Genomic DNA, 57671 nt, shown 5'->3' on the forward strand with positions numbered 1-57671 from the left:
GTCGACACAGCAGTGCTATGCAGCTGTCTCCAGTAGAGTATGAGAAACGCTATTTTCTGAGCTTGGAGAGTGTCTAGGAAACCAGGGGCGATTCAAACCACACGTTTGAACTCAATGAGACGGTCACTTGCATTCGACTTAATCAGTCTTTCGAATGACTTAGGAGCGAAAGCAGCCATGTACGGTCGGTAGCCAATCCAAAGCAGACCCTCGTTAAAAACTGCCAACAGCCAATAAGAATATTTCGAATTCGCAGAGCATCTGGTCACTTCAGTTTGTTTACCGACGCTTGCCGCATAGACCCCATCAAACCTCACCGATTACTCCAGGGCTCATCATTCGCAGCCGGATTATACTCCGAGCAACGAACACAATGATCACAATTAATTATTGTACCTCCGTACTCAAATACTTCAAAGTTCGGATCTTCACTTATGCAATTAGCAATATGCTGCTTGGAGAATGGAATCTTCGTCACTCTTGCGATTGGGCACTCCGGCTCTTTAACAACATCAAATGTAACTATCTCCGTGACATAAGCGAGCTTAACTGCCTCAACGTCATCATACGTTTCACCCAAACAATGACCGCATGATGAAATCTCATCATTACATATATTGCAGCGCTCAGCAAATTCTTCACATTTGACACCACTGTATTTCCGCCCACTCCTATGATCGCAGTCCACAGGGTCCATATCACATATAGAGCATTTATATTTCTCAAAACCCCGCATACTAAATCCAAAGTCACGATGCAGAAGCATATTGGGGCATTTTGTGAAATAAAAGCCGTCTTCAAACTCCAGGGCGCACCCGTAATCCTCATGCAGCACTGCCCCTATAGAGTGCATCTGCTTTGAAATTGGAACTCGTAAATCTTTAGCTATCCAGAAAACATTAAGGAGCATACTCAAAGCGTGCCTAAGCTTAGGTTCTGGATCTATCAGATCTCCAGCGTTGTAGTCCGCAATAATCTTTTGCGCCTCATTGAAGCTATTCTCCGCCATGCTGGAAAAGTTTATATTTCCAAAAGCCATCACTCGCACCTCAAAGGCTGGCTCATTATCTTCTTCGCTCATCAATGATCCTTTAGGCTATTTATTATTGACTCAACTTCCGCCGCCGAACCCTCTACAACTATTTTTTTATAGTTAGCGCCTTCTTTTTTTATAAACTTCACAGAGACCGTTTTATCTTTAGGTATATTCTTCTTCAACCAATCCGTTAAGAAATTAGCGAGAATCGAAAAAGGAATTCCGAAAATCAAAGGCAAGATTATGTCAGCGCTTCTTAATGCTTGATAAGTATGCACTTCGCCTTTTACGACAACGGCCTTGACGCCAAACTCCTTTAAATCTTTTCTCAAGTCTGGCGAGTATTCATTCAGGATATCAACGCCATCAGCACTGCCTTCCGGCATGATGTAAGCAACATCTTGCTCATGACCTATTTTTCTATTGGATATCTCTTCCAAATAGTATTCAATATCAATAATATTCTCTTCCAGCATTTTCCTGACCTCATATTTTACTAGAAACGACCAGCGAAGCATAAAACTTAACTTTTTTCATCCTTCAGCCATACTTGAGACTGGTATCGAACGCACTTGGATGATCGCGTCGAATGCATCCGACTGGTCAGCAACGATGAAAATTCTTGGTCAAACTTAGGATAAGTTCCTATCAAGCGATTGCTGAATTGGGGCGCAATCGCGGAAGCTACCCGTTTGTTTTCCGAGATTTCTTAAGCGTCCAATCATCAACCATATTTGCCCAATCTTGCAACATCGCACGGCGCTGTTCGCGATATTCAGCCTTGTTATAGACGGCTCTCACACCTTTTTGATCGTGCGCGAGGCACTTTTCGATCCAATCGGAGTTGTAGCCAGCCTCATGCAAGAGCGTGCTGGCCGTGCGTCGCAAGTCGTGGGGACCGAATTTGCCTAGTGGCACCCCTTCCTTTTGGGCAAGGCGATAGGTGAGCGTCAGCACCTGGTTGACCGTGGCCGCACTCATTGGCAAATCAGAGTCGTAGCGTGACGGCAAAACGTAGTCTGAACCTCCTGCCAAGGTTTTCAACGCGATGAAGAAATCCAATGCCTGCTGGGACAGAAACACCAAATGAGGGTTACGACGCTTCATCCGCTCTTTGGGGATCGTCCACAGCGCCTCGCTGAAATTGATCTCACTCCACGTCGCGTTGGTCAGTTCGCTCTTGCGCACCATTGTCAGCAGTAGGAGTTTGGCCGCTGCGCGAACCGAAGTCGCAGTGCCGATTCTGTCCATGTACTGGTACATCAGCGCAATTTCATCGGGCGTCAACGCACGGTCCCGCGGCTCAAATTTCGCGATGCTTGCAGGCCGTACCAGATCGGCAGGGTTTTCAACCTTCTGGCCACGCTCAATAGCCCAACGGAAGACTTGCAGTACGATCTCCCGTGAATGGACAGCGGTTGCAGGCGCACCCCTGTCCACTATGGTGTCCGTCAGCGCTCGCAGATCCTCGTGAGTGATTTCAACCAGCTTCTGATTACCAAACTTCGGCTTCAACTCACGCTCATAGACTGATCGGCGCATGTCTCGCGTCGAGTCCGCCATCTGGTAACCGCGCAGCCATTTTTCAGCCCAAGCGTCAAAAGTCTCAGCACCCTTCGTGCGCGCCTTCGCACGCGCTTTTTCCTTAGCTGGAGACTTGCCAGCGGCGACCATCTTCTTCGCCTCCCCTAGCCGCTCGCGAGCCTCTGCCAGAGTGATCCCCCTAAGCCGTAACGACCGAAGGTGATGGTCTCCTGCCGGCCGTTGATGGAATAGTTGTAGCGAAAGGAGATTGAGCCGGCTGGAGTGACGGCCACGTACAAGCCGTCACGGTCAATCACCTTGTAGAGCTTGTCCTGGGGCTTGAGATTTCGAAGCTTGGTATCGGTGAGCATGGCTTCCACTATTTCCATGAAAAAATACCATGCTCTGAAAAGCGCGGAAAAATGGGATCTATCCCCAGTAAAACCGGGCCTTTAGGCCAACTCGATACCATGCCAACACTGAGGCAAAGGAAATGGTATTGAGCGTCATGCATGGCATTAGATGCAGTCAATACCCCGTACCATGCCACACAAACACCGTGCTTGGCGATGCAGAACGCTACCCGAATTTGCCCGACCCAAAAAGCCAAAAGCCCGCAATTACGCGGGCTTCAGGGCATTTTTTGCTAGATCGTGCCGGGCAGTGCCGGACGCGGGATCATTCCCACTCGATGGTCGCCGGCGGCTTGCTCGACACGTCGTAGGTGACGCGGGAGATGCCGTCGATTTCATTGATGATACGACCGCTGACGGTTTCCAGCAGCTCGTACGGCAGGTGCGCCCAGCGCGCGGTCATGAAGTCCACGGTCTCGACGGCACGCAGGGCGACGACCCAGGCGTAGCGACGGCCGTCGCCGACGACGCCGACCGACTTGACCGGCTGGAACACCACGAACGCCTGGCTGGTCTTGTGGTACCAGTCGGCCTTGCGCAGTTCTTCGATGAAGATATGGTCGGCGCGACGCAGGATGTCGGCGTACTCCTTCTTCACTTCACCCAGGATGCGCACGCCCAGGCCCGGGCCCGGGAACGGGTGGCGGTAGACCATGTCGTACGGCAGGCCCAGCTCCAGGCCGATCTTGCGTACTTCGTCCTTGAACAGCTCGCGCAGCGGCTCGACCAGCTTGAGGTTCATTTCCTCCGGCAGGCCACCGACGTTGTGGTGCGACTTGATCACATGGGCCTTGCCGCTCTTGGCGCCGGCCGACTCGATCACGTCGGGGTAGATGGTGCCCTGGGCGAGGAACTGGATGTTCTCCAGCTTGCTGGCCTCGGCATCGAACACGTCGATGAAGGTGCGACCAATGATCTTGCGCTTCTTCTCAGGGTCGGCTTCGCCGGCCAGGTTGTCGAGGAACTGCTTCTCGGCATCGGCGCGGATCACCTTGACGCCCATGTTCTCCTTGAACATGGCCATCACCTGGTCGCCTTCGTGCAGGCGCAGCAGGCCGTTGTCGACGAACACGCAGGTCAGCTGGTCGCCGATGGCGCGGTGCAGCAGCGCGGCAACCACGGAGGAGTCGACGCCGCCGGACAGGCCCAGCAGGACGTTGGCCGAACCCACCTGTGCGCGTACCTGGGCAATGGCGTCCTCGACGATATTCGAGGCGGTCCACAGGGCTTCGCAGCCGCAGATGTCCTGGACGAAGCGCGACAGGATGCGACCGCCTTGCTTGGTGTGGGTCACTTCCGGATGGAACTGCACGCCGTAGTAGCCCAGGGCGTCGTCGTACATGCCGGCGATCGGGCAGCTCGGGGTGCTGGCCAGCACATGGAAGTTGCCCGGCATCTGGGTGACCTTGTCGCCGTGGCTCATCCACACGTCCAGGCCCAGCACGCCGTCGTCATCGACATGGTCTTCGATGCCGTCGAGCAGGCGGCTCTTGCCGACCACGTCGACGCGGGCATAGCCGAACTCGCGCAGGTCGGAACCTTCGACCTTGCCGCCCATCTGCTCGGCCATGGTCTGCATGCCGTAGCAGATGCCCAGCACCGGGACCTTCAGGTCGAACACCGCTTGCGGGGCGCGTGGGCTATTGGCTTCGTGGACCGACTCGGGGCCACCGGCCAGGATGATGCCGCGCGGGTTGAATTCGCGGATCGCTTCATCGTCCATGTCGAACGGGTGCAGCTCGCAGTACACGCCGATCTCGCGCACGCGGCGGGCGATCAGCTGGGTGTACTGGGAACCGAAATCGAGGATCAGGATGCGGTGAGCGTGAATGTCGAGGGCCATGACTCAATCTCGTCAGTGGAAATCGGAAACGACACGGGGCTGTCATGACAGCCCCGCTTGCTATTGCTTGAAGCCTCAGCCTACGCGGTAGTTAGGGGCTTCTTTGGTGATCTGCACGTCATGCACGTGGGACTCGGCCATGCCGGCACCGGTGATGCGCACGAACTCCGGCTTGGTACGCATCTCTTCGATGGTCGCGCTGCCGGTGTAGCCCATGGACGAACGCAGGCCGCCCATCAGCTGGTGGATGATCGCGGCCAGGGCGCCCTTGTAAGGCACGCGGCCTTCGATACCTTCCGGTACCAGCTTCTCGGCGCCGGCCGAGGAGTCCTGGAAGTAGCGGTCGGACGAGCCTTGCGCCTGTGCCATGGCACCCAGCGAGCCCATGCCACGGTAGGCCTTGTAGGAACGGCCCTGGAACAGTTCGACTTCACCCGGGGCTTCTTCGGTACCGGCGAACATCGAACCCATCATCACGCAGGAAGCACCGGCAACGATGGCCTTGGACAGGTCACCCGAGAAGCGGATGCCGCCGTCGGCGATCAGCGGCACGCCAGTGCCTTCCAGTGCGGCGGCGACGTTGGCGATGGCGCTGATCTGCGGCACGCCGACACCGGCGACGATACGGGTGGTGCAGATCGAGCCCGGGCCGATACCGACCTTGACCGCGTCGGCGCCGGCTTCGGCCAGGGCCTTGGCGGCAGCGCCGGTGGCGATGTTGCCGCCGATCACCTGCACTTGCGGGTAGTTCTCCTTGACCCAGCGAACGCGGTCGATCACGCCCTTGGAGTGACCGTGGGCGGTGTCCACCACCACCACGTCAACGCCGGCGGCCACCAGGGCGGCAACGCGCTCGCCGGTGTCCTTGCCGGTGCCGACCGCGGCGCCGACGCGCAGACGACCCTGGTCGTCCTTGCTGGCCAGCGGGTAGGCCTTGGCCTTCTCGATGTCCTTGACGGTCATCATGCCCTTGAGGTTGAACTTGTCGTCGACGATCAGGACTTTTTCCAGGCGGTGCTTGTGCAGCAGCTCGCGGACTTCGTTCTTGTCGGCGCCTTCGCGGACGGTGACCAGACGCTCTTTGGGGGTCATCACGTCGCGGACCTTGGCGTCCAGGCGGGTTTCGAAACGCACGTCACGGGAGGTGACGATGCCGACCAGGTCGCCGTTCGCCAGCACCGGAACACCGGAGATGTTGTTCAGGCGGGTGAGGTCGAACAGGTCGCGCACGGTGGCGTCGGCGTCGATGGTGATCGGGTCCTTGACCACGCCAGCCTCGAACTTCTTGACCTTGCGTACTTCGCCGGCCTGCTGCTCGATGGTCATGTTCTTGTGGATGATGCCGATGCCGCCTTCCTGGGCCATGGCGATGGCCAGGCGCGCTTCGGTCACGGTGTCCATGGCGGCGGAGACCAGGGGAATGTTCAGCTCGATGCCACGAGTCAAACGGGTCTTGAGACTGACTTCATTGGGCAGTACCTCGGAGTAGCCAGGTACAAGGAGGATATCGTCGAAAGTCAGGGCTTCTTGGCTGATACGCAGCATCGCGGGGGCTCCCGGGAGGGAAAAATGGAAGCGCGCCATTATACCCATCCATGGCGCGCCGCTCAATGCAAAATAAGGGCCTTCGGTCAGCCTTGCGGCAGTTTTACCTGCACCACCGCCACCGGCTGGTCCAGCCAGTCGGCGAAGCTGTCGAGGAAGGCCTGGGTGAACCCGGCCTCGCCCCAGTTATTGAAGATGAACCCCAGGTTGGAAAAGGCACACGGCTGCAGGTAGAGGAAGCCATTGATGTCGTCCTCGAAGCCGCACAGCGGGCAGGTGAAGTTGTCACTCACCCCCGGCATCCACTCCTCCAGGCTCTCGAACAGCGGCTCGCCCACCTCGCGCCGGCATTCCGGGCAGCCGGCCTCCTCGAGAAAACCGTCGGTGGGGGTGTAGATGCAGCGCTTGAGCATCACCTCCAGGCCATTGACCTGCTCACCGAACGGCAGTTTCTCGGGGTGCAGGGCCACCTTGCGCGCCCCTTCGGCCAGGGCATGGCCCATGCGGTTGCCGGTGCGGCCACAGGTGCTCAACTGCTCCTCGACGATCTTCTCGCGCACCAGCCAGCGCAGGATGGCGCGGGCCCGGGCTTCGTGGACCGGCACGGTGGACAGCTTGGGGACGATGATGCTCTGGGTGTTCATGCTTGAGGCGGGCCTGCGAACTGCGGTAATGACGCAATTCTACCGTCTGCTCAGGCGCTCAGGTAGCGACCGATCAACGCCAGGCCACTGGCCAGCACCAGCCAGGTGACCAGCCGCACGAAGGCCTCGCGGGACAGCCTCAGCGTCAACCGTCGGCCCAGCCAGGTACCGATGAACATCACCGGCAGCAGGCAGGCGGCCAGCAGCAACAGGCTGGCGTCGGCATACACCCCGGCGATCAGGAACAGCGACAGGCGCACCACCGTGCTGCAACTGATCAGCGCGACCTGGGTCGCCCGCACCTGCTCCTTGGCCTCCAGCCGTGCACTGAGGTAGATCGCGTACAGGAAACCACCACTGCCGAACAGGGCGCCGAACAACCCGCCCACCGTGCCCATGGGCACCGCCCAGGCGCCCGACAGGCTCGCCGGCCGTACCTTCACCGCCAGGCCATAGACCGCATAGGCGGTGACGAACAGCCCCATCAGCAACAGCAGCACATCGGACTTCAGGCGCAGCAGGAACACCACGCCCAGCGTGCAGCCCACGGCCATGAACGGCAGCAGCCTGAGCAGTTCGCCGCGCACCACGTCGCGCCGCGACGGCAGGAGGTTGCCGAAGGCGGCGACGAAGTCCAGCAGCACCAGCAACGGAACGATCCGCGACAACGGCATGAAGTGGATCAGCACGGGGCCGGCGACCAGCGCGGTGCCAAAGCCGGCGATGCCGAAGACGATATAGGCCACCCCCACACCTAGCAGGATGGGTAGCCAGTCGAGCATGGAAAACGACAGTTGAGCGAGCATCACGGCAATTCCTCGGGAGACCCCAGAAGGTTAGCCAGCGACAAGCCATGCCGACTAATATGCCTTTAAGCCACAAGATATCTGAAAAAGGCATGACATGACCTCGATCCGCCAACTGCGCTACTTCGTCGAAATCGCCGAGGCCGGCAGCTTCAGCGCCGCCGCCGAGCGACTTTACATCGCCCAGTCAGCCCTCAGCCGACAGATCAAGGAACTGGAGCTGCACCTGGGGTCCGCACTGTTCGAACGCACCGCCCGCCAGCCACGGCTGACCGCCGCAGGACTGGCTTTCCTCGACCGCGCCCGACACCTGCTGGCCGACCTGGAAAAGGCCGAACGTCTGGCCCGCGAGGTGGGCCAGGGCATGCGCGGCAGCCTGCGGCTGAACCACTCCAGTACCGTGCCGTTGACTGGACAACTGCTGCAGCGCCTCGGCACCTACCTCGCGGACAACCCCGGCGTCTCGCTGGAGATCGCCCAGCAATCGTCGGAGGCGCAACTTCAGGACATCGCCGAGGGCCGCCTGGAAATCGGTCTGCTGCGCCTGCCGGTGCTGCGCCAGCACGAGGGCGTGGAGTTGCATGCGCTATTCGACGAGCCCCTGCTGCTGGCGGTGGCGGCGAGCCATCCACTGGCCACGGCTGGCAGTGTCCGACTGGGGCAACTGCGCGAGGAACGCTTCATTTCCATACCCCATCGTCAGCGCGGCGGCTTGAGCTACCTGTCGGCGTCGTTGTGCATGAACGAGGGATTCTTTCCCCAGGCGGCGCAGGTGGTGTCGCGCAAGACCACGCAACTGCAGCTGATCCAGGCCGGGTTCGGGGTGGCGTTGCTGCCCCTGAGCATGCGCGAGATCGCCCCGCCCTCGGTCACCTTCGTGCCGCTGGCCGAGGCCTGCCAGAGCACCGTGGCCCTGGCCTGCCGACGCGACGCCGGAGCATTGTCGAGAAAGCTACTGGACAGCCTGCGCTCGCCACAGCGCGATCAGGGCATGTAGCGCTCCACCAGCGCAAAGACGATCGCCGCGGTTTCGGCATCCAGCACACCGTCAAAGTTGCCTGGCCGGAAATGCAGCTGGAACGCCCTGAGCACTGCACGCACCTGGGCCGGATCGGGGCTGGTCGGGAAGCTGTAGCCGTAGGTACGCAGCTTGGCGAGGACGACCTTGACCTGCGGCAGGCAGCCCGCGAACCGCTGCTGGTAGTACGCCTTGCGCGCCTCGTCATACCAGGCACCGATACCGGCCTGGTGCAGCGCCTGCCAGGGAAAAGCGGCACCCGGGTCGCTCTTGCGGCCAATGGCGATGTCGCTGTGGCCGACCACCTGGGTCGGCGTGATGTCCGGATAGCGCTGCAGGATCGCCTGGCCCAGCTGGATCAAGGCTTCCACCTGTTGGGGGTGATAGGGCGGGAACACGAACTGGCCGTTGCTCACCGAGGCCTGGTTGACGATCTCGATGCCGATCGACGTATCGTTCAGGTTGCTGCGTCCGGCCCAGCCGCTGACACCCGCGTGCCAGGCGCGCTCGTTCTCGTCGACGAGGTTGAAGGTGCGCATCGCGTCGAAACCTGCACTGGCGAAGCTCGGATCGGACGGGTCGGGAACCAGGTAGTGGGCACTGACCTGGCTGCCATTGGCCAGCGCATTGATCGAGCCGTTGAAATTGATGGCTGTGTAATGCAGCACCAGGAATCGCACCCGTCGGTTGAAAGCTGTGGACCGGTAGGTGTGGGCGTCTATGGGGTACATGGCGAACCTCCTCATGGGATCATGTGCCCAGGGTGCATCGCCAGGTGTCAGGGTCGTAAGCCGGAAATGCTCCCACCGCCGATGGGCGAGTAGCCGACACAGTGCATCCGCGCGACGGCTCCTTTATGATGCCCGGCATGATCAGAGACCCTTTCGAACGACTCGGCCTGGACCGCGAGGTCCTCACCGTCAGCCAGCTCAACGGCCGCGCCCGCGTGCTGCTCGAGGACGTGTTCCGCAGCGTCTGGGTGGAAGGCGAGATTTCCAACCTCGCCCGCCCGGCCTCCGGCCACATGTACTTCACCCTCAAGGACAGCGGGGCGCAGATCCGCTGCGCGCTGTTCCGGCAGAACGCCGCCCGCGTGCGCCAGGCCCTGCGTGACGGCCTGGCGGTAAAGGTGCGCGGCAAGGTTTCGCTGTTCGAAGGGCGTGGCGACTACCAGTTGATCCTCGACACCGTCGAGCCGGCCGGCGACGGTGCCCTGCGCCTGGCGTTCGAGGCGCTGAAGGAAAAGCTCGGCGCCGAGGGGCTGTTCAGCACCGAACGCAAGCAGCCGCTGCCGGCCCATCCGCGGCGCATCGGCATTGTCACCTCGCCCACCGGCGCGGTGATCCGCGACATCATCAGCGTGTTCCGGCGCCGTGCGCCGCAGGTCGAACTCAACCTGATCCCTACCGCCGTGCAAGGCCGCGAGGCCATCGCGCAGATCGTCCGCGCCCTGCAGATGGCCGACCGGCAGGGCTTCGACGCGCTGATCCTGGCCCGTGGCGGCGGCTCGCTGGAAGACCTCTGGTGCTTCAACGAAGAGGCCGTGGCCCGTGCCGTGGCCGCCTGCGTGACGCCGATCGTCAGCGCCGTGGGCCATGAGACCGACGTGTCGATCAGCGACTTCGTCGCCGACGTGCGCGCCCCCACGCCATCAGCCGCCGCCGAGCTGCTCGCCCCCGACAGCAGCGGCCTGCAGCAGCGCCTGGACAGCCTGCAGCGGCGCCTGTTGCTGCGCATGCAGAGCCGTCTGGCCCATGACCGCATGCGCGTCGAGGGCCTGGCCCGACGCCTGCGCCACCCGGGCGAGCGCCTGCGCCAGCAGGCCCAACGCCTGGACGACCTGGACATGCGCCTGCGCCGCGCCTTCGCGCTGAACATGCGCCAACGCCACGAACGCCTCGGCCGCCTCGACATGCGCCTGGCCGCGCAACACCCGGGACGCAACCTGAAACTGCTCAAGCAGCGCCTGGACAGCCTGGCCGAGCGCCTGCCACGGGCAATGCGCGAGGTGATCAAGGACCGCCGCCAGCGCTTCCAGGCGCAGTTGCAGACGCTGCAGGTGGTCAGCCCATTGGCAACCCTCGCCCGCGGCTACAGCATCCTTCTCGACGAGCGCGGCCAGGCCATCCGCAGCGCCGCGCAGACCCACAACGGCCAGCGCCTGACCGCCCGCCTCAACGAAGGCGAGCTCAAGGTGCGGGTCGAGGACAACCACCAGACTCCGGTCACCCTCTCGCTACTGGACTGACATATGCCCCGCCTGTTCGCGCCCCTGCTCGCCCTTGCCCTGCTGCTGCCGCTCACCGCGGCCAAGGCCAGCTACATCACCCGCACCCTCGACAAGCCGGTGCCCGGCGGCGTGGCCGTGGTCAACCTGGGGCCGGCCGCCAGCGCGCCGAGCGCCCGCTTCGACGGCAAGCCGGTGCTGGTGGTGAAGGAGCAGGACAACTGGCTGGCCATCGTCGGCATCCCGCTCACCCAGAAGCCCGGTAGCGCCGTGCTCAGCCAGGGTGGGCGCGACATCCACTTCAGCGTGGGCAGCAAGAAATACCCCGAACAGCACATCACCCTGAAGAACAAGCGCCAGGTCAACCCCGAGCCCGAGGACCTCAAGCGCATCGACCGCGAGCTGGCCGAGCAGGTCAAGGCCTACCGCAGCTTCAGCCCGGCCTTGCCGAGCAACCTGATCCTCGACAAGCCGGTCAACGGCCCGCTGTCGAGCAAGTTCGGCGTGCGCCGCTTCTTCAACGGCGAAGAACGCAACCCCCACGCTGGCCTTGACTTCGCCGTGCCGGCCGGCACGCCGATCAAGACCCCGGCCAATGGCAAGGTGATCCTGGTGGGCGACTACTTCTTCAATGGCCGCACGGTGTTCGTCGACCATGGCCAGGGCTTCATCAGCATGTTCTGCCACATGTCGAAGATCGACGTGAAGCCGGGGCAGGTGCTACGCCGTGGCGAGGTGGTGGGCCGCGTGGGTTCGACCGGCCGGGCCACCGGGCCGCACATGCACTGGAACGTCAGCCTCAACGATGCGCGGGTCGATCCTGCGATTTTCATCGGCGCGTTCCAGCCCTGAGCGTAATCGCGGGGGCCAGCCCGCTCCCACGCAGCCCACGGTGGCATCGTGGGAGCGGGCAGGCCCCGCGATTTGCGCAACAAAAAAACATCACGCAATAAAATCTCAACAAGACCGATTCAGCGGCCATAAAAACTCATAAGCGTCGTTATTTTAAGCATTCCTCTCAATTTTCCCGCAATGCTTGCCATCCCCCAACCCACTGGTTAGGGTTGAGCCTATGAACATCTTCAGCACCCTGCTCCGACAACACCGCAGCCTCTGCCTGGTCAGCGCCCGACTACCAGGGTGAATCGCGTCGCCTCGCCTTTTTCTCTCGTTTTCGTTTGGCAGGCCCGATCACGGCCGCACATAAAAAGGATTGCTTCCATGACCATGCTCAAAGACCCATCGAAGAAATACCGCGCGTTCCCGACCATCGACCTGCCCGACCGTACCTGGCCGTCGAAGACCATCACCCAGGCACCGATCTGGTGCAGTTCCGACCTGCGTGATGGCAACCAGTCGCTGATCGAGCCGATGGACTCGGAGAAGAAGCTGCGGTTCTGGAAGACCCTGGTGCAGGTGGGCGTGAAGGAGATCGAAGCATCGTTCCCGTCGGCCTCGCAGACCGACTTCGATTTCGTGCGCACCCTGATCGAAGACGGCCACATCCCGGACGACACCACCATCCAGGTGCTGACCCAGGCCCGTGAAGACCTGATCGCCCGTACCTTCGAATCCCTGCGCGGGGCCAAGAAGGCCATCGTCCACCTGTACAATGCCACCTGCCCGTCGTTCCGCCGCATCGTCTTCAACCAGGACAAGCAGGGTGTGAAGGACATCGCGGTCAACGCCGCCAAGCTGTTCGTCAAGTACGCCGCCCAGCAGCCGAACACCCAGTGGACCTTCCAGTACTCGCCTGAAACCTTCAGCGCCACCGAACTGGAGTTCGCCAAGGAGGTGTGCGACGCGGTGATCGAAGTGTGGAACCCGACCCCCGAGCACAAGATCATCCTCAACCTGCCGGCCACCGTCGAAGTCGCCACGCCGAACGTCTACGCCGACCAGATCGAATGGTTCTGCCGCAACATCAACCGTCGCGACAGCGTGATCATCAGCCTGCACACCCACAACGACCGTGGCACCGGCATCGCCGCCACCGAGCTGGGCCTGATGGCCGGCGCCGACCGTGCCGAAGGCTGCCTGTTCGGCAACGGCGAGCGCACCGGCAACGTCGACCTGGTCACCCTCGCCCTGAACCTCTACACCCAGGGCATCGACCCGCAGCTGGACTTCTCCGACATCGACGGCGTGCGCAAGGTCGTCGAGGAGTGCAACCAGCTGCCGGTGCACCCGCGTCACCCGTATGTCGGCGACCTGGTCCACACTGCCTTCTCCGGCTCGCACCAGGACGCCATCCGCAAGGGCTTCGCCAAGCAGCAGGACGGCGAACTGTGGGAGGTGCCGTACCTGCCGATCGACCCGGCCGACATCGGCCGCAGCTACGAGGCGGTGATTCGCGTCAACAGCCAGTCTGGCAAGGGTGGCATCACCTACCTGCTCGAGCAGGAGTACGGCATCAGCCTGCCGCGCCGCATGCAGATCGAGTTCAGCCAGGTGGTGCAGGGCGAGACCGACCGTCTCGGCCTGGAAATGACCGCCGAGCAGATCTACAAGCTGCTGCAGAAGGAGTACCTCCAGGCCAACGCACCGTATGCACTGGTCAGCCACCGCCTGCAGGAAGAGAACGGCAGCAGCCACGTGCAGGTGGAAGTCTCCGGTGAAGGCGAGACCACCCTGCACTGGCACGGCAAGGGCAACGGCGCCCTCGAAGCGCTGGTCGCCGGCCTGCCGGTCAACGTGGAGATCATGGACTACAACGAGCACGCCATCGGTGCCGGCACCAACGCCAAGGCGGCGGCGTACATCGAACTGCGCGTGGCCGGTGGGCGTCCGGTGCATGGCGTGGGCATCGACGAGAACATCACCACCGCCAGCTTCAAGGCGCTGTTCAGCGCGCTGAACCGGTCGCTGAGCCAGCAGCAGGCCAAAGCGGCGTAAGCCATCGCCGATGAACGAAGCCCGCATCCTCGATGCGGGCTTTTTTATTGCCTATACAGGCCCTATCGCGGGGCCAGCATTGGCAACACAAAATTCGCAGGCAAAAAAAGGGGCGCCGACCAAGCGCCCCACAAGCCGTGTAGCACACAACGAAATCTGTCAGTCCAGCAATGCCATCGCCTCGGCGCTGCACGCCTCGATCCGCGCCCAGTCGCCGTTCTTGATCCAGCTGCTGTCGAGCATCCAGGTGCCACCCACGCACATCACATTGGGCAGGGCCATGTAGTTGCGCACGTTGGCCGGGTTCACCCCGCCGGTCGGGCAGAAGCGAATGTCGCCGAACGGGCCGGCAAAGGCCTTGATCGCCGCCACGCCACCGCTGATCTCCGCGGGGAACAGCTTGAAGCGGCGGTAGCCGAGGGCGTAGCCCATCATGATCTCCGACGGCGTGCTGATGCCCGGCAGCAGCGGGATATCGCTGTCCACGCCCGCCTCGAGAATATCCTGGGTGATGCCCGGGGTGACGACGAACTGCGCGCCCGCGGCCTCGACGGCGGCGAACATGCCACGGTCAAGCACGGTACCGGCACCGACGCACAGCTCGGGGCGCTGCTCGCGCAGCACCTGGATGGCCTTCAGGCCATGTTGCGAGCGCAGGGTCACTTCCAGGGTGCGGATGCCGCCGGCGGCCAGGGCGTCGGCCAGGGGCAGGATGTCTTCCTCACGGGCGATGGTGATCACCGGCAGGATGCGCGCCTGGTCGCAGATCGCGTCGATCCGCGCGGCTTTGTCGGCCATCGAGAGCAAAGGCTGTGGGCGTTCGAGGGTGGTCATGACAATGGGTCCTTGGCTCATGGGCACCAGTAGATGTCCAGGGGGTCGTGAAGAAAGGCGCGAATCGGCATTTCGGTAGGGTCTTCGGCCGCCAGGGCGGCACGCAGGGTGGTGAGCTTGCCCGCGCCTTGCACGGACAGGGCGATGAAACCGGCACTGGCCAGCAGCGCGCGAGTCATGCTCAGGCGCTGGTGCGGCACGCTCGGCGCCAGCATCGGCAGGCAGCGACGCTCGCCGACCTTGGCCAGGCCCTGGCGCAGGTTGGGGCTGGCCGGGAACAGCGAAGCCGTGTGGCCGTCATCGCCCATGCCCAGCACCAGCACATCGATCGGCGGCAGGTCGGCGAGGACCTGGTCGGCCTGCTCGGCGGCGGCCTCCAGGGTCGCGGCGCTCTGGTACAGGCCGATGAAACGCGCCTTGGCCGCCGGGCCCTTGAACAGATGGCGGGCCAGCAGGCCGGCGTTGCTGTCGTCGTGCTCCACCGGCACCCAGCGCTCGTCCGCCAGGCTCACGGTGACCTTCGACCAGTCCAGCGCCTCTGCCGCCAGCTTCTCGAGAAACGCCACAGGGCTGCGGCCGCCGGACAGCACCACGCAGGCCTGGCCCTTGCTGGCGATGGCCTGGCGCAGGCGCTCGGCCACATCATGGGCCAGGGTCGCCGCCAGGGTTTTCGCATCAGACAGCTGGTGCGCCTTCACCGTCGCCGGCAGTTGCAGTTCAGATATCGCCATACCAGGCCCTCCCATCACGAGTGATCAAAGCAATCGAGCTCATCGGCCCCCAGGAACCGGCCGCATAGGGCTTGGGCGCGTCGCCGCTGGTCTTCCAGCCGGCGATCAGCTGATCGCACCATTTCCAGGCGTATTCGATCTCGTCCTTGCGCACGAACAGGTTCTGGTTGCCGCGCATCACTTCCAGCAGCAGACGCTCGTAGGCATCCGGAATCCGCGCGCTGCGCCAGGTGTCTGAGAAATTCAACTGCAGCGGGCCGCTGCGCAGTTGCATGCCCTTGTCCAGGCCCTGTTCCTTGGTCATCACCCGCAGCGAAATGCCTTCGTCCGGCTGCAGGCGGATGATCAGCTTGTTGCCGATCTGCAAACGCTGTTCCGGGGCGAAGATGTAGTGCGGGGTTTCCTTGAAGTGGATGACGATCTGCGACAGCTTCTGCGGCATGCGCTTGCCGGTGCGCAGGTAGAACGGCACACCCGACCAGCGCCAGTTGCGGATATCGGCGCGCAGGGCGACGAAGGTCTCGGTGTCGCTCTGGGCGTTGGCGTTGTCCTCTTCCAGGTAGCCCGGCACCGGCTTGCCGTCGCTGAAGCCGGCAATGTACTGGCCGCGCACCACATGGGTGCTCAGGCCTTCGCCGGTGATCGGTGCCAGTGCCTTGAGCACCTTGACCTTCTCGTCGCGGATGCTGTCGGCCGACAGGTCGCTGGGCGGGTCCATGGCAATCAGGCAGAGCAGCTGCAGCAGGTGGTTCTGGATCATGTCGCGCAGCTGGCCGGCCTTGTCGAAGTAACCCCAGCGGCCCTCGATGCCGACCTTCTCGGCGACGGTGATCTCCACATGGGAGATCGAATTCTGGTTCCACTGGGTTTCGAACAGGCTGTTGGCGAAGCGCAGGGCGATCAGGTTCTGCACCGTCTCCTTGCCCAGGTAGTGGTCGATGCGGTAGACCCGGCTCTCGGGGAAGAACCGCGCCACGGCATCGTTGACCCGGCGCGACGACTCCAGGTCGTGGCCAATCGGCTTTTCCAGCACCACGCGGGTGCGCGAGGCCAGGCCGGCCTTGTCGAGGTTCTCGCAGATCGCGCCGTAGACCGCCGCCGCCGTGGCGAAGTAGGCGATCAGCGGCTGCCCGCTCGGCGCCTGTTCGGCCAGGGCCTGGTAGCCCTCCGGTTCGACGAAGTCCAGGTGCAGGTAGCTCAGGCGCCCGAGGAAGCGCCCCAGGGAAGCGGCATCGATCTCGGCCTCCGGCACATGGCGGCGCAGATGGGCTTCGATGCTGTTCAGGTGGTCCTGCACACTGCCCGGCTCGCGGGCCAGGGCCAGCAGGCGGGTGTCCGGGTGCAGGAGGTCGGCGCGGTCGAGCTGGTAGAGCGCGGGAAACAGCTTGCGCAACGCCAGGTCGCCGAGGGCGCCAAAGAGGGCGAAGGTGCAGGGTTCGACACTGATCGCGGCCATGATGTTGGTTCTTTTATAAATGTTGGACTAGGAATACCGGTTTCAACCCTGCATTTCAAGGGTTAATGTAGTAAAAACCATAACATTCAATACAGCCATTACAGACAAGTGGTGTGACAATCTTACCGACAGTACGATACACGCCACCGCAAAAAGCCAGCTTCCCGACCCAAGGACACACCATGGACCGCGTGCGCAACCTCCTGGAACAGATCCAGGGCCGCCTCGACGAGCTGAACAAGGCCGAACGCAAAGTCGCCGAAGTCATCCTGCTCAACCCGCAACAGGCCACCCGCTTCAGCATCGCCGCCCTGGCCCAGGCGGCCAAGGTCAGCGAACCGACGGTCAACCGCTTCTGCCGTTCGTTCGGTGTCAGCGGCTACCCCGAGCTCAAGCTGCAGTTGGCACAGAGCCTGGCCAGCGGCGCCGCGTACGTCAGCCGCGCGGTGGAGGCCGATGACGATCCGGCCGCCTACACCCAGAAGATCTTCGGCAGCGCCATCGCCTCGCTGGACAGCGCCTGCCAGGCGCTCGACCCACAACAGGTCAGCCGCGCCGTGGACATGATGATCCAGGCCCGGCAGATCCACTTCTTCGGCCTCGGCGCCTCGGCCCCGGTGGCCCTCGACGCCCAGCACAAGTTCTTCCGCTTCAACCTCGCCGTGTCGGCCCATGCCGATGTGCTGATGCAGCGCATGCTGGCCTCGGTTGCCCACACCGGCGACCTGTTCGTGATCATCTCCTACACCGGGCGCACCCGCGAACTGGTCGAGGTGGCGCGCCTGGCCCGGGAAAACGGCGCCTCGGTGCTCGGCCTGACCGCCGCCGGCTCGCCCCTGGCCCAGGCCTGCAGCCTGAGCCTGCACATCCCGCTGCCGGAAGACACCGACATCTACATGCCGATGACCTCGCGGATCATCCAGCTCACCGTGCTCGACGTGCTCGCCACCGGCATGACCCTGCGCCGCGGCGTGGACTTCCAGCCGCACCTGCGCAAGATCAAGGAAAGCCTCAACGCCAGTCGCTACCCGATCGAGGACGACGACCTCAACTGAGCCGGTGCGCCTGCAGCCGCAGGTGCGCCCGCTCCCCCGGCGCCAGGCTCAGGCCCTCGCCACTGCCGCTGGCCGCCTCGACGCAGACGAAGCCCTGGCATTCGCGCCCGGTCACGCCCATCAACGGGCGATTGCCCGGGTGCCAGACCACGGTGTCATCGCTGTCGCCGGTGTCGATGCACAGCTCGCGCTGCCAGTCCGGATCCTGCAACTGCACCTTGGGCGTGCCGGGATAGACCTTCTGGCAACCGCCCTTGAGGGTCAGCGCGCCGTCCTCGCGGCAGGCCTGGCGATTGAGGCGATCGTAGCCTTGGATGTCCTCGAGCCCGGACAGCGCTATCTTCGACACGTCGCTGATTCGCCAGTAGGCCAGCAGCGCATGGCTCAGCTGACACGGCTCGCTGTCCTGGTGCTCGGTGCTCAGCCTCAGTTCCATGCTCGCGCCAAGCCGGGCGTGCAGGTCGACCTGCCAGTCGCACAGGTCCAGGCGCCACTTGAGGGTCACGCCCTGCCCGTCCTCAAGGCTGTCCACCAACTTCCAATCCAGCAGGCGCGCCCAGCCGTGGGCCGGCCACAGGTCCTCGCTGGGATGACGGCCATACCACGGCCAGCACACCGGCACGCCACCGCGGATGGCGCCCACCTGCGGCCACTGCTCGGCGCACCACAGCCAGGGCTTCTCGCCGGCCGGCTGGAAATGCAGCAGTTGCGCGCCCTGTCGGCTGAACACCGCTTGGCAGCTTGGGTGGTCGATGATCAGCACATCGCGCTGCTGGTAACGCTCCCACTCGAAGGTCGGCCTGGGCCGTTGCGAGGTGAAGAAGCGATGTAGCGGATGTTCAGGCATGGTTCCGAGCTCTTTTGTTGTTTGAGATAGCGCTGTCTCGACCCGTGCCCGCTAACCACTGCTGGCCAGTGGTTAGCGGGAGGTCGAGATGGATGGCGTAAATTTACAACAATTTTTCTCAGAATGACGACTGAATCTTCAATCCCGCGACCAGCGCGTTATCCACTTCGTCCACTCCGCCCGGGCTCTTGATGTACTGCAGGTTCGGCCGTACGGTCAGCCAGTTGGTGACATGGAAGCCGTAGTAGAGTTCGGCGTTGTACTCGGTGCGCTGCAGCGGCACGAAGCCCGGATTGTCGTAGTCGTTGATACCGTTCTGGGCATTGAGCAGTTCGGCGCGCTTCTTCACGTCGTCATTGACATGGATGCGGGCGATGCCGAAGCCGATGTCGTCCTTGGGTCGGGCGTCGAAGGCACCTTTGTAGACCAGGCCGACCTGCTGGTAGTTGTCGACCACGTTGGTGGCCTTGTCGTGCACGGTGAAGTTGGCGAACAGGCTCAGGCCGCGATTGACGTCGCCGGCATGGGCGGTGACCTGCTGCTGCGCCACCACCCACCAGCCGTGCTTGCTGGAGTGCGACTTGAACGCCGCGCCGGTCAGCGCCTGCGGGTTGCCGTTGATGTCGTCGTACACGTCGTCGGCCTTGGCGGTGCTGTAGTAGTAGCCCAGGCGGTATTCGCCCGGCAAGCCGTTGACCTTCGGCGACCACACCGCCTCCACCGGCAGGATCGCGCCCTTGGTGCCACTGCCGCTGAGCTTGAAGCCGTTGCCGGTCTCCAGGTTCGACGGGTTCTGCTCGTAGGCGCCGACCTGGACGAAGAATTCCGGGGTGATGTTGTACTTGACCCGCAGCGCCCATTGGCTGACCGGCCAGTTGTACCAGATGCCGCCGACCCAGTTGCCCACCTGCGAGCCGCAGAAGGCCAGGTTCTGGAAGTCGCAGGGGAAGCTGTTGAAGTCCTCGCCCTCGCCGAAGCGGCCGAATTTCACGTCCAGCGCGCCGTCGAAGTACTTCTGCTTGATCCACATCTGGGTCAGCCGCCAGGTCTGGCCCCGGCCCCAGACTTCCTGCACCGAGCTGAACTGCCCGGCGCGCGGGTCGCTGATGCGGTCGTTGGACAGGTTGCGGCCGCTACGCTCGGTGATCGCCAGCTTGAACTCGGTGTCCTTCCAGCCGAAGATCTTCTCCAGGTCCAGGTGCGCGCCCAGGGCGAACTGGTCGCTGTAGCGCGCGGTCTTGTCGTCGTTGTAGCCGCCGTGCAGGTTGCCGGCCACCTCGCCGACGTAGTCGAGGGTGAAGTCGTAGCCCTTCTCCAGCAACTCGGTGCGGGTGCCGCCCCAGTCGCCGCTCATCCATTTCGATTCCGACGAGAAAGCCTCGGCGGCCTGGGCCCCGCTGCTGCCGACCACGGCCAGCAGTGCCAGCGAGCCCAGTGTCCTGATGCGATTGCGATGTTCCATCCCTTTGCGTCCTCTTTTCTTGTTATTAACAGAACGAATCAACGGCCTGATCTTTCCTGTGGTAGCGCCGTCCTTAACGGCCTTTGAAACGCGTCACGTTGTCCTTTACTGCGGTGGCGGCAAGGTCCAGGCGTTCGCCGCTGCCGGCGTCGAACAGCAGCACCCGCGCCGGGTCGAACTGCAGGTTGAGGCTGTCGCCGACCCGGCATGCCACATCCGGCGCCAGGCGGCAGCAGACCTTGGTCTGGTTGAGGGTGACGAACACCAGCAGGTCCGGGCCGGTGGGCTCGGTGACCTGCACTTCGGCGCGGATACCCGGCAGGCCATTGCCCTGCTCCGCCCCCAGGGCGATCTGCTCCGGGCGCACGCCGAGGATGATCTCGCGGCCTTCCAGCTCGTCCGCCACCACGCCCAGCGGCAGCTCGCAGCGCGCCTGGCCGCTGTCGAGCAATGCCAGCACGCGGCCGTCCTGCTTCGTCAGGCGCACCGGGATGAAGTTCATCGGCGGCGAGCCGATGAAGCTGGCGACGAACAGGTTGGCCGGGTCGTTGTAGATCTGCTGCGGCGTGCCGAACTGCTGGATGATGCCGTCCTTCATCACCGCCACCTTGTCACCGAGCGTCATCGCCTCGATCTGGTCGTGGGTGACGTACACCGTGGTGGTCTTCAGGCGCTGGTGCATCAGCTTGATCTCGGTGCGCATCTCCACCCGCAGCTTGGCGTCGAGGTTCGACAGCGGCTCGTCGAACAGGTAGATCTTCGGCCGCCGCGCCAGCGCCCGGCCCATGGCCACGCGCTGTTGCTGGCCACCGGACAGCTGCCCGGGCTTGCGCTCGAGCAGGTGCTCGATCTGCAGCAGCTTGGCGACCCGCGCCACCTCTTCGTCGATGGCGGCCTGGGGCATCTTGCGGATCTTCAGGCCGAAGGCGATGTTGTCGCGCACGTTCATGGTCGGGTACAGCGCGTAGGACTGGAACACCATGGCGATGTCGCGGTCCTTGGGGCTCATGCCGCTGACGTCCTCGTCGTCGATGAGGATCGCCCCGCCACTGATGCTCTCAAGGCCGGCGATGCAGTTCATCAGCGTCGACTTGCCGCAGCCCGAGGGGCCGACCAGGATCAGGAACTCGCCGTCCTTGATCGCCAGCTGGATGTCCTTGAGCGTGTCCGGCAGGCCCACGCCGTAGGTCTTGTGCACATTGCGAAGTTCGAGTGTTGCCATGACTTACCCCTTGACCGCGCCGGCGGTCAGCCCGCGCACGAAATACTTGCCCGCGACCACGTAGACCAGCAGCGTCGGCAGCCCGGCGATCATCGCCGCGGCCATGTCGACGTTGTATTCCTTGGCCCCGGTACTGGTGTTGACCAGGTTGTTGAGGGCCACGGTGATCGGTTGCGAGTCGCCGCTGGAGAACACCACGCCGAACAGGAAGTCGTTCCAGATCTGGGTGAACTGCCAGATCAGGCAGACCATGATGATCGGCGTCGACATCGGCAGGATGATCCGCCCGAAGATGGTGAAGAACCCGGCGCCGTCCAGGCGCGCGGCCTTGACCAGCGCCTCGGGGATGCTCACGTAGTAGTTGCGGAAGAACAGCGTGGTGAAGGCCAGGCCGTACACCACGTGCACCAGCACCAGCCCGCTGGTGGTGCTGGCCAGGCCCAGCTTGCCGAGGGTGAACGAGGCCGGCAGCAGCACGGTCTGGAACGGCAGGAAGCAGCCGAACAGCAACAGGCCGAAGAACAGCTGCGAGCCACGAAAGCGCCACATCGACAGTACGTAGCCGTTGAGCGCGCCGATGGCCGTGGAAATCAATACCGCCGGCACGGTGATCAGGATCGAGTTGACGAAGTAGCCGCTGACCGTGGCCCAGGCCTTGCTCCAGCCGATGGCGGTGAACGCGGTGGGCCAGCTCAGCAGGTTGCCGCTGCCGATGTCCTCGGGGGTCTTGAAGCTGGTCAGCAACATCACCACCAGCGGCACCAAGTATAGCAGCACGGCCAGCAGCAGCACGGCATGGATGGCGATGCGGCTGAGGTTCAGTGCGGGTTTGTCGGTCAGGCTAGTCATGGCGTTTGCCCCGCAATTCGGAATACAGGTACGGCACCAGGATCGCCAGGATCGCGCCGAGCATCAGGATCGCGCTGGCCGAGCCCATGCCCATCTGCCCACGGCTGAAGGTGAACGAGTACATGAACATGGCCGGCAGGTCCGAGGAGTAGCCCGGGCCACCAGCAGTCATCGCAGCCACCAGGTCGAAGCTCTTGATCGCGATGTGCGAAAGGATCATCAGCGAGCTGAAGAACACCGGGCGCAGGCTGGGCAGCACCACGGTCCAGTAGATGCGCGGCAGGCTGGCGCCGTCGAGCTGGGCGGCGCGGATGATCGACGGGTCGACGCCGCGCAGGCCGGCGAGGAACATCGCCATGATGAAGCCCGAGGCCTGCCACACGGCGGCAATCACCAGGCAATAGACCACGCGGTCGGGGTCGATCAGCCAGTCCAGGCGAAAGCCTTCCCAGCCCCAGTCGCGTAGCAGCTTGTCCAGGCCCATGCCGGGGTTGAGCAGCCATTTCCAGGCGGTACCGGTGACGATCATCGACAGCGCCATGGGGTACAGATAGATGGTGCGGATGAAACCTTCGCGGCGGATGCGCTGGTCGAGCAGCACGGCAAGGAACACGCCGATGGCCAGGGTGATGCCGATGAACAGTCCACCGAACAGCAGCAGGTTCTTGCTCGCCACCCACCAGCGGTCGTTGTCGAACAGCCGGGCGTACTGCGCCAGGCCCGCCCACTTGTAAGTTGGCAGGAAGGTCGAGGTGGTGAACGAGAGGACGAAGGTCCACAGGATGTAGCCGTAGAAACCCACCAGGACGATGAACATGCTCGGCGCCAGCACCAGCTTCGGTAGCCAGCGCTGCAGCGCGTCCAGGGGAGAGGCCCGCAGGCGGGCGGTTGCTGTGGTCATGATATGGGGTCCCGATGCGAGATTGCCTGCACGGGCCTCATCGCTGGCAAGCCAGCACCCACAGCTACAGGAACGCTCAGGCTGATCGCTGTACCTGTGGGAGCCGCCTTGCCGGCGATAGGGCCGTCAGATCCTTACTTGGCGGCGTTGACGGCCGCGGCCAGCTTCTTCGCCGCATCGGCCGGATCGGCCTTAGGATCGTTGATGTAGTTGGTCACCACATCGAAGAACGCCCCCTGCACCGCCAGCGTGGTGGCCATGTTGTGCGCCATGCTCGGTTGCAGGCCGCCGGACTTGGCGTCGGCCAGGAAGTCCTTGGCCGCGGTCTGGGCGCAGCTGTCGAAGCCGTGCTTGCCCATGTCGGCAAGCATGTCGTTACGCACCGGGATTGAACCCTTGTTGGTGCTGAACACTTTCTGGAAGTCCTCGCCCAGCACCTTGCGGGCGATGTCCTGCTGGCCCGCCGCGGTACCCTTGTCCTTCTGCTTGAACACCACCAGCGAGTCGATGTTGTAGAGGAAGGCCTGGTCGGTGCCGGGGAAGGCCACGCACTGGTAGTCCTTGCCGGCGGTCTTCTTGGCCAGGGTCCATTCGCTCTTGGCCCAGTCGCCCATGATCTGCATGCCGGCCTTGCCATTGATGACCTTGGCCGCTTCAAGGTTCCAGTCCTGGCCTTTGCCGTCAGGGTCCATGTAGGTGGCGACCTTCTTGAGCTCGGTGAGCGCCTTGACCATCTCGGGACCGCTCAGGGCATCCTTGTCCAGTTCGACAAGGGCCTTCTTGTAACCCTCGACGCCCATCACCGAGAGCACCACATTCTCGAACACGGTGCTGTCCTGCCACGGCTGGCCACCGTGGGCCAGTGGGATGAAACCGGCGGCCTTGAGCTTGTCGGCAGCGGCGTAGAATTCATCGAGGGTGGTCGGGACCTTGTCGATACCGGCCTTCTTGAACACTTCCGGATTGATCCACAGCCAGTTGATACGGTGGATGTTCACCGGCACGGCCACGTAGTCGCCGTCGTACTTCACGGTATCGGCGACTTTCTTGTCGAGCAGGCTATCCCACTTCTCTTCCTTGGCAACGTCCTTGAGCACATCGGTGTCGAGCAGGCCGGTGGATGCCCACTCCTGGATATCCGGGCCTTTGATCTGCGCCACTCCAGGGGGGTTACCGGCCACCGCGCGACTCTTGAGCACGGTCATGGCGGTAGAGCCACCGCCCCCGGCCACGGCGCCGTCCTTCCAGGTGAAACCGTCCTTCTCGACCTGGGCCTTGAGCACATCGACCGCGGCCTTTTCACCGCCGGAGGTCCACCAATGGACGACTTCCACACTGCCTTTGGAATCGGCGGCCTGGGCACTGAGGGAAAACAGGGAGGCGAAGGAGATCGCGGCGGCGAGACGAAGCGTCGAATGCATGGGAATACCTTTCTTGTTGTTATGCGAGGCAAGACTGTCGCTTGCATGGCATGGAGTGTAGGGAGCCCGCGCCCGCCGCCAGGTAACGAACGGATGCGCGAATGTCATCGTTTGGTTACAAAGCCAGGGCCGTGGCCAGGCTCGGCGCCAGCGGCAGGCGCGGCAGCAGCAGGGCCTGGTAGGCGTGGTAGAGATCGGGCTTGCCGCCCCAGATCCGCGCACTGGGCAACAGCGCCGGGTCGAGCTCGTGGTGCCAACTGCCGTGGCCGCGGTCGATGAAGTGGCTGGCGATGAAGTCCCAGAAGCAGCGATACCAATGTTCATATTGCGCCTCGCCGGTACGCCGCGACAGGGCCGCGGCGGCGGCGCTGGCCTCGGCATGCACCCAGTGCAGGCGTTCGCGCACCACCGGTCGGTTGCGCCAGTCCAGTGTATAGACCAGCCCCGGGGCGCCATCAGCCTGCCAGGCATGGCGGCAGGCACTGTCGAACAGGCCCCTGGCGGCGGGCAGCAAAGCAGCGGGCGCCGGCAATTGCGCCCGCTGCAGGGCCGCTTCCAGGTGCAGCACCAGACGGGCCCATTCGAAGGCATGGCCGGGCGTGGTGCCGTAGGGACGGAAGCCGTCGGCGGGGTTGTCACGGTTGTAGTCGGGTAACGCCTGCCAGAGCGCGTCGAAATGCTCGGTGACCCGCAAACCATCGGCGGCGGCCTGGGCCAGGATCAAGCGTTCGACGATCCGCAGGGCGCGGCGCAGCCACAGCGTGTCGCCGGTCACATCGGCCAGGGCGAGAAACGCCTCGACGCCGTGCATGTTGCTGTTGGCGCCACGGTAAGCCTCCGCTTGCCCCCAGTCGCGGGAGAACGACTCGCGCAAGGCGCCCTCCTCCTCGCACCAGAAGCGCTGCTCGATGACCCGGACCACGGCATCGAGCAGTGCCTGGGCCTGCGTGACACCCGCTACCACCGCCGAGCTGGCGGCAAGGGCGACGAAGGCATGCAGGTAGGCGGCCTTGCCAGTGTCGCCGTGGCCTTCGGGCTGGGCGTACCAGCCGTCGTGCTCCTGATCGCGCAGCGGGCCCAGCAGGGCCTCGACGCCATGCTCGACCAGCTCGCGGCAACCCGGAACGCCCTGGATATGCGCCAGGGCGAAGCTATGGGTCATGCGCGCGGTGTTCATGGTCTCGGCCAGGGCGCAACGGGGCAGGCGGCCTTCGTCGTCGAGGTTGCCGAACCCCTGGGGCAGGCGCGAAGCCCTGGCGAAGGCGAGCAGGCGCAGGGCCTCGGCGTCGAGCCAGGCATGGTGTGTCGGGGAGTCGATCCAGCGGTTGGCCATGGGCGCGGTCTTCCTTGTTGTTTTCAGCCGATTCTAGTCAGCCGTCCTGGCTGACATGTCACGAAGGCCGGCCCGATTGTCACCATTTAGTGACATCAGGCCCCTGTAGGAGCGTGTCAATCGGTTGTACGCGGCAGGTACAAGGTCACCCGCAACCCGCCCTCACGCAGATTGAACAGGCTCACCTCGCCGCCATGGCTGTGGGCGATGTTGCGCGCGATCCCCAGCCCCAGCCCATAGCCTTGCTGCTGCCCGGCCAGCCGGAAATGCGGCTCGAACACCTGCTCCAGGCGCTGCTCCGGCACCCCCGGCCCCTGGTCGTCCACCTGCAGGACAAAGCTCTCGGCACCGTCGAGAATCCGCAGGTGCGCCCGCTCGCCGTACTTTATGGCGTTATCGATCAGGTTGCCGATGCAGCGGCGCAGGGCCAGTGACTTGCCGAGGTACGGCGCCAGCGCCTGCCCCTCGAGGGTGATGCGCCCGTCGCCGAGGTAAGGCTCGGCGAGCATCTCCAGCACCTGGTTGAGGTCAATCGGCTCGATGTTCTCGTGAATGTCGGTGTCCTTGACGCATTGCAGCGCCCCCTTGACCAGCAGCTCCAGCTCGTCGAGGTCGCGGCTGAACTTCGCTTGCAGCTTCTCGTCCTCGAGCAGCTCGACCCGCAGCCGCAGGCGCGTGATCGGTGTGCGCAAGTCATGAGAGATGGCGCTGAACAGTTGGGCGCGCTCGGTGAGATAGCGACTGATCCGCTCGCGCATGCTGTTGAACGCCCGCCCCACCTCGACCACTTCGCTGCCGCCGCCCTCGGCCACCGGGGCCACGTCGGCGCCCAGCGACATTTCCCGCGCCGCCCGCGCCAGGCGCTTGAGCGGCCGGCTCTGCCAGTGCACCAACAGGCCGATGAACAGCAACAGCAAGGCAGTGGTCATGGCAATGAAGCCGATCTGCTGACGCGGCAGGCGCTCGGCTTCGAGGCTGGTGTAAGGCTCGGGCAGCAGCGAGGCGATGTACAGCCACTCGCCCTCGCCCAGGCGGATCTGGGTCACCAGCACCGGCGGGTTGAGCGGTTCGAGGGTCAACGAGTAGTGCGCCCAGGAGCGAGGCAGCTCATCGAGCTTAAGGCCGCTGTTGAAGATCCGCAGGTCGTCGGGGCTGACGAATTCGACGGATATCTCCAGCTGCTGGCCCAGGCGCTCGTGCAACACCTGCTGGAACACATCGATCACCGCTTGCTTGCGCGGGGTGATCGGCAGCACCGGCATCTCCAGCGGCTTGACGTTGAGCGAGACGAAGAAGCGCGTTCCGCCCATGCTGCGCAACTGGTCGAGGACCATTGGCCGGTAGGCCACCGGCAGCGAACGGAAGTAACTGACGCTGGCGCTCATCGAGTGAGCCAGGCTGCTGGCGCTGGCACGCAGGCCCTGCAGCTGGCTGGCCCGCAGTTGCGCCACCCAGATCAGGCTCGACAGCCCCTGGGCCAGCAACACCACCAGCAAGGTCAGCAGCAGCATGCGCCCCAGCAAGGAACGCGGCAGCAGGCGCCAGCGGCGCTCGCTAGGCCGGGCAGACATTGGTTGCCAGCAGGTAACCGCTGCCGCGCACGGTGCGGATCAGCCGAGGGGGTTTTTCCGTGTCGCGCAGGCGCTGGCGCAGGCGGCTGACCGCCATGTCGACGATACGGTCCAGCGGCATCGGCTCGCGCCCGCGGGTGGCGTTGCCGATGGTGTCGCGGTCGAGGATCTGCTGCGGGTGGTCGAGGAACAGCTTGAGCAGGGCGAAGTCGGCGCCAGAGAGGATCACCTCTTCGCCATCGCGGTGGAACAGGCGATGGCTGACCGTGTCCAGGCGCCAGTCGTCGAAAGCCAGTACCGCGCTGGCCGGCGCCGCCTGGCCGAAATCGGCGCGACGCAGCAAGGCCTTGATGCGGGCCTGCAGTTCACGCGGGCTGAAGGGCTTGCCGAGGTAGTCGTCGGCACCCAGCTCCAGGCCGATGACCCGGTCGGCTTCGTCGGAGCTGGCGGTGAGCATGATGATCGGCACCCGCGCCTGGCGTGGGTGCTGGCGGACCCAGCGGCACAGGCTGAAGCCATCCTCGTCGGGCAGCATTACGTCGAGGATCACCAGGTCGTAAGGGTTGGTGTCCAGGGCGCGGCGAAAGCCCTGGCCATCGGGTTCGGCATGGACCTGCAGGCCGCAGCGGGCGAGGTAGGTCTGCAACAGTTCGCGGATGTCCTGGTCGTCATCGACCATCAGGATCGATTTGCCGGCAGTGGTCACAATGGTCAGTCCTCTTGTAAACGCAGGTCTTCATGCCTGCTGTAGGGGGCCGCTTCGCGGCCCCAGCGATCAATGGTCCAAGGCCTGCTGCAAGGCCACCCCGGCCCCCAGCAATCCGGAAAACTCCGCCGTCACCAGCCATACCGGCACCCCGGCGAAATAACCACTCATGCAGCCCTTGTCGGCGAAACTCGCGGCGAATCCGCTGCGCAGGAACAACTCGGCGAAACGTGGGATCACGCCTCCGACAATGTAGACCCCACCCCGGGCGCCCAGGGTGAGCACGTTGTTGCCCGCCACCCGCCCGAGGAATCGGCAGAACTGCTCGATCACCGCCAGCGCCCGGGGCTCGCTGGCCAGGGCCGCGTCGGTAATCTGCGCCGGAGTCTTGTGCGTCGGCGTGACGCCGTCGAGCACACAGATCGCCTGGTACAAGCGCACCAGCCCACCGCCACTGAGCACCGTCTCGGCGCTGACATGGCCGATCTGCCGGTGAATCTCCTGGTGGATCGCCGCCTCGCGGGCGTTGCCCACCGGCAGGTCGACATGCCCGCCCTCCCCCGGCAGCGCCAGCCAGTGCTCGCCCAGGCGCAGCAGGCTGCCCACACCGAGGCCGGTGCCGGGGCCGATCACCAGCGCCGGGCGCGACGGGTCGGCGAGGCCTGCGCAGACCTCGCGGAACTCACCGTCGCGCAGGCGCGTCATGCCCAGGGCCATGGCGGAAAAATCGTTGATCAGCAACAGGCGCTCGACCTGCAGCGTCTGGCAGAACGCGCTGCGGCTCAGGCGCCAGTGGTTGTTGGTGAAGCGGAATTCGTCGCCGTCCACGGGGCCGGCCACTGCCAGGCACACCGCCGCCAGGCCGCCACGGGCGATGCCCTGGTCGGCGAGGTAGGCCTCGATGGCCTGCTCGGGGCTGGTGTAGTCGGCGGTGGCCAGCACCTGGACCGCCTGCAGCTCATGGTCGCGCCACAAGGCGAAACGTGCGTTGGTGCCGCCGATGTCGCCGACCAGCAAGGCCTTCATTTGAGATTCTCCAGGGCCGAGGTGAAGGCGCTCGCGCCCTGTTCGGCCGAACTGAACGCCACGCGCATGAAGCCGAACAGCTCGCGCCCGCAGCCCAGGTCGTTGCCCGTGGGCGGCTCGGGCAGTTCACGGCTGGCCAGCTCCTCGGCCGAGACCATGATCCGCAGCGTGCCTTCGGCACCATCGACACGCACGATATCACCATCGCGCACCCGCGCCAGCGGGCCGCCATCGAAGGCTTCCGGGCACACGTGAATGGCCGCCGGAATCTTGCCCGAGGCGCCGGACATGCGCCCGTCGGTAACCAGGGCCACCTTGAAGCCGCGATCCTGCAGCACGCCGAGGAAGGGTGTCAGCTTGTGCAGCTCGGGCATGCCGTTGCAGCGCGGGCCCTGGAAGCGCACCACGGCGACGAAATCGCGCTCCAGTTCGCCGGCCTTGAACGCATCGGCCAGCGCTTGCTGGTCGTGGAACACCCGGGCGGGCGCCTCGACCACGCGATGCTCCGGCGCCACCGCCGACACCTTCATCACGCCGCGCCCCAGGTTGCCCTCCATGACCCGCAGGCCGCCCTCGGCGGAGAACGGCCGCGCCACCGGGCGCAGGATGCTTTCGTCGAGGCTGTCCTTCGGCCCTTCGCGCCAGACCAGTTGGCCATCTTCGAGGAACGGTTCCTGGGTATAGCGGCGCAGGCCATGCCCGGCCACGGTGTTGACGTCCTCGTGCAGCAGGCCCGCGTCGAGCAGCTCGCGAATGAGGAACGCCATGCCGCCGGAGGCCTGGAAGTGGTTGATGTCGGCCTTGCCGTTCGGATAGACGTGGGACAGCGTCGGCACCACCTCGGACAGGTCGGCCATGTCCTGCCAGGTCAGCTGGATGCCGGCGGCCTGGGCGATGGCCGGGATGTGCAGGGTGTGGTTGGTCGAGCCGCCGGTGGCGTGCAGGGCAACGATCGAGTTGACCAGCGCCTTTTCGTCGACGATCTCGCCGATGGGCATGAAATTGCCGCTGGCCTTGGTCATGCGCGTGACCTGGCGCGCGGCCTCGGCGGTGAGGGCGTCGCGCAGCGGCGTATACGGGTTGACGAACGAGGCGCCCGGCAGGTGCAGCCCCATCACCTCCATCACCAGCTGGTTTGTGTTGGCAGTGCCGTAGAACGTGCAGGTGCCCGGACCGTGGTAACTCTTCATTTCCGATTCGAGCAGTTGCTCGCGGGTGGCCTTGCCCTCGGCGTAGCGCTGGCGCACATCGGCCTTTTCCTTGTTGGAGATGCCCGAAACCATCGGCCCACCCGGCACGAAGATGGTCGGCAGATGACCGAAGCGCAACGCGCCCATCATCAGGCCGGGAACGATCTTGTCGCAGATGCCCAGCATCAGGGCGGCGTCGAACATGTTGTGCGACAGGGCGATGGCGGTGGACATGGCGATCACTTCGCGGCTGGCGATGGCCAGCTCCATGCCCGGCTCGCCCTGGGTCACGCCATCGCACATGGCCGGCACACCGCCGGCGAACTGGCCGACCGAGCCGACTTCGCGCAGGGCCTGCTTGATCTGTTCGGGGAAGTGCTGGTACGGCTGGTGCGCCGAAAGCATGTCGTTGTAGGCAGAGACGATGGCCACGTTGGCGGCGTTCATCAGGCGCAGGGTCTGCTTGTCCTCGCCGCCACAACCGGCCACGCCATGGGCGAAGTTGGCGCACTGCAGGCTGGCGCGCATGGGTCCGTCACTGGCCGCCCCACGGATCAGCTCAAGGTAGCGTTCACGGGTACGGCGGCTGCGGGCGATCAGCCGTTCGGTGACCTCAAGGATGCGCGGATGCATGTACTGGACTCCAGGCTAACTGTGGGGCGGCCTCCACTGGCCATTTCCCCTCCAAACGATTGCGACCTAGGCTCTAGAAACAGGTGCCTGGACCGTTCGAAATGGGGCTGACCCGACCACTCGTTGTATGTTTAAACAAAATACTGCCAGCAAAAAGGCTTGTTTTCTATCTCTCGGTGAATAATCTTGTAATTCCAACAACAAAACCGTTTCAGTGAAGCTGCTCTTTGTGCCACAGGCTTCACCCGACTGCCAGAGGTAACGCCATGACCCTACGCATCGCCATCAACGGATTCGGCCGCATCGGACGCAACGTCCTGCGCGCACTGTACACGCAGGGCTACCGCCAGGACCTGCAGGTCGTCGCCATCAACGACCTGGGCGACAGCGCGATGAACGCCCACCTGCTCAAGTACGACAGCGTCCACGGCATTTTCGACGCCAGCGTCGAGGCCGACCACGAAAGCCTCACCGTCAATGGCGACCGCATCGCCGTCAGCGCCATCCGCAACCCTGCCGAACTGCCCTGGAAGACCCTGGCCATCGATGTGGTGTTCGAGTGCACCGGGCTGTTTACCGAACGCGCCAAGGCCGCCGCGCACCTGACGGCCGGCGCCGCCAAGGTGATCGTCAGCGCGCCGGCCAAGGGCGCCGACGCCACCGTGGTGTACGGGGTCAACCACGACGTGCTGCGCGCCTCGCACCAGATCATCTCCAACGCCTCGTGCACCACCAACTGCCTGGCACCGATCGCCCAGGTGCTGCACCGCGAGTTCGGCATCGAGCAAGGCCTGATGACCACCATCCACGCCTACACCAATGACCAGGTGCTCACCGACGTCTACCACAGCGACCCGTACCGCGCCCGTTCGGCCACCCAGTCGATGATCCCGAGCAAGACCGGCGCCGCCGAGGCCGTCGGCCTGGTACTGCCGGAACTGGCCGGCAAGCTCACCGGCATGGCCGTGCGGGTACCGGTGATCAACGTGTCGCTGGTCGACCTCACCGTCAACCTCAAGCGCGAGGCCAGCGCCGACGAAGTCAACCAACTGTTCCTCGAGGCCAGCCGCCACTCGCGGGTGCTGGGCTACAACGCCCTGCCGCTGGTGTCGTGCGACTTCAACCACAACCCGCTGTCGTCGATCTTCGACGCCAACCACACCCGCGCCAATGGGCGCATGCTCAAGGTGCTGGCGTGGTACGACAACGAATGGGGCTTCTCCAACCGCATGCTGGACAACTGCCTGGCGTTGTTCAACGCCAGGTGAAGTCTTGCACGATCCCTTGTAGGTGGTCGCGCAGAGAGCTGTATCCCTGTGGGAGCGGCCTTGCGTTGCGAAAGGGGCGCGTAGCGGCCCCAGATTCTGAGCCATCTTCGAAATTGCCGGGGCTGCTGCGCAGCCCTTTCGCAACGCAAGGCCGCTCCCACAGGGGGGTAGTTCCCTACGCGACAGCGTAGCCCGCAGGGCTGGGTGGTCTCCTAAAGAGACCGCGTTAGCCGCAATATTTACCTGTTCGTGACATTTCCACGCTTGACCTGGAGCATGGATGATAAGCATTATCATTCACCCGAAAACGACCAGGTTTCCCCGTGAGTCAGTCCCGGTTCAACTCCGTGTTCCTCAGCCAGCGCCTCTCCCTGCTGCGCACCTTGCAACGCATGGTGGGCAACCCCAGCACCGCCGAGGACCTGCTGCAGGAAACCTACCTGCGAGTCACCCGCGCCCTGGGCGAGCGGCCGATCGAGCACCTCGAACCCTTCGTTTTCCAGACCGCCCGCAACCTGGCCCTGGACCACCTGCGCGCACGTCGGGTGCAGGCGCGCACGCTGGTGGACGATGTGCCCGAGCAGGTCCTGCACAATGTCGCCGCCCCCTCGACCAGCAGCGAGGACGCCGCCCACGCCGAGCAACTGCTCAAGCACCTGAGCGTCAGCCTCGGCCAGCTCAGCGAACGCCAGCAGCGCATCTTCATCCTCAGCCGCCTGCACGGCGCCAGCTACCTGGAAATCGCCGACCAACTGAAGGTCTCGGCCAGTACGGTGCAGAAAGAGCTGAAACTGATCATGGCCATCTGCATGGGCGTGGCCAATCGTCACCAGTGATGCGACCGCTCGCCACTGGCCTGCGCAAAGCCCTTGCCATGGGCAAGGTCTGCACTGATCATGCGCAAAAAATGCCCGATGCAAGGATCCTCCGTGACCGACCACCGCCCCCCTCGCCCGTCACCTGCCGAGCCTGATGCCCGCGCCCGTGCCCGCGAGGAGGCGCTCGACTGGTTGATCCGCCTGCAGTGCGCCAGCGAGGACGACACCCGCGCCTTCGAGCACTGGCTGGGGGCCGAGCCGGAAAACGCCGAGGCCTATGTCGAGGCCGAAGCGCTGTGGAACGGCGCCTCGCTGCGCCAGGCCGCCGGCCAGTTGCAGCACAGGCGCAAGCGCTCGCTCGCCGGGCGCCTGCGCAGCCACTGGAAACCGCTGGCCACCGCCGCCGTGCTGCTGGTCGGGCTGTTCACCTTCGGCAACCTGCCGGTGCGCCTGCAGGCCGACCACCTGACCGTGGTCGGCGAACGCCAGCGCCTGGAGCTGGACCCGGGCGCCAAGGTGCTGCTCAACACCAACTCGGCCTTCGCCAGCGACGAGCGCGAGGGCCGCAAGGTCGCCCGCCTGCTGCAGGGCGAGGCGTACTTCCAGGTATCCAATACCAGCCAGCCGCCCCTGGAAGTCCAGGCCGGCCCGTTGCGCGCCAGCGTGCGCGACACCGACTTCGCCGTGCGCTACCTCGATGGCGAGGCCCAGGTGCGGGTACAGCGCGGTGATGTCGACCTGCAGGCCGCGAGCGACCAGCGCATCCGCCTGAGCGCCGGCGACAGCATCAGCGTCGGCCCCAAGGGCTTCGGCCAGCGCCAGCGTCCCGACATGAGTAAGGACCTGGCCTGGATCGAGGGCCGCCTGGTGTTCGAGAACTGCCCGCTGAGCCAGGTGCTCGCGGAAGTCCGACGCTACTACCCTGGCTGGATCATCAACCGCAACGCCCACCTGGAGCAGGTCGCGGTCACCGGCAACTACCGCCTCGACCAGCCGCTGGAAACCCTGCGCGCCCTCGCCCATATCACCTCGGCGCAACTGCACGAGTACCCTGCCGTGGTGATTCTCAACTGACCCTGTAAGTTTTTTTACGCGATCACCCTGGCTCGCCCGTCTCGTTATAGCCAATACGATTGATTCTCGTTCGAAAACGAGAACAAGCACCGCCTATAACTCACGCGCGACAGGGAGCGCTTTCGATGCCCACAGGTCAGACCCGCCCGTCCACTTCTTCCCGCCGTCGCGGGCAATTGTCCCTGCTGACCCTGGCCCTGCTCGCCAGCGGCGCCTGCAGCCTGCCGGCGCTGGCCGTGGAACCGGCCCAGGCCAGCAGCCCGCGCATGGGCGACTACCGTTTCGCCATCGCCCAGCAGCCGCTGGTCGAGGCCATCAACGCGTTCAGCAAGGTGACTGGCTGGCAGGTCGGCTTCAGCGCCGAGCTGGCCGACGGTGTGGCCTCGCCCGGCGTGCAGGGCTCGCTGGCCCCGGAAGCGGCGCTGCAGCGCCTGCTGCGCGGCACCGGCCTGGGCTATCGCAAGATCGGCAACGGCAACGTGGTGCTCGAACGCCAGTGGGCCGGCAACGCCATCGCCCTGCAACAGGTGACCGTCAGCGCCACCCGCAGCGCCCAGGATGTCAGCCAGGTGCCAAGCACCGTCAGCGTGCAGACCCGCGAGCAGCTGGATCGGCAGAACGTCAATGACATCAAGCAACTGGTGCGCTACGAGCCCGGCGTCTCGGTCGGCGGCGTTGGCCAGCGTAGCGGGCTGAACGGCTACAACATCCGGGGCATCGACGGTGAACGTATCCTGACCCAGGTTGACGGTGTGTCGATCCCCGACAGCTTCTTCTACGGCCCCTATGCCCAGACACAACGCAACTACGTCGATCCGGAGATCGTCAAGCGGGTGGAGATCCTCCGCGGTCCTGCCTCGGTACTGTACGGCAGCAATGCCATCGGCGGCGCGGTAAGTTACTTCACCCTCGACCCCGAGGACGTCATCAAACCCGGTAACGATGTCGGCGCCCGCCTGAAGACCGGCTACAGCTCAGCCGACGAGAGCTGGTTGACCTCGGCCACTGTCGCCGGCCGCCAAGGCGACTTTGACGGCCTGCTGCATGTCAGCCAGCGCAACGGCCACGAAACCGAATCATATGGCAAACATGGCGGCACCGGTCTTGGCCGTAGCGAGGCCAACCCCGAGGACGTGCGCACCACCAACGTCCTGGCCAAGCTTGGCTGGGACTATGCCGACGATGCCCGGTTGGGATTCACCTACGAGCACTACAAGGATGACCGCGACCAGAACATCCTGAGCGCGGTGGGTGGTCCATTCATTCCTGGTCGCGGCGCCTCCAACATGTACCGCATGCGTCAGGGCAACGACACCGTCACCCGAGAACGCTTCGGCATCAACCACGAGTTCGGCTTCGACAGCCTGGTTGCCGATCACGCGAAATGGAGCTTGAACTACCAGATTGCCAAGACCGATCAACGCACAGACGAACTGTACTTCGCCAGTGGCCGCCAGGTGTTTCGCGATCGCCAGACTACTTACAAGGATCGCCAGTGGGTCTTCGATGGCCAGTTGGACAAAGCGTTCAGCATTGGCGCCACTGACCACCTGCTGACCTACGGCACAACGCTCAAGCACGAAAAGATCACCGGCACGCGAAGCGGCACCGGCACCTGCCTGAACGTCGGAGGTAGCTGCACCGCCTTCGGCCAGAACAGCCCCAGTGACGGCCAGGCGTTGGTGAGCGATTTCCCGGATCCAACCGTGAACACCTACAGCCTGTTCGCTCAGGATGAGATCCGCTGGAACAACTGGACCTTCCTGCCAGGCGTGCGATATGACTACACCCGCATGGAACCAGAGATGACTGCCGAGTTCCTGCGCGGTATCCAGGGTACTGGCGCCGCGCCGGGCAGTATCGATGACTCGGACAAGAAATGGCATCGGGTCTCGCCTAAATTTGGCGTGACTTACGCATTCAACGACAACTACACCTGGTACGGTCAGTACGCCGAGGGCTTCCGTACACCGACCGCCAAGGCCATGTACGGCCGCTTTGACAACCCTACGCTCGGCTACAGCGTCGAGCCGAACCCAAACCTCGAACCAGAGAAGAGCAAGAGCTACGAAACGGGCCTGCGCGGCAGCTTCGAGGCCGGCAACTTCGACGTGGCGGTGTTCTACAACAAGTATCGCGACTTCATCAACGAGGACGCAGTACAGTCGGCAAACCTTGGCTCGACCTTCCAGGCCAACAACATCAAGCACGCCACTATCAAGGGCGCAGAGTTCAAGGGGCGCTTGAACCTCGACCACTTCGGTGCAGCACAGGGCCTGTACACCCAGGGCTCGCTGGCCTACGCCCATGGTCGCAATGACGATAACGGCCAGCCGCTGAACAGTGTCAACCCGCTGACCGCAGTCCTCGGGTTGGGTTACGAAACCTCCAACTATGGCGGCCTGCTTAGCTGGACCCTGGTAAAACGCAAGGACCGGGTCGACGATTCCACCTTCTTCGCCCCCGATGGTGCCAGCAAGCAGTTCCGCACCCCTGGCTATGGCGTACTGGACCTGACCGGTTTCTACAAGGTGACGGACGACATCACCGTAAACGCAGGGCTCTACAACCTGACCGACAAAAAGTATTGGCAGTGGGATGACGTCCGTGGCTACGACGCGCTTGGCGAAGCAGGCGTGACCCAGCCAGCCAACCTTGATCGGCTGACCATGCCGGGGCGCAACTTCGCCATCAACTTGGTGTGGGATATCTGATCGGCTGAAAAGGGCGGCGCCCGCGATGCAGGTGCCGCCCGTTTCAAGTCATGAGAATGATTTCACTTCGCAGGTGAGGTTTTTTTACTGTCCCGCGTCTTCTGTTTCGTCTTGTCACTAGACGCCCCATTTTCCAAGGATGCCCCCATGACCGCCCCTTCCACCGAACGCGCTGCCCTGCGCTCCCAGCGCCTGAACCAGGTCACCCACGCCCCGCACACCGAGCTGGACGCCCTGGTCAAGTCGCACAAGCCGTTCGACAGCCGCGAAAGCTTCGCCCGCTTCGTGGTTGCCCAGTACCTGTTCCAGTCCGAGCTGCAGGCGCTGTACACCGACCCGCAACTGATCGCCATCGTGCCCGACCTCGCCGCGCGCTGCCGCGCTGAACAGGCGCGCCTGGACCTGGCCGACCTCGAGACCGAAGTGCCCGCACCCTTCGCCGGCGCCCTGGGCAAGCCGAGCCTGGGCGAGGCACTGGGCTGGATCTTCGTCTCCGAAGGCTCCAAACTGGGCGCCGCGTTCCTGATCAAGCGTGCCGTAGCCTTGGAACTGTCCGAGACCTTCGGTGCCCGTCACCTGGGCGAACCGGCGGGCGGCCGTGCCGAAGGCTGGAAGCAGTTCACCCGCATCCTCGACAGCCTGGACCTGTCGCCCGAGGAAGACGCCGCCGCCGAACGGGGCGCTGTTGCTGCCTTCGAGCGCTTCACCGAGCTGCTCAAGCATGCCTACGCCGCCGACGCCGCGCTGGCCTGACACGCTTTACCCGGCCGCCTGCGGGCGGCCACACCGTTGCAGTGAGACCATGACCCGAATCGCCCGCTCGAAACTGTCCCGCCTGCTCTACGCGATCCTGGCCTATGTCAGCCTGGGCATCGGCCTCGTGGCGATCGTCATCCCAGGGCTGCCCACCACCGAGTTCATCCTCCTCGCCGCCTGGGCCGCGACCCGCAGCTCGCCGCGCCTGTCCGCCTGGCTGGAGAACCACCGGCTGTTCGGTCCGATCCTCTACAACTGGCGCAACGGCAAGGTGATCCAGCGCCGCGCCAAGGTCAGCGCGACCATCAGCATGCTGCTGTGCGCCGGCCTGATGCTGACCTTCCTCGAACACCACTGGCCGGTGTTCCTCGCCATCACCGGCATGACCCTGGGCAACCTGTGGATCTGGTCACGCCCGGAACGTCCGACGCCACCAGGCGCTGTCGAACTGCAAGGTTGATTCATTTGCGCTGCGGCGCTGGATGTACTGCAATGGGATCCACGAAGGAGGATCCGGCATGCAGCCATTGCTCGACACCATCGCCCATTCACTACAACTCTCCCCCACCGCCGTAAGCTGGCACGGCATTGGCGCCCTGCCCTCCACATTCGCCGTGACCGAACTGGCCGCCGCCAGCCTCGCCGCCTGCGGCCTGGCCCTGGCCGATCTGCTCCAGGGCCAGTCGGGCCACTGCCCCCTGGTGCACATCGACCGCCGCCTGGCGTCCTTCTGGTTCGCCACCAGCCTGCGGCCTGGCGGCTGGAAGCCACCGCCGCTGTGGGATGCCATCGCCGGCGACTATCAGGCCCGCGACGGCTGGATCCGCCTGCACACCAACGCGGCGCACCACCACACCGCCGCCCTGCGGGTACTGGGTGCCCAAGCCGACCGCGCCAGTGTCGCCCAAAAGGTCGCCCGCTGGGACGCCGATGCACTGGAAGCGGCGGTGGTGCAAGCCGGTGGTTGCGCGGCGCGGATGCGCAGTTGGCCCGAATGGTGCGCGCATCCGCAGGGTTTGGCAGTGAACCAGGAACCGCTGATCCTGCGCCAGGCTTTCACCGCAACCACCCTGGCCTGGCGCGGCAGCGCAGATCGACCGTTGGCCGGCATCAAGGTCCTCGACCTCACCCGCATCCTCGCCGGCCCCATCGCCACCCGCCTGCTGGCCGCTTTTGGTGCCGACGTGCTACGGATAGACCCACCCGACTGGGAAGAGCCCGCGGTGGCCGCCGAGGTTACCCTGGGCAAGCGCTGCGCCCGCCTGGACCTGCACACTCTTGCCGGCCGTCAATGCCTCGAGCGCTTGCTGGCCGAGGCCGATGCGCTGGTACACGGTTACCGCGCCGATGCCCTCGAACGGCTTGGCCTGGGTGTCGAGCGGCGTCGCCAGCTCAATCCCGGGCTGATCGATGTGAGCCTGAACGCCTATGGCTGGAGCGGACCATGGCAAGACCGTCGCGGATTCGACAGCCTGGTGCAGATGAGCACCGGCATCGCCCGCGAAGGCATGCGTTGGCGCCAGACGGATCGGCCCGTACCGCTCCCGGTGCAGGCGCTGGATCACGCCACCGGATACCTGATGGCGGCCGAAGTGATACGGGCGCTGGGGCGAGGCGAGGGATGCCGGTCGAGGCTGTCACTGGCACGCACGGCGGCATTGCTGATCGAACGAGGCACCGTGGAAGAGGACCTGGCGCTGGCCGCAGAGTCGGCGCTGGACATCGATCCGCGCATCGAATACACACCTTGGGGCGAAGCACAGCGGATCAAGGCGCCGCTGAAGGTGGGTGAGGCCACCATGAGCTGGGCGCGTGGAGCCTGCGAGCTTGGCTCAGCGCCTGCCCAGTGGTGACTGTGGGATCCCCTTTAGGAGATCGCCCAAGGGAACTGTCCCCTGTGGGAGCGCCCTTTCGCGACGCAAGGCCGCTCCCACAGGGTCTAGCTAGATCAATAAATTACGATTTGTTCCATGAGAGCGGCGCCCGGCCTGATCACAGGCTCAACACCCCCGAATACAGGGCATACGCCGCCAGCCCCGCCCCCGCCAGTACCGCCGCGAAGATCAGTTTCTCCCACGCGCTGAACAGCACCTGCCCCTGCTCGCGCTTGGCGCGGGCGAACAGGATCACCCCGGGCGCATACAGCAGCGCCGACAGCAACACGTACTTGAGCCCTCCGGCATACAGCAGCCAGACCGCGTACAACAGCGCGATCACCGCCACCAGCAGGTCCTTGCGCCGCAGCCCCGCTTGCCCCTGGTAGCCTTCACCGCGGCAGGCCAGCAGCACGGCATAGGCCGCCGACCAGAAGTACGGCACCAGGATCATCGATGACGCCAGGTAGATCAGGCTGGTGTAGGTCCCCGCCGAGAACAGGGTGATCAGCAGGAAGCCCTGGATCATCACATTGGTCAGCCACAGGGCGTTGGCCGGCACCTGGTTGGCATTCTCCCGCGCCAGGAAGCGCGGCATGGTCTTGTCCCGGGCGGTGGCGTAGAGGATCTCGGCGCACAGCAGCGCCCACGAGAGCAGTGCACCGAGCAGCGACACCGCCAGGCCGATGCTGATCAACAGCGCCCCCCAGGGCCCGACGATGTGCTCCAGCACCGAGGCCAGCGAAGGGTTCTGCAAGCCGGCCAGCTCCGGCTGGGTCATCACCCCCAGCGACAGCACGTTGACCAGTACCAGCAGCGCCAGCACGCCGAGAAAACCGACCACGGTGGCCTTGCCCACATCCGAGCGATGCAGCGCCCGCCCCGAGTAGACACTCGCCCCCTCGATGCCGATGAACACGAACACCGTCACCAGCATCATGTTGCGCACCTGCTCCAGCACACTGCCGAACTGCGGATTGCTCAGGCCCCAGATGTCGCGGGTGAAGATGTCGGCGCGAAAGGCGAAGGCGGCGATGACGATGAACATCAGCAACGGCACGACCTTGGCCACGGTCGTCACCTGGTTGATGAAGGCGGCTTCCTTGATGCCGCGCAGCACCAGGAAATGCACCGCCCACAGCAACAGCGAGGCACTACCGATGGCCACTGGCGTGTTGCCTTCGCCAAACACCGGAAAATAGAAGCCAAGGGTACTGAACAGCAGCACGAAGTAGCCGACGTTGCCCAGCCAGGCACTGATCCAGTATCCCCAGGCCGAGGAGAACCCCATGTAGTCGCCGAACCCGGCCTTGGCGTAGGCATAGACCCCGGAATCCAGCTCCGGCTTGCGGTTGGCCAGGGTCTGGAAGACAAACGCCAGCGCCAGCATCCCCACGGCGGTGATGCCCCAGCCGATCAGCACCGCCCCGACATCGGCGCGGGCGGCCATGTTCTGCGGCAGCGAGAAGATCCCGCCGCCGATCATCGAGCCGACCACCAGCGCGATCAGCGCCCCCAAGCGCAGTTTCTGTCCCGGTTCGCTCATGGGGCTCCTCGTGCGCAGGCGCGTGTGAACAACGTATTGTTATTGGCCGACATTATCGTTACAAGTTTTTTATCAAATAAAGCCATTAAACCTATAGCACTCATAACCATGCTGTCTATCTCGACACCTTAATAAAAACCACATTAGTCGACTACTTGCCAGCTCGTCTAAACCCGTCGCTATTTGCTGTGAAAAATTTGCGAAAGCCGCAAAACGGACTAACTTCTCAGTTCGCAGGCCAAACGGAGCGTTTGCTCTGGAAGGACATGGAGGTGCCAGCATACAAGGCCTGCGTAAGAGCTGTCGGCATCCTCCAGGAGGCGCATGAAGGATTTTTCTGACCTTCATGCGGGCATGAACTGATCTAAGTCAGCGAATGATCCAGGCGTCAGATTTATTCTGAGGTCAACTTTCTCCTGGTACGGAGTCGTTAAATGTCTGATTCTCCCGGAAAACTAAAACTAGGTGCACTCGTTGCACTTGTCGTCGGCTCGATGATCGGTGGCGGGATCTTCTCGCTGCCCCAGAACATGGCCGCCAGCGCCGGCGTCGGCGCCGTGCTGATCGGCTGGGCCATCACTGCGGTGGGCATGCTCACCCTCGCTTTCGTCTTCCAGACCCTGGCCAACCGCAAGCCCGATCTTGACGGCGGGGTGTACGCCTACGCCAAGGCCGGCTTCGGCGACTACATGGGCTTTTCCTCGGCCTGGGGCTACTGGATCAGTGCCTGGCTGGGCAACGTCGGCTACTTCGTGCTGCTGTTCAGCACCCTGGGGTATTTCTTCCCGGTATTCGGTGAAGGCAACACCCCGGCGGCGGTGATCGGTGCTTCGATCCTGCTGTGGGCCGTGCACTTCCTGGTGCTGCGCGGCATCAAGGAAGCCGCCTTCATCAACCTGGTCACCACCGTGGCCAAGGTCGTGCCGCTGGCGCTGTTCGCGCTGATCTGCCTGTTCGCCTTCAAGCTCGACGTGTTCACCGCGGACATCTGGGCCGTCGGCACGCCGGAGCTGGGCAGCGTGATGAACCAGGTGCGCAACATGATGCTGGTCACCGTGTGGGTGTTCATCGGCATCGAAGGCGCGAGCATCTTCTCCTCCCGTGCCGAAAAGCGCTCCGACGTCGGCAAGGCCACGGTCATCGGCTTCGTCACCGTGCTGCTGTTCCTGGTGCTGGTCAACGTGCTGTCGCTGGGCGTGATGACCCAGCCGGAGCTGGCCAAGCTGCAGAACCCGTCGATGGCCGCGGTGCTGGAACACGTGGTCGGCCACTGGGGCGCGGTGCTGATCAGCGTCGGCCTGATCATCTCGCTGCTGGGCGCCCTGCTGTCGTGGGTGCTGCTGTGCGCCGAGATCATGTTCGCCGCCGCCAAGGACCACACCATGCCGGAGTTCCTGCGCCGCGAGAATGCCAACCATGTGCCGGCCAACGCCCTGTGGCTGACCAACGCCATGGTGCAGATCTTCCTGGTCATCACCCTGTTCTCCAACAGCACCTACCTGTCGCTGATCTACCTCGCCACCTCGATGATCCTGGTGCCCTACCTGTGGTCGGCAGCCTACGCGGTGCTGCTGGCGGTGCGCAGCGAGACCTACGAACAGGCCCTGGCCGAACGCAAGAAAGACCTGATCATCGGCGGCATCGCCCTGCTCTACGCGATCTGGCTGCTGTACGCCGGCGGCGTGAAATACCTGCTGCTCTCGGCCCTGCTCTACGCCCCTGGCGCGATCCTGTTCGCCAAGGCCAAGCGCGAAGTTGGCCAACCGATCTTCACCAGCGTGGAAAAACTGATCTTCGCCGCCGTGGTCGCGGGCGCCCTGGTGGCGGCCTATGGCCTGTACGACGGCTTCCTGACTCTCTGAACCCCACGTCTTCGCTTTACAGGAGGATTCACCATGTCCACTGAGAAACAGAAATACGGCGTCCATTCCGAAGCCGGCAAGCTGCGCAAAGTGATGGTCTGCAGCCCGGGCCTGGCGCACAAGCGCCTGACCCCGAGCAACTGCGACGAACTGCTGTTCGACGACGTGATCTGGGTCGACCAGGCCAAACGCGACCACTTCGACTTCGTCACCAAGATGCGCGAACGCGGCGTCGATGTGCTGGAGATGCACAACCTGCTGACCGACATCGTCCAGCAACCCGAAGCGTTGAAGTGGATTCTCGACCGCAAGATCACCTCCGACACCGTCGGCGTCGGCCTCACCAATGAAGTGCGCAGCTGGCTCGAAGGCCTCGATCCACGCCACCTGGCCGAATTCCTGATCGGCGGTGTGGCCGGTCAGGACCTGCCGGAAAGCGAAGGTGCCAGCGTGGTCAAGATGTACAACGACTACCTGGGCCACTCCAGCTTCATCCTGCCGCCACTGCCCAACACCCAGTTCACCCGCGACACCACCTGCTGGATCTACGGCGGCGTGACGCTCAACCCGATGTACTGGCCGGCGCGACGCCAGGAAACCCTGCTGACCACCGCCATCTACAAGTTCCACAAGGAATTCACCAACGCCGACTTCCAGGTCTGGTACGGCGACCCGGACAAGGACCATGGCAACGCCACCCTCGAAGGCGGCGACGTGATGCCGATCGGCAAGGGCGTCGTGCTCATCGGTATGGGTGAGCGCACCTCGCGCCAGGCCATCGGCCAGCTGGCACAGAACCTGTTCGCCAAGGGCGCGGTGGAGAAAGTCATCGTCGCCGGCCTGCCCAAGTCCCGCGCAGCGATGCACCTGGACACCGTGTTCAGCTTCTGCGACCGCGACCTGGTCACGGTCTTCCCGGAAGTGGTCAAGGAGATCGTGCCGTTCATCATCCGTCCGGACGAAAGCAAGCCTTATGGCATGGACGTGCGCCGCGAGAACAAGTCGTTCATCGAGGTGGTCGGCGAGCACCTGGGGGTCAAGCTGCGCGTGGTCGAGACCGGCGGCAACAGCTTCGCCGCCGAACGCGAACAGTGGGATGACGGCAACAACGTGGTGGCCGTGGAGCCGGGCGTGGTCATCGGCTACGACCGCAACACCTACACCAATACCCTGCTGCGCAAGGCCGGGATCGAGGTCATCACCATCAGCGCCGGCGAGCTGGGCCGGGGCCGCGGCGGCGGTCACTGCATGACCTGCCCGATCGTGCGCGACCCTATCGACTACTAAACGTCCATCGCACCCGGTCGCCTCCACGAGACAGCGGCCGGGCACCTCACCGAATCCAAGGAGAACCGTCATGGCGTTCAACATCCACAACCGCAACCTGCTGAGCCTCGAACACCACAGCACCCGCGAGCTGAAGTACCTGCTGGACCTGTCCCGCGATCTAAAGCGCGCCAAGTACACCGGCACCGAGCAACAGCACCTGAAGGGCAACAACATCGCCCTGATCTTCGAGAAGACCTCGACCCGCACCCGCTGCGCCTTCGAAGTCGCCGCCTACGACCAGGGCGCCAACGTCACCTATATCGACCCCAACTCCTCGCAGATCGGCCACAAGGAGAGCATGAAGGACACCGCCCGCGTGCTCGGGCGCATGTACGACGCCATCGAGTACCGTGGCTTCAAGCAGGAGATCGTCGAGGAACTGGCCAAGTTCGCCGGCGTGCCGGTGTTCAACGGCCTGACCGACGAGTACCACCCGACGCAGATGATCGCCGACGTGCTGACCATGCGTGAGCACAGCGACAAGCCGCTGCACGACATCAGCTACGCCTACCTGGGTGACGCCCGCAACAACATGGGCAACTCGCTGCTGCTGATCGGCGCCAAGCTCGGCATGGACGTGCGCATCGCCGCGCCCAAGGCCCTGTGGCCCCATGACGACCTGGTCGAGCGCTGCCATAAATACGCCGAGGAGAGCGGCGCGCGTATCACCCTGACCGAAGACCCGAAAGCCGCGGTCAAGGGCGTCGACTTCGTCCACACCGACGTCTGGGTATCGATGGGCGAGCCGGTCGAGGCCTGGGGTGAGCGCATCAAGCTGCTGCTGCCCTACCAGGTGAACAAGGAACTGATGAAGTCCACCGGCAACCCACGCACCAAGTTCATGCACTGCCTGCCAGCGTTCCACAACTCCGAGACCAAGGTCGGCAAGCAGATCGCCGAACAGTACCCGCACCTGGCCAACGGCATCGAAGTGACCGATGACGTCTTCGAGTCGCCGGCGTGCATCGCCTTCGAGCAGGCGGAGAACCGCATGCACACGATCAAGGCGATCCTGGTGTCGACCCTGGCTGATCTGTAACCCCTGACCAGGGGCTTTTGTGGGAGCGGGCTTGGCCCGCGATAGCGCTAGCCGCAACGACGCCATCGCGGGGCAAGCCCGCTCCCACGCCCCCCCACCGTCTCTCTGAAGGACATTCCCCATGCGTATCGTTGTTGCATTGGGCGGCAACGCCCTGCTGCGCCGCGGCGAGCCGATGACCGCCGACAACCAGCGCGCCAATATCCGCACTGCCACCGAACAGATCGCCAAGATCCACCCCGGCAACGAACTGGTCATCGCCCACGGCAATGGCCCGCAGGTCGGCCTGCTGGCCCTGCAGGGGCTGTCGTACAAGGCAGATGAGGCCTATCCACTGGACGTGCTCGGCGCCGAGACCGAGGGCATGATCGGCTACATGATCGAACAGGAGCTGGGCAACCTGCTGGCCTTCGAGGTGCCGTTCGCCACCCTGCTGACGCAGGTCGAAGTGGACGCCAACGACCCGGCGTTCAAGGACCCGACCAAGTTCATCGGCCCGGTCTACGCCAAGGACGAGGCCGAACGCCTGGCCAAGGAAAAAGGCTGGGTGGTCAAGCCCGACGGCGACAAGTACCGCCGCGTGGTGGCCAGCCCGAAACCCAAGCGCATCTTCGAGATCCGCCCGATCAAGTGGCTGCTGGAAAAAAGCAGCATCGTGATCTGCGCCGGCGGCGGCGGCATCCCCACCATGTACGACGAGAACCGCAAGCTCAAGGGCATCGAGGCGGTGATCGACAAGGACCTGTGCTCGGCGCTGCTGGCCGAACAGCTGGAAGCCGACCTGCTGATCATCGCCACCGACGTCGACGCGGCGTACATCGACTGGGGCAAGCCGACGCAGAAAGCCATCGCCCAGGCCCACCCGGACGAGCTCGAGAAGCTGGGTTTTGCCGCCGGCTCCATGGGGCCGAAGGTGCAGGCCGCCTGCGATTTCGCCCGCAACACCGGCAGGGTCGCGGTGATCAGCTCGCTGGAGAACATCGAGGACATCGTCAAAGGCACCGCCGGTACCCGCGTTTCCACCGCCAAGCCGGGAATCAGCTACCGTTGAACGCAGTTGGCCGGTGCCTGGCACCGGCCGTTTTCAACCTTCCGGAGGATTCTGTCATGGCTATATTCGAACCCGGCCACGTGCATATTCAGCACACGCCTCAAAACCTGGAAAAGTACAGCTATAACCTGAACATCTATTACTCCGTAGTGCAGGACCCAACGGAAGGCCGCTGCATGGAGTTTCGCTTGAAAGGGGAGGTTCAGGGCAAGGAGGTGGACGAAACCTTCAAGATGGCGAAAGACCAAGCATTCAATTTCGCGAGCGATATCAGCAGACGATTGATCGTCCACGGTTTACCGGAATCTGCCATCGCCCTGGGCTCCAATCACAAATTCTATGACCGGATGTTCAAGGATATTCAGGAGCAGCTGGGGCGTAAGCCAGGCGATCCGATCAATCCTGAACACCTTGAGTAATCAAAACGGCTTCGTGCTTGTGGGAGCGGACTTGCCCCGCGATTGGGTTTAGAGGCCTACCCAAGGCATACTGGCGCACTCGCTTGGCCACTGCCCCGATCTCCCCATGCGCATCCACGTCAGCTTCATCGACCGCGTCGGCATCACCCAGGAAGTCCTGGCGCTGCTCGGCGCCCGCAACCTCAACCTCGATGCCGTGGAGATGGTCCCGCCAAACGTCTACATCGACGCCCCGACCCTGAGCCCCGCCGTGCTTGAAGAGCTGCACGACGCCCTGTTCGAGGTGCGCGGCGTGCAGTCGGTGCAAGTGGTCGACATCCTCCCCGGCCAGCGCCGCCACCTGCAGCTCGACGCCCTGCTCGCCGCCATGAGCGACCCGGTGCTGGCGGTGGACAGCGCGGGCAAGGTGCTGCTGGCCAACCCGGCGCTGATCGCCCTGTGCGGACGTGAGTCCGCCGGGCGTTCGGTGGGCGAACTGTTCGGTGATCCGGACCTGCTCCAGGCCCTGCTGGACAACAATTTCCACCTGCCCATGCGCGAAATGCAGCTGAACGGCCAGAGCCTACTGCTCGATGCCACGCCGATCACCCATGCCGGCGGCCTGCTGACCCTTTACCCGCCCAACCGCATGGGCGAGCGCCTGTCGGCGCTGCACCACGATCACGCCGAGGGTTTCGACGCCATGCTCGGCGACTCACCGGCAATCCGCACCCTCAAGGCCCGCGCCTTGCGCGTGGCCACCCTCGATGCGCCACTGCTGGTGCACGGCGAGACAGGCACCGGCAAGGAACTGGTGGCCCGTGCCTGCCACGCCATCAGTAGTCGCCATCCCGCGCCGTTCCTGGCCCTCAACTGCGCGGCGCTGCCCGAGAGCCTGGCCGAGAGCGAACTGTTCGGCTATGCCCCCGGCGCCTTCACCGGCGCGCAACGTGGCGGCAAGCCCGGGCTGATGGAGCTGGCCAACCAGGGCACGGTGTTCCTCGACGAGATCGGCGAGATGTCGCCCTACCTGCAGGCCAAGCTCCTGCGTTTTCTCAGCGACGGCAGCTTCCGCCGGGTCGGCGGCGACCGCGAGGTGAAAGTGGATGTGCGCATCATCAGCGCCACCCACCGCGACCTGGAACGCATGGTCGCCGAGGGCACCTTCCGCGAAGACCTGTTCTACCGCCTCAATGTCCTCAACCTGCAGGTGCCACCGCTGCGCGAGCGCGGCCAGGACATCCTGTCGCTGGCGCAGTTCTTCATGCAGCAGGCCTGCACCCAGATCCAGCGCCCGGCCTGCCGCCTGGCCCCGGCCACGCACCCCGCACTGCTGGCCAACCCCTGGCCGGGCAACGTGCGCCAGCTGCAAAACGTGATCTTCCGTGCTGCGGCCATCTGCGAAAGCAACGTGATAGACATCGGCGACCTCGACATCGCCGGCACCTCGGTGGCCCGTGGGCAGGATGGCGAGGTAGCAAGCCTGGAACAGGCGGTGGGGGATTTCGAGCGCGAACTGTTGCAGCGGCTGTATGCCAGCTACCCCTCGACCCGGCAGTTGGCGGGACGCTTGCAGACTTCGCACACAGCCATCGCCCAGCGCTTGCGCAAATATGGAATCCCAACCAGAGGTTGAAGCAGGCGCATCAACCGTTTCGATTTCATTACACCGTATCGATATCGATACACATCCATTTGCATGCGTCTTTGCAAGGGTTTGATCCCGCAACGCTTTTGATTCCCGGCCTACCTGTATCGATTTCGTTCCATAAAAATGACAAAAATCCTACCATATGTTGGCAACTAATTGATTAGTAAGGATTTTTGGTAGCTGGCCGCATTATTGCTAAGGGAATTCCAACCTTAAGAGCGCGGAGCCTACCGCGCCCAACGCCCCCTGCTTCCCGAGGAATTCCCATGAGCGAGTTGCGTTTCACCGAAGATCACGAATGGCTGCGCGTCGAGACTGACGGCAGCGTCACCGTGGGCATCACCGCCTACGCCCAGAACGCCCTTGGCGACGTGGTCTATGTGCAACTGCCGGAGCTGCAGCAGTACGACAAGGGCACCGAAGCCTCCACCGTGGAATCGGTCAAAGCCGCCAGCGGCGTGTACATGCCGCTCACCGGTGAAGTGGTCGCTGTCAATGAAGGCCTGAACGACAGCCCCGAGCTGGTCAACGAAGACCCGCTGGGCGAAGGCTGGTTCTTCCGCTTCATCCCTGCCGACATGAGCGAAGTGAACGCCCTGCTCGACCAGGACGCCTACGACCGCCTGCTCAAAGCCAACGACGACGCCTGAGGTACCGCATCATGACCATCAACCTCGGCACCGCCAACGAATTCATCGCCCGTCACATCGGCCCGCGCGCCGCTGACGAGCAGGCCATGCTCACCACCCTGGGCTTCGACTCGCTGGAAGCGATGACCGCCGCCGTCATCCCCGACAGCATCAAGGGCACCAGCGTGCTCGGCAGCGACGACGGCCAGAGCGAGGCCGACGCCCTCGCCGCGCTGAAGGCGATTGCCAGCAAGAACCAGTTGTTCAAGAGCTACATCGGCCAGGGCTACTACAACACCCACACCCCGGCACCGATCCTGCGCAACCTCCTGGAAAACCCGGCCTGGTATACCGCCTACACCCCGTACCAACCCGAGATCTCCCAGGGCCGCCTGGAAGCGCTGCTGAACTTCCAGACCCTGATCAGCGACCTCACCGGCCTGCCGATCGCCAACGCCTCCCTGCTCGACGAGGCCACCGCTGCCGCCGAAGCCATGACCTTCTGCAAGCGCCTGTCGAAGAACAAGGCCAGCCACGCCTTCTTCGCCTCCGTGCATTGCCACCCGCAGACCCTCGACGTGCTGCGCACCCGCGCCGAGCCGCTGGGCATCGAGGTGGTGGTGGGCGACGAGCGCGAACTGGGCGATGTCAGCGCCTTCTTCGGCGCCCTGCTGCAGTACCCGGCCAGCAACGGTGACGTGTTCGACTACCGCGAAGTGGTGCAGCGCTTCCACGCCGCCGGCGCCCTGGTGGCCGTGGCCGCCGACCTGCTGGCCCTGACCCTGCTCACCCCGCCGGGCGAATTCGACGCCGACGTGGCCATCGGCAGCGCCCAGCGCTTCGGTGTACCGCTGGGCTTCGGTGGCCCGCACGCGGCCTACTTCGCCACCCGCGACGCGTTCAAGCGCGACATGCCGGGCCGCCTGGTCGGCGTGTCGATCGACCGCTTCGGCAAGAGCGCCCTGCGCCTGGCCATGCAGACCCGCGAGCAGCACATCCGCCGCGAGAAGGCCACCAGCAACATCTGCACCGCCCAGGTGCTGCTCGCCAACATCGCCAGCATGTACGCCGTGTACCACGGCCCAGCCGGCCTCAAGCGCATTGCCGAGCGCACCCACGCGCTGACCGCGATCCTCGCTACCGGCCTGACCAAGCTGGGCATCAAGGTCGTCACCGGCGATTTCTTCGATACCCTGACCCTGGCCACGGGTGAGAGCACCAGCACACTGCACGACAAGGCCCGCGCCCAAGGCATCAACCTTCGCCAGGTCGACGCCGCCCAACTGGGCCTGTCGCTGGACGAAACCAGCACCCAGGCCGATGTCGAGGCCCTGTGGCAGCTGTTCGCCGACGGCCAGGCCATCCCTGACTTCACCGCCCTGGCCAACACCATCGCCGTGCGCCTGCCGGCCGGCCTGCTGCGCCAGTCGGCCATCCTCGAACACCCGGTGTTCAACCGCTACCACAGCGAAACCGAGCTGATGCGCTACCTGCGCCGCCTGGCCGACAAGGACCTGGCGCTGGACCGCAGCATGATCCCGCTGGGTTCGTGCACCATGAAGCTCAATGCCGCCAGCGAGATGATCCCGGTGACATGGGCAGAGTTCGGCAACCTGCACCCGTTCGCCCCGGCCGAGCAGAGCCAGGGTTACCTGCAGATGACCACCGAGCTGGAAGCCATGCTCTGCGCGGCCACCGGCTATGACGCCGTGTCGCTGCAGCCCAACGCCGGCTCCCAGGGCGAGTACGCAGGCCTGCTGGCGATCCGCGCCTACCACCGCAGCCGCGGCGACAGCCACCGCGACATCTGCCTGATCCCGTCCTCGGCCCACGGCACCAACCCCGCCACCGCGCACATGGCCGGCATGCGCGTGGTGGTCACCGCCTGCGACGCCCGCGGCAACGTCGACATCGACGACCTGCGCGCCAAGGCCATCGAGCACCGCGAGCGCCTGGCGGCGATCATGATCACCTACCCGTCGACCCACGGCGTGTTCGAGGAAGCCATCGGCGAGATCTGCGCGATCATCCACGACAACGGCGGCCAGGTGTACATCGACGGCGCCAACATGAACGCCATGGTCGGCCTGTGCGCCCCGGGCAAGTTCGGCGGCGACGTGTCGCACCTGAACCTGCACAAGACCTTCTGCATCCCCCACGGCGGTGGCGGCCCGGGTGTCGGCCCTATCGGCGTCAAGTCGCACCTGGCGCCGTTCCTGCCCGGTCACGCCGCCCTGGAAAACACCCAGGGCGCGGTCTGTGCCGCACCGTTCGGCAGCGCCAGCATCCTGCCGATCACCTGGATGTACATTCGCATGATGGGTGGCGCCGGCCTCAAGCGCGCCTCGCAGATGGCGATCCTCAACGCCAACTACATCGCCCGCCGCCTGGAAGAGCACTATCCTGTGCTGTACACCGGTGGCAACGGCCTGGTGGCGCATGAGTGCATCCTCGACCTGCGTCCGCTCAAGGACACCAGCGGCATCAGCGTCGACGACGTGGCCAAGCGCCTGATCGACTTCGGCTTCCACGCCCCGACCATGTCCTTCCCGGTGGCCGGCACGCTGATGATCGAACCGACCGAAAGCGAGTCCAAAGAGGAACTGGACCGCTTCTGCAACGCGATGATCCAGATCCGCGAGGAGATTCGCGCCGTCGAGAACGGCAGCCTGGACAAGGACGACAACCCGCTGAAGAACGCCCCGCACACCGCGGCGGAGCTGGCCGGCGAATGGACCCACGGCTATAGCCGCGAGCAGGCGGTGTACCCGCTGCCGAGCCTGGTGGAAGGCAAGTACTGGCCACCGGTGGGCCGCGTCGACAACGTGTTCGGCGACCGCAACCTGGTCTGCGCCTGCCCGTCGATCGAGAGCTATCAGGACGTCTGATAGCTCTTCCATGCAGGAGTGAGCCTGTGGGAGCAGGCTTTGTGGGAGCGGGCTTGCCCCGTGATTTGCGGTATCGGCCCTATCGCGGGGCAAGCCCGCTCCCACGCAGTCCACTCCCGCGCATGCCGACTCACCCAGGAGGTTGCACCATGTCCCTGAGCGTCTTCGACCTGTTCAAGATCGGCATCGGCCCCTCCAGCTCGCACACGGTCGGGCCGATGCGCGCCGCCGCGCGCTTTGCCGAAGGCCTGCGCCGTGACGGCCTGCTGACCGACACGCTCAGCGTCAAGGCCGAGCTGTACGGCTCGCTCGGCGCCACCGGCAAGGGCCACGGCAGCGACAAGGCCGTGCTGCTGGGCCTGGAAGGCGAACACCCCGATACCGTCGACACCGAGTCCATCCCAGCCCGCTTGCAGGCGATCCGCGACAGCGGCCACCTGCGCCTGCTCGGCGAGCACGAAATCGCCTTCGTCGAGAAGCAGCACCTGGCAATGATCCGCAAGCCGCTGGACTATCACCCCAACGGCATGATCTTCCGCGCCTTCGACGCCGCCGGCCTGCAGATCCGCAGCCGCGAGTACTACTCGGTGGGCGGCGGCTTCGTGGTCGACGAGGAGGCCGCGGGCCACGACCGCATCGTCGAGGACAGCACCGTGCTGGCCTACCCGTTCAAGACCGGCAAGGAACTGCTGACCCATTGCACCACGCAACAGTTGTCGTTCAGCCAGGTGATGCTGGCCAACGAAACCGCCTGGCGCCCGGAGGCCGAGACCCGCGCCGGCCTGCTGCGCATCTGGCAGGTGATGCAGGACTGCGTCGAGGCCGGCTGCCGCCACGAGGGCATCCTGCCCGGCGGGCTGAAGGTCAAACGCCGGGCGCCGGCACTGTACCGCCAGCTCAGCCGTCACCCGGAGGCCAGCCTGCGCGACGCGCTGTCGGTGCTCGACTGGGTCAACCTCTATGCCCTGGCGGTGAACGAGGAGAACGCCTACGGCGGCCGCGTGGTCACCGCGCCAACCAATGGCGCGGCCGGTATCGTCCCGGCGGTACTGCACTACTACATGCGCTTCGTCCCCGGTGCCAATGAGGACGGCGTGGTGCGCTTCCTGCTCACCGCGGCGGCGATTGGCATCCTCTACAAGGAAAACGCCTCGATCTCCGGCGCCGAGGTCGGCTGCCAGGGCGAGGTCGGCGTAGCTTGCTCGATGGCCGCCGGCGCCCTGTGCGAAGTGATGGGGGGTACCCCGCAGCAGGTGGAGAACGCCGCCGAGATCGGCATGGAACACAACCTGGGCCTGACCTGCGACCCCATCGGCGGGCTGGTCCAGGTGCCCTGCATCGAGCGTAACGCCATGGGCTCGGTGAAGGCGATCAACGCGGTGCGCATGGCCCTGCGCGGCGACGGGCAGCATTACGTCTCCCTCGACAAGGTCATCCGCACCATGCGCCAGACCGGCGCCGACATGAAAAGCAAATACAAGGAGACCGCCCGCGGCGGTCTGGCCGTCAACATCATCGAATGTTGACCCGAACAAAAAACGAGGAGTCACCGATGTCCGAAACACTGCACAAGACCCCACTGCACGCCCTGCACCTGGAACTGGGCGCGCGCATGGTGCCCTTCGCCGGCTACGACATGCCGGTACAGTACCCGCTGGGCGTGCTCAAGGAGCATCTGCACACCCGCGAGCAGGCCGGCCTGTTCGACGTTTCGCACATGGGCCAGATCATCCTGCGCGGCAACGACGCCGCCCGTGCCCTGGAAACCCTGGTGCCGGTGGACATCGTCGACCTGCCGGTGGGCATGCAGCGCTACGCCATGTTCACCAACGCCGAGGGCGGCATCCTTGACGACCTGATGGTCGCCAACCTGGGTGACGACACCCTGTTCCTGGTGGTCAACGCCGCCTGCAAGGACCAGGACCTGGCGCACCTGCGCAAACATATCGGTGATCGCTGCGAGATTCAGCCACTGTTCGAGCAGCGCGCCCTGCTCGCCCTGCAAGGCCCGGCGGCGGTCAAGGTGCTGGAACGCCTGGCCCCGGAAGTGGCCGGCATGACCTTCATGCAGTTCCGCCCGGTCAGCCTGCTCGGCAACGATTGCTTCGTCAGCCGCTCGGGCTACACCGGCGAGGACGGCTACGAGATCTCGGTGCCGGCCGCCGCCGCCGAAGCCCTGGCCCGCCGCTTGCTGGCCGAGCCCGAGGTCCAGCCGATCGGCTTGGGCGCGCGCGACTCGCTGCGCCTGGAAGCCGGCCTGTGCCTGTACGGCCACGACATGGACACCACCACCACCCCGATCGAGGCCAGCCTGCTGTGGGCCATCTCCAAGGTGCGCCGCGCCGATGGCACCCGCGCTGGCGGCTTCCCTGGCGCCGACACCGTGTTCGCCCAGCAACAGGCTGGCGTGGCGCGCAAGCGGGTCGGCCTGCTGCCCCAGGAACGCACGCCTGTGCGTGAGGGCGCGCAGATCGTCGACCAGGCTGGCAAGGTGGTCGGCGAAGTGTGCAGCGGCGGCTTCGGTCCGACGCTCGGCGCGCCCGTGGCCATGGGCTATGTCGATACCGAACATGCGGCCCTCGACACGGCGTTGTTTGCCGTCGTCCGTGGCAAGCAAGTTGCCCTGAAAGTCAGCAAAATGCCTTTCGTGGCACAACGTTACTACCGTGGCTGAATGAGTGGATTGGACGGGTTCGACATATTCGTTTTCGAACCTGTCCAATAACTTCTGAACATAGCGCCAGCCCAGGCGCCACGCCGTTTCCGACAAATCGTTCGGTTATCGGGAAAACCCTGATTTTCACCCGCTGGAAGGGCTTGTTTTTCGCTCGGCAGTTGGCGTAGAGTCATCGCACTGTGTTTGCATGGGTCGCAACAGTTCGTGACCTGGGCCAGTAGCCGCAATCTGCTACAACCCGTTCGACGTCTCTTACTTTCCTGCAACCCAGCCCGGTAATCTTTCGCTTACAAAATGATGCGAAAGTAACTGTCATTAAAATTGAGTTTCATAGGAAGAAAGACAATGTCGACTCGTCAGAGCGGTACCGTCAAGTGGTTTAACGACGAAAAAGGTTACGGCTTCATCACCCCAGAAAGCGGTGCTGATCTGTTTGTTCACTTCCGTGCCATCGAAGGCAACGGCTTCAAGAGCCTGAAAGAAGGCCAGAAAGTCACCTTCGAAGCCGTGCAAGGCCAGAAAGGCCTGCAGGCTGACAAAGTTCAGGTTGTCGCATAAGCGATTACCCGACTCAAAAAGCCCCTGCCAAGTGCAGGGGTTTTTTTTTGCCCGTAGAATGGCGGCCTCGCCATTCGGAGCCGTACTGCATGTCCAAGTCCCTGCTCTCACCCCAGGGTGATTTCCCCCCCGCCGGCCTGGGTCGCCGGCTGGCGGCGATGTTCTATGACTTCCTGCTGTGCACCGCCCTGCTGATCGTCACCGCCGGCGCCTACAAGATGATCCAGATGGCGATCATCGGCGAGGCGCGCATGCGTGAGCTGACAGAAGCCGGCGCGCTGGATGGCGACCCGCTGCTGTCGACGATCCTGCTGTTCGCCCTGTTCGGCTTCTTCGCCAAGTTCTGGACCCATGGCGGCCAGACCCTGGGCATGCAGGTGTGGGGAGTACGCGTGCAGAACGCCGACGGCAGCGCCATCAGCCTGTGGCAGGCGCTGCTGCGCTTTCTGGTATCCATCGCCTCGTGGCTGTGCCTGGGGCTGGGGTTCTTCTGGTCGTTGATCGACAAGCGCCAGCGTAGCTGGCACGACATTTACTCCGAGACACAGCTGGTGCGCTTGCCCAAGCGCAAGAAGTAGCCTGGGCGGGCATCATCGTCATGTTGTGCACAAAAAAGCCGACCCAAGGGTCGGCTTCTTTGTGTGGCTCAGGCCATCAACCCGCCCGGCGCATCAACCACAATCCGGCCAGCGCACAGATCCCCGCGGGGATCACCACTGCCAGCAACGGCGGGAAGCCGAACACCTGGCTCGATGGCCCCAGCAGGTCCCCGGCGATGCGGAACACGAAGCCCACCAGCACGCCGGTGAACACGCGCTGACCCAGGGTCACGGAACGCAACGGGCCGAAGATGAACGAGATCGCCATCAATACCAGCGCCGCGGTGACCATCGGCTGCAGGACCTTGGTCCAGAACGCCAGCCAGTAGCGCGAGTTGTTCAGCCCCTGGTCGGCCAGGTAGTGGATGTAGTCCCACAGCCCGGTGATCGACAGCGACTCTGGCGCCAGCACCACGGTATTGAGCAGCTCCGGCGTCACCGAGACGTCCCACACTTCCTCGGGGCTCTTGACCACTTCGGTGTGGTCGCCGCGGAAGTAGGTGGTGGAGACATCGTTGAGCATCCACTTGCCTTCGACGTACTGCGCCCGGCGGGCGAAGCTGGAGGTCTGGATCTTGCGCTCGGCGTCGAAGCGGTAGCGGGTCACGCCCAGCAGCAGGCCATTGGGCTGCACCGAGTTGATGTGCACGAACTCCTCGCCCTGGCGGTGCCACATACCGCGCTTGGAACTTTGCGCCTCGCCACCGCCCTGGGCCAGCGAACGGTCGGCCTGGGCCTTGTTCTCGGTTACCGGGGCCACGTACTCGCCGATCAGCAGGCCGACCAGCATCAGCACCAGCATCGGCTTCATCACCGCCCAGACGATGCGACCGATGGACACGCCGGCGGCGCGCATGATGGTCAGTTCGCTGCTGCTGGCCAGGCTGCCCAAGCCGATCAGGCAGCCGATCAGGGCCGCCATCGGCAGCATGTCGTAGAGCCGCCGAGGGGCGGTCAGCAGGACGAAGCTGCCAGCGTCCAGGAAGGTGTAGGTCGCGCTCAGGTCATTCAGTTCGTCGATCAGGGCGAACAGCGACGCCAGGCCGAGGATGATGCCGAGCACGGCGACGATCGCCAACAGCACGCTCTTGCCGATGTAGCGGTCCAGTTTAACCACGGGCCACCTCCGCACGACGGGCAGCGCGCTTGAGACGCAGCGGCTCCCAGTACATCAGCGCCAGGCCGATCAGCAGGAACAGGCCATGGACCCACCACATGCCCAGCGAGATGGGCAGCTTGCCCTTCTCCAGGGCGCTACGCACGGAAATCAGCATCGTCAGATAGGCCATGTACAAAAGGATCGCCGGCAGCAGCTTGAGGAAGCGGCCCTGGCGTGGGTTGACGCGCGACAGCGGCACCGCCAGCAACGTCACGACGAACACCAGCAGCGGCAGCGACAGGCGCCATTGCAGCTCGGCACGCTCGCGAATGCCTTCCTGCCCGAACAGTTCGGAAGTCGGGATCGCTTCGCGCTCGGTCACTTCCTCGGCGACTTCCGGCTTGGGCAGCAGCACGCCGTAGGTGTCGTACTTGATCGCCCGGTAGTCGGCCTGGCCTGGGTTGCCGTCGTAGCGGTAGCCGTTCTCCAGTACCAGGTAACGGTTGCCGTCGGCCTGCACTTCCTGGTGGCCCTTCTCGGCGACCAGCACCGAAGGCGCGCGATCCTTGGTCTTGTCCTGGTTGAAGCGTTTCTCGGAGATGAACACCCCGCCGAGCTTGATGCGGTCATCGGACAACTGCTCGGTGTAGGTC

Annotated in this window: 48 protein-coding genes and 1 pseudogene (1 of these 49 running past the window's edge); 24 read left to right on the forward strand and 25 right to left on the reverse strand. The window is 64.2% G+C overall.

What is annotated here, in order from left to right; genetic code table 11:
* Positions 1-313: 313 nt before the first annotated feature.
* The 7 genes and pseudogenes from ACVWZ5_RS22940 to ACVWZ5_RS22970 all read right to left on the reverse strand — a co-directional run bounded on the left by ACVWZ5_RS22940 (position 314) and on the right by ACVWZ5_RS22970 (position 7811).
* On the reverse strand, positions 314-1081 hold the full coding sequence (locus tag ACVWZ5_RS22940) for a hypothetical protein (RefSeq protein ID WP_457340885.1): 768 nt from the start codon (positions 1079-1081) through the stop codon (positions 314-316).
* Entirely contained in the window at positions 1081-1512 is a 432-nt protein-coding gene (locus ACVWZ5_RS22945) for a hypothetical protein (RefSeq protein ID WP_457340886.1), read from the reverse strand. The genes ACVWZ5_RS22940 and ACVWZ5_RS22945 overlap by 1 nt, the downstream gene beginning before the upstream one ends.
* Positions 1513-1720: 208 nt before the next feature.
* Positions 1721-2931 (reverse strand): annotated as a pseudogene (locus ACVWZ5_RS22950) (tyrosine-type recombinase/integrase).
* Positions 2932-3238: 307 nt separating this feature from the next.
* Positions 3239-4816, reverse strand: coding sequence for a glutamine-hydrolyzing GMP synthase (gene guaA, locus ACVWZ5_RS22955; RefSeq protein WP_062360446.1), 1578 nt, complete (start codon positions 4814-4816; stop codon positions 3239-3241).
* Between the two features lie 75 nt (positions 4817-4891).
* Positions 4892-6361, reverse strand: a complete 1470-nt coding sequence (gene guaB / locus ACVWZ5_RS22960; protein ID WP_028691634.1) for an IMP dehydrogenase — start codon at positions 6359-6361, stop codon at positions 4892-4894.
* Between the two features lie 86 nt (positions 6362-6447).
* Positions 6448-7005: a hypothetical protein gene (locus ACVWZ5_RS22965; protein WP_023628476.1), complete on the reverse strand. Its 558-nt coding sequence runs from the start codon at positions 7003-7005 to the stop codon at positions 6448-6450.
* A 50-nt stretch (positions 7006-7055) separates the two neighbouring features.
* Positions 7056-7811, reverse strand: a complete 756-nt coding sequence (locus ACVWZ5_RS22970; RefSeq protein ID WP_062575011.1) for a sulfite exporter TauE/SafE family protein — start codon at positions 7809-7811, stop codon at positions 7056-7058.
* A 97-nt stretch (positions 7812-7908) separates the two neighbouring features.
* Here ACVWZ5_RS22970 and ACVWZ5_RS22975 point away from each other — a divergent pair, with 97 nt between their 5' ends.
* Positions 7909-8808 carry a LysR family transcriptional regulator gene (locus tag ACVWZ5_RS22975; RefSeq protein ID WP_280070731.1) on the forward strand — a complete coding sequence of 300 codons (900 nt, stop codon included), beginning with the start codon at positions 7909-7911 and terminating at the stop codon, positions 8806-8808.
* Here ACVWZ5_RS22975 and ACVWZ5_RS22980 read toward each other — a convergent pair.
* Complete coding sequence (locus ACVWZ5_RS22980; protein WP_186599427.1) at positions 8796-9560, reverse strand: N-acetylmuramoyl-L-alanine amidase; 765 nt, start codon at positions 9558-9560, stop codon at positions 8796-8798. The genes ACVWZ5_RS22975 and ACVWZ5_RS22980 overlap by 13 nt on opposite strands.
* A 137-nt stretch (positions 9561-9697) precedes the next feature.
* Between ACVWZ5_RS22980 and xseA the strand changes: the two genes are divergently transcribed.
* The 3 genes from xseA to leuA all read left to right on the forward strand — a co-directional run bounded on the left by xseA (position 9698) and on the right by leuA (position 13951).
* Positions 9698-11077: an exodeoxyribonuclease VII large subunit gene (xseA, locus tag ACVWZ5_RS22985; RefSeq protein WP_084943476.1), complete on the forward strand. Its 1380-nt coding sequence runs from the start codon at positions 9698-9700 to the stop codon at positions 11075-11077.
* Positions 11078-11080: 3 nt separating this feature from the next.
* A complete protein-coding gene (locus ACVWZ5_RS22990; protein WP_084943474.1) occupies positions 11081-11908 on the forward strand; it encodes a M23 family metallopeptidase in 828 nt (275 codons plus the stop codon).
* Between the two features lie 369 nt (positions 11909-12277).
* Positions 12278-13951 carry a 2-isopropylmalate synthase gene (gene leuA, locus ACVWZ5_RS22995; RefSeq protein WP_028691640.1) on the forward strand — a complete coding sequence of 558 codons (1674 nt, stop codon included), beginning with the start codon at positions 12278-12280 and terminating at the stop codon, positions 13949-13951.
* A gap of 159 nt (positions 13952-14110) precedes the next feature.
* Here leuA and ACVWZ5_RS23000 read toward each other — a convergent pair whose 3' ends face one another.
* From ACVWZ5_RS23000 to zwf, 3 genes are read right to left on the reverse strand one after another with little or no spacing between them, the layout of a single operon-like run.
* The gene (locus ACVWZ5_RS23000) at positions 14111-14785 is read right to left on the reverse strand and encodes a bifunctional 4-hydroxy-2-oxoglutarate aldolase/2-dehydro-3-deoxy-phosphogluconate aldolase (protein ID WP_084943472.1); all 675 of its coding nucleotides are present in this window, start codon (positions 14783-14785) and stop codon (positions 14111-14113) included.
* 17 nt (positions 14786-14802) lie between these two features.
* A complete protein-coding gene (gene pgl, locus ACVWZ5_RS23005; protein ID WP_062575017.1) occupies positions 14803-15516 on the reverse strand; it encodes a 6-phosphogluconolactonase in 714 nt (237 codons plus the stop codon).
* Positions 15503-16972: a glucose-6-phosphate dehydrogenase gene (gene zwf, locus ACVWZ5_RS23010; RefSeq protein ID WP_028691962.1), complete on the reverse strand. Its 1470-nt coding sequence runs from the start codon at positions 16970-16972 to the stop codon at positions 15503-15505. The genes pgl and zwf overlap by 14 nt, the downstream gene beginning before the upstream one ends.
* A gap of 191 nt (positions 16973-17163) precedes the next feature.
* Here zwf and hexR point away from each other — a divergent pair, with 191 nt between their 5' ends.
* Positions 17164-18027, forward strand: coding sequence for a DNA-binding transcriptional regulator HexR (gene hexR / locus ACVWZ5_RS23015; RefSeq protein ID WP_172402443.1), 864 nt, complete (start codon positions 17164-17166; stop codon positions 18025-18027).
* Here hexR and ACVWZ5_RS23020 read toward each other — a convergent pair.
* From ACVWZ5_RS23020 to edd, 11 genes are all read right to left on the reverse strand, one after another.
* On the reverse strand, positions 18020-18874 hold the full coding sequence (locus ACVWZ5_RS23020; RefSeq protein ID WP_336196993.1) for a D-hexose-6-phosphate mutarotase: 855 nt from the start codon (positions 18872-18874) through the stop codon (positions 18020-18022). The genes hexR and ACVWZ5_RS23020 overlap by 8 nt on opposite strands.
* Before the next feature lie 118 nt (positions 18875-18992).
* Entirely contained in the window at positions 18993-20336 is a 1344-nt protein-coding gene (locus ACVWZ5_RS23025) for a carbohydrate porin (RefSeq protein ID WP_096049439.1), read from the reverse strand.
* A 73-nt stretch (positions 20337-20409) separates the two neighbouring features.
* Entirely contained in the window at positions 20410-21558 is a 1149-nt protein-coding gene (locus ACVWZ5_RS23030) for an ABC transporter ATP-binding protein (RefSeq protein ID WP_062575020.1), read from the reverse strand.
* A 3-nt stretch (positions 21559-21561) separates the two neighbouring features.
* The gene (locus ACVWZ5_RS23035) at positions 21562-22407 is read right to left on the reverse strand and encodes a carbohydrate ABC transporter permease (RefSeq protein ID WP_084943463.1); all 846 of its coding nucleotides are present in this window, start codon (positions 22405-22407) and stop codon (positions 21562-21564) included.
* Complete coding sequence (locus tag ACVWZ5_RS23040; protein WP_028691968.1) at positions 22400-23308, reverse strand: carbohydrate ABC transporter permease; 909 nt, start codon at positions 23306-23308, stop codon at positions 22400-22402. Before ACVWZ5_RS23040 ends, ACVWZ5_RS23035 begins: the two co-directional genes overlap by 8 nt.
* Positions 23309-23442: 134 nt before the next feature.
* Positions 23443-24729, reverse strand: coding sequence for an ABC transporter substrate-binding protein (locus tag ACVWZ5_RS23045; protein WP_062575022.1), 1287 nt, complete (start codon positions 24727-24729; stop codon positions 23443-23445).
* A gap of 115 nt (positions 24730-24844) precedes the next feature.
* Positions 24845-26062: a D-mannose isomerase gene (locus ACVWZ5_RS23050; protein ID WP_457340887.1), complete on the reverse strand. Its 1218-nt coding sequence runs from the start codon at positions 26060-26062 to the stop codon at positions 24845-24847.
* Positions 26063-26178: 116 nt separating this feature from the next.
* Entirely contained in the window at positions 26179-27633 is a 1455-nt protein-coding gene (locus ACVWZ5_RS23055; protein ID WP_280070734.1) for an ATP-binding protein, read from the reverse strand.
* Complete coding sequence (locus tag ACVWZ5_RS23060) at positions 27617-28312, reverse strand: response regulator (protein WP_189660178.1); 696 nt, start codon at positions 28310-28312, stop codon at positions 27617-27619. The genes ACVWZ5_RS23055 and ACVWZ5_RS23060 overlap by 17 nt, the downstream gene beginning before the upstream one ends.
* 96 nt (positions 28313-28408) lie before the next feature.
* The gene (locus ACVWZ5_RS23065) at positions 28409-29365 is read right to left on the reverse strand and encodes a glucokinase (RefSeq protein ID WP_186599422.1); all 957 of its coding nucleotides are present in this window, start codon (positions 29363-29365) and stop codon (positions 28409-28411) included.
* Positions 29362-31188, reverse strand: a complete 1827-nt coding sequence (gene edd / locus ACVWZ5_RS23070; RefSeq protein ID WP_028691974.1) for a phosphogluconate dehydratase — start codon at positions 31186-31188, stop codon at positions 29362-29364. The genes ACVWZ5_RS23065 and edd overlap by 4 nt, the downstream gene beginning before the upstream one ends.
* 266 nt (positions 31189-31454) lie before the next feature.
* On the opposite strand from edd, the gene gap reads away from it, so the two are divergent.
* The 7 genes from gap to ACVWZ5_RS23105 all read left to right on the forward strand — a co-directional run bounded on the left by gap (position 31455) and on the right by ACVWZ5_RS23105 (position 39671).
* A complete protein-coding gene (gene gap, locus ACVWZ5_RS23075) occupies positions 31455-32456 on the forward strand; it encodes a type I glyceraldehyde-3-phosphate dehydrogenase (protein WP_062575027.1) in 1002 nt (333 codons plus the stop codon).
* A 323-nt stretch (positions 32457-32779) separates the two neighbouring features.
* Complete coding sequence (locus ACVWZ5_RS23080; RefSeq protein ID WP_457340888.1) at positions 32780-33292, forward strand: RNA polymerase sigma factor; 513 nt, start codon at positions 32780-32782, stop codon at positions 33290-33292.
* 93 nt (positions 33293-33385) lie between these two features.
* Positions 33386-34348, forward strand: coding sequence for a FecR family protein (locus tag ACVWZ5_RS23085; RefSeq protein ID WP_062575028.1), 963 nt, complete (start codon positions 33386-33388; stop codon positions 34346-34348).
* 125 nt (positions 34349-34473) lie between these two features.
* The gene (locus tag ACVWZ5_RS23090; RefSeq protein ID WP_186599421.1) at positions 34474-37062 is read left to right on the forward strand and encodes a TonB-dependent receptor; all 2589 of its coding nucleotides are present in this window, start codon (positions 34474-34476) and stop codon (positions 37060-37062) included.
* 147 nt (positions 37063-37209) lie between these two features.
* Positions 37210-37815, forward strand: a complete 606-nt coding sequence (locus ACVWZ5_RS23095) for a biliverdin-producing heme oxygenase (protein WP_062575030.1) — start codon at positions 37210-37212, stop codon at positions 37813-37815.
* Positions 37816-37864: 49 nt separating this feature from the next.
* Positions 37865-38278: a YbaN family protein gene (locus ACVWZ5_RS23100; RefSeq protein WP_062575031.1), complete on the forward strand. Its 414-nt coding sequence runs from the start codon at positions 37865-37867 to the stop codon at positions 38276-38278.
* A 58-nt stretch (positions 38279-38336) separates the two neighbouring features.
* The gene (locus ACVWZ5_RS23105; RefSeq protein ID WP_457340889.1) at positions 38337-39671 is read left to right on the forward strand and encodes a CoA transferase; all 1335 of its coding nucleotides are present in this window, start codon (positions 38337-38339) and stop codon (positions 39669-39671) included.
* 139 nt (positions 39672-39810) lie between these two features.
* On the opposite strand, the gene arcD (ACVWZ5_RS23110) is transcribed toward ACVWZ5_RS23105, so the two are convergent.
* Entirely contained in the window at positions 39811-41238 is a 1428-nt protein-coding gene (gene arcD / locus ACVWZ5_RS23110; RefSeq protein WP_084943439.1) for an arginine-ornithine antiporter, read from the reverse strand.
* Between the two features lie 434 nt (positions 41239-41672).
* On the opposite strand from arcD (ACVWZ5_RS23110), the gene arcD (ACVWZ5_RS23115) reads away from it, so the two are divergent.
* The 12 genes from arcD (ACVWZ5_RS23115) to ACVWZ5_RS23170 all read left to right on the forward strand — a co-directional run bounded on the left by arcD (ACVWZ5_RS23115) (position 41673) and on the right by ACVWZ5_RS23170 (position 55898).
* Positions 41673-43100, forward strand: coding sequence for an arginine-ornithine antiporter (gene arcD, locus ACVWZ5_RS23115; RefSeq protein ID WP_028691982.1), 1428 nt, complete (start codon positions 41673-41675; stop codon positions 43098-43100).
* Positions 43101-43133: 33 nt separating this feature from the next.
* A complete protein-coding gene (arcA, locus tag ACVWZ5_RS23120) occupies positions 43134-44387 on the forward strand; it encodes an arginine deiminase (RefSeq protein WP_028691983.1) in 1254 nt (417 codons plus the stop codon).
* A gap of 70 nt (positions 44388-44457) precedes the next feature.
* On the forward strand, positions 44458-45468 hold the full coding sequence (locus ACVWZ5_RS23125; RefSeq protein ID WP_062575034.1) for an ornithine carbamoyltransferase: 1011 nt from the start codon (positions 44458-44460) through the stop codon (positions 45466-45468).
* Between the two features lie 121 nt (positions 45469-45589).
* Entirely contained in the window at positions 45590-46519 is a 930-nt protein-coding gene (gene arcC, locus ACVWZ5_RS23130; RefSeq protein WP_062575035.1) for a carbamate kinase, read from the forward strand.
* Between the two features lie 56 nt (positions 46520-46575).
* On the forward strand, positions 46576-46938 hold the full coding sequence (locus ACVWZ5_RS23135; protein WP_062575036.1) for a DUF5064 family protein: 363 nt from the start codon (positions 46576-46578) through the stop codon (positions 46936-46938).
* A gap of 106 nt (positions 46939-47044) precedes the next feature.
* Positions 47045-48553, forward strand: coding sequence for a sigma-54-dependent transcriptional regulator (locus ACVWZ5_RS23140; RefSeq protein ID WP_435768229.1), 1509 nt, complete (start codon positions 47045-47047; stop codon positions 48551-48553).
* 281 nt (positions 48554-48834) lie between these two features.
* The gene (gene gcvH, locus ACVWZ5_RS23145; protein ID WP_062575038.1) at positions 48835-49218 is read left to right on the forward strand and encodes a glycine cleavage system protein GcvH; all 384 of its coding nucleotides are present in this window, start codon (positions 48835-48837) and stop codon (positions 49216-49218) included.
* Between the two features lie 11 nt (positions 49219-49229).
* The gene (gcvP, locus tag ACVWZ5_RS23150) at positions 49230-52085 is read left to right on the forward strand and encodes an aminomethyl-transferring glycine dehydrogenase (RefSeq protein ID WP_084943434.1); all 2856 of its coding nucleotides are present in this window, start codon (positions 49230-49232) and stop codon (positions 52083-52085) included.
* A 149-nt stretch (positions 52086-52234) separates the two neighbouring features.
* Positions 52235-53611: an L-serine ammonia-lyase gene (locus ACVWZ5_RS23155; RefSeq protein WP_457340890.1), complete on the forward strand. Its 1377-nt coding sequence runs from the start codon at positions 52235-52237 to the stop codon at positions 53609-53611.
* 26 nt (positions 53612-53637) lie between these two features.
* Positions 53638-54759, forward strand: coding sequence for a glycine cleavage system aminomethyltransferase GcvT (gene gcvT, locus ACVWZ5_RS23160; RefSeq protein WP_280070740.1), 1122 nt, complete (start codon positions 53638-53640; stop codon positions 54757-54759).
* 348 nt (positions 54760-55107) lie between these two features.
* Entirely contained in the window at positions 55108-55320 is a 213-nt protein-coding gene (locus ACVWZ5_RS23165; protein ID WP_062575042.1) for a cold-shock protein, read from the forward strand.
* 89 nt (positions 55321-55409) lie between these two features.
* Positions 55410-55898: an RDD family protein gene (locus ACVWZ5_RS23170; RefSeq protein WP_062575043.1), complete on the forward strand. Its 489-nt coding sequence runs from the start codon at positions 55410-55412 to the stop codon at positions 55896-55898.
* 76 nt (positions 55899-55974) lie between these two features.
* On the opposite strand, the gene lptG is transcribed toward ACVWZ5_RS23170, so the two are convergent.
* Both lptG and lptF read right to left on the reverse strand, forming a co-directional pair.
* Positions 55975-57036: an LPS export ABC transporter permease LptG gene (gene lptG / locus ACVWZ5_RS23175; protein WP_062575044.1), complete on the reverse strand. Its 1062-nt coding sequence runs from the start codon at positions 57034-57036 to the stop codon at positions 55975-55977.
* On the reverse strand, positions 57029-57671 hold the 3' portion of the coding sequence (lptF, locus tag ACVWZ5_RS23180; RefSeq protein WP_062360416.1) for an LPS export ABC transporter permease LptF. 473 nt of this gene lie beyond the right edge of the window; the window shows 643 of its 1116 coding nt (coding positions 474-1116); its start codon lies beyond the right edge, outside the window — the gene reads right to left on this strand; it ends in the stop codon at positions 57029-57031. Before lptF ends, lptG begins: the two co-directional genes overlap by 8 nt.

This window comes from Pseudomonas sp. TE6283 (assembly GCF_054060555.1).

Coding starts and splice junctions, on each gene's coding strand:
- ACVWZ5_RS22940 (WP_457340885.1), bottom strand. CDS start 1,081: ATGAGCGAAGAAGATAATGAGCCAGCCTTTGAGGTGCGAGTGATGGCT.
- arcD (WP_028691982.1), top strand. CDS start 41,673: ATGTCTGATTCTCCCGGAAAACTAAAACTAGGTGCACTCGTTGCACTT.
- ACVWZ5_RS23055 (WP_280070734.1), bottom strand. CDS start 27,633: ATGTCTGCCCGGCCTAGCGAGCGCCGCTGGCGCCTGCTGCCGCGTTCC.
- ACVWZ5_RS23125 (WP_062575034.1), top strand. CDS start 44,458: ATGGCGTTCAACATCCACAACCGCAACCTGCTGAGCCTCGAACACCAC.
- ACVWZ5_RS23000 (WP_084943472.1), bottom strand. CDS start 14,785: ATGACCACCCTCGAACGCCCACAGCCTTTGCTCTCGATGGCCGACAAA.
- ACVWZ5_RS23025 (WP_096049439.1), bottom strand. CDS start 20,336: ATGGAACATCGCAATCGCATCAGGACACTGGGCTCGCTGGCACTGCTG.
- ACVWZ5_RS22980 (WP_186599427.1), bottom strand. CDS start 9,560: ATGTACCCCATAGACGCCCACACCTACCGGTCCACAGCTTTCAACCGA.
- ACVWZ5_RS23170 (WP_062575043.1), top strand. CDS start 55,410: ATGTCCAAGTCCCTGCTCTCACCCCAGGGTGATTTCCCCCCCGCCGGC.
- zwf (WP_028691962.1), bottom strand. CDS start 16,972: ATGGCCGCGATCAGTGTCGAACCCTGCACCTTCGCCCTCTTTGGCGCC.
- leuA (WP_028691640.1), top strand. CDS start 12,278: ATGACCATGCTCAAAGACCCATCGAAGAAATACCGCGCGTTCCCGACC.
- gap (WP_062575027.1), top strand. CDS start 31,455: ATGACCCTACGCATCGCCATCAACGGATTCGGCCGCATCGGACGCAAC.
- pgl (WP_062575017.1), bottom strand. CDS start 15,516: ATGGCGATATCTGAACTGCAACTGCCGGCGACGGTGAAGGCGCACCAG.
- guaB (WP_028691634.1), bottom strand. CDS start 6,361: ATGCTGCGTATCAGCCAAGAAGCCCTGACTTTCGACGATATCCTCCTT.
- guaA (WP_062360446.1), bottom strand. CDS start 4,816: ATGGCCCTCGACATTCACGCTCACCGCATCCTGATCCTCGATTTCGGT.
- arcD (WP_084943439.1), bottom strand. CDS start 41,238: ATGAGCGAACCGGGACAGAAACTGCGCTTGGGGGCGCTGATCGCGCTG.
- ACVWZ5_RS23065 (WP_186599422.1), bottom strand. CDS start 29,365: ATGAAGGCCTTGCTGGTCGGCGACATCGGCGGCACCAACGCACGTTTC.
- ACVWZ5_RS23105 (WP_457340889.1), top strand. CDS start 38,337: ATGCAGCCATTGCTCGACACCATCGCCCATTCACTACAACTCTCCCCC.
- ACVWZ5_RS23140 (WP_435768229.1), top strand. CDS start 47,045: ATGCGCATCCACGTCAGCTTCATCGACCGCGTCGGCATCACCCAGGAA.
- ACVWZ5_RS23100 (WP_062575031.1), top strand. CDS start 37,865: ATGACCCGAATCGCCCGCTCGAAACTGTCCCGCCTGCTCTACGCGATC.
- ACVWZ5_RS23045 (WP_062575022.1), bottom strand. CDS start 24,729: ATGCATTCGACGCTTCGTCTCGCCGCCGCGATCTCCTTCGCCTCCCTG.
- ACVWZ5_RS22965 (WP_023628476.1), bottom strand. CDS start 7,005: ATGAACACCCAGAGCATCATCGTCCCCAAGCTGTCCACCGTGCCGGTC.
- arcC (WP_062575035.1), top strand. CDS start 45,590: ATGCGTATCGTTGTTGCATTGGGCGGCAACGCCCTGCTGCGCCGCGGC.
- gcvT (WP_280070740.1), top strand. CDS start 53,638: ATGTCCGAAACACTGCACAAGACCCCACTGCACGCCCTGCACCTGGAA.
- ACVWZ5_RS23060 (WP_189660178.1), bottom strand. CDS start 28,312: ATGGTCGATGACGACCAGGACATCCGCGAACTGTTGCAGACCTACCTC.
- ACVWZ5_RS23030 (WP_062575020.1), bottom strand. CDS start 21,558: ATGGCAACACTCGAACTTCGCAATGTGCACAAGACCTACGGCGTGGGC.
- xseA (WP_084943476.1), top strand. CDS start 9,698: ATGATCAGAGACCCTTTCGAACGACTCGGCCTGGACCGCGAGGTCCTC.
- ACVWZ5_RS23020 (WP_336196993.1), bottom strand. CDS start 18,874: ATGCCTGAACATCCGCTACATCGCTTCTTCACCTCGCAACGGCCCAGG.
- gcvP (WP_084943434.1), top strand. CDS start 49,230: ATGACCATCAACCTCGGCACCGCCAACGAATTCATCGCCCGTCACATC.
- ACVWZ5_RS23095 (WP_062575030.1), top strand. CDS start 37,210: ATGACCGCCCCTTCCACCGAACGCGCTGCCCTGCGCTCCCAGCGCCTG.
- ACVWZ5_RS23155 (WP_457340890.1), top strand. CDS start 52,235: ATGTCCCTGAGCGTCTTCGACCTGTTCAAGATCGGCATCGGCCCCTCC.
- ACVWZ5_RS22970 (WP_062575011.1), bottom strand. CDS start 7,811: ATGCTCGCTCAACTGTCGTTTTCCATGCTCGACTGGCTACCCATCCTG.
- edd (WP_028691974.1), bottom strand. CDS start 31,188: ATGCATCCGCGCATCCTTGAGGTCACCGAACGGCTGATCGCCCGCAGC.
- ACVWZ5_RS23165 (WP_062575042.1), top strand. CDS start 55,108: ATGTCGACTCGTCAGAGCGGTACCGTCAAGTGGTTTAACGACGAAAAA.
- ACVWZ5_RS22975 (WP_280070731.1), top strand. CDS start 7,909: ATGACCTCGATCCGCCAACTGCGCTACTTCGTCGAAATCGCCGAGGCC.
- ACVWZ5_RS23035 (WP_084943463.1), bottom strand. CDS start 22,407: ATGACTAGCCTGACCGACAAACCCGCACTGAACCTCAGCCGCATCGCC.
- ACVWZ5_RS22990 (WP_084943474.1), top strand. CDS start 11,081: ATGCCCCGCCTGTTCGCGCCCCTGCTCGCCCTTGCCCTGCTGCTGCCG.
- gcvH (WP_062575038.1), top strand. CDS start 48,835: ATGAGCGAGTTGCGTTTCACCGAAGATCACGAATGGCTGCGCGTCGAG.
- ACVWZ5_RS23090 (WP_186599421.1), top strand. CDS start 34,474: ATGCCCACAGGTCAGACCCGCCCGTCCACTTCTTCCCGCCGTCGCGGG.
- ACVWZ5_RS23135 (WP_062575036.1), top strand. CDS start 46,576: ATGGCTATATTCGAACCCGGCCACGTGCATATTCAGCACACGCCTCAA.
- ACVWZ5_RS23040 (WP_028691968.1), bottom strand. CDS start 23,308: ATGACCACAGCAACCGCCCGCCTGCGGGCCTCTCCCCTGGACGCGCTG.
- arcA (WP_028691983.1), top strand. CDS start 43,134: ATGTCCACTGAGAAACAGAAATACGGCGTCCATTCCGAAGCCGGCAAG.
- ACVWZ5_RS22945 (WP_457340886.1), bottom strand. CDS start 1,512: ATGCTGGAAGAGAATATTATTGATATTGAATACTATTTGGAAGAGATA.
- ACVWZ5_RS23050 (WP_457340887.1), bottom strand. CDS start 26,062: ATGGCCAACCGCTGGATCGACTCCCCGACACACCATGCCTGGCTCGAC.